Here is a 57671-nt window from a genome sequence, read left to right as displayed (position 1 = left end):
ATAAATAACTTCTTCACTAAAACCAAGACCTGCTGCAACCTGACGTATCTTGCTCTGATATTCATAACCTATTCCCTGATTGAATTTTTCTTGAAGTTGTGAATATTCCTTCATTAATTTATTTAATTTTGCTGACTGAGGATTTGAACTATCAGCTTTTTTGCCATAACGAGCAATTTTTTCTTCATATTTTTTTAATTTTTCTATTTCTTTAATAACAGATTTAAAGACCTTTTCTAATTCAGAATAAATCGTTAAATCAGGCTCTAAATCAGGTAATTGATCTAAATAACCAATCTCAATATCATTACGAATCGATATATTACCTTCAGAATAAGTTTCTCTACCTGAAATTAATTTAAAAACAGTAGTTTTACCTGAGCCATTAGCTCCGATTAAAGCTGTCCTTTCACCCTCATTAATGTGCATAGAAAAACCATTTAATACTTCATTAATACCATATTCTTTTTTAAGATTATTGATATTTAAAATAGACATGATTTCCCCCACATTTAATATAATTAAACTTTAGTATATCTCTACTTCAGCAATTTTTTTATTATTTTGAAATACAACCCCAAGAGTTCCTGGGCCAGCATGAGAACCCACAGCTGCTCCAATTTCCGCAGTAATAACAGCTTTAGGTTCAAACTGATCAATTATCGTATTTTTTAACTTTTCTGCTGCTTTAAGATCTTTGGAATAACTAACTCCAATAATTTGTTCAGCAGGATTTTTACATTTCTTATCAATTTCATTTAATAAGTAATTATACATCCTTTTTTTACCCCTAACCCTATCATAGGGCAATATTTCTCCATCCTGAATATGGAGTATAGGTTTAATATTTAATACATCAGCAAAAAATGCTTTAGTTTTAGATATCCTACCACCCTTTTTTAGCATTTCTAAGTCTCCCACAGCAAAGATATGCTCTAAATAAGAGGCGTTTTCAGCAGTTTTTTCTACAACTTGTTCAAACTCTTCTCCATTTTCAAGCATTACAGCAGCCTGATAAACTAATAAGCCAAAACCAACCGCAGCTGCTTTTGAATCAATAATAACAATATCTTCGGTATTAAGCTCATTCTTGGCAATAACAGCTGATTCAGCTATCCCACTAAGTTTAGAAGAAAAAGCAATTACAAGTATCTTTTCATAATCAGCTAAATATTTTTGAAAACACTTTTTGAATCTTTCTGGTGTAATTCTAGATGTTTTAGGTTCAATATCTTTTTCCCTTAATAGTTTATAAAAATCTGCCGGCTGCAGATCATCTCTGTCATAGTAAATTTTATCTTCAATATGAACCGGAATATTCAGTATTTCAATCTCATATTTGTCTACAATCTCCTGTGGTAGATCTGAGCAGCTGTCTGCAATAATTTTAACTTTAGAAATAAAGATCACTCCCCTTAATTTCTCCCCCGAGTTAGACAACAAATCTACAGTTTTCTATTTTTTTAATTTATAATTAGAGTCTTCATCACGCTGACGAAAAAGCACTGCAATTCCGCCAATTACCTGAACAACTTCTGCTGCAGTAGCAGTAGCAAGTTCTTCTGCACAAGAGCGGGTTGAACGACCAACACTTTCTAAAATTCTTACTTTAAGTAATTCATGATCTTCTAGAGCCTGATCAAGCTGCTCAATTACAGCATCAGTTACACCTTCTTTACCCACATGAATTACAGGGTTAAGTTTATTGGCTTGAGATCTTAAATAACTTCTATTTTTTCCATTAAGCATTCAATCACCTTCCTTTTTATAATTTTATTCATATTTATTCTACATAGTCAAATTCTAATGGACCTATAATAACAGTATCTCCTTCTTTAATACCTTTTTCCTCCATGATTTGATTTAATCCATGGTGTTTTAAAACTCTCATTAAACGCTGAACTGCTGCATCATTATTAAAGTCTGTTTTCTCCAAATAAGAATCAAGCAGAGTTCCTTTAAGTTCATACTTATTTTCATTTAATTTTTCAAAATAGAGTTCATCAACAAAATCCGGGCTAATTAATACTTCCTCTTCTTTGGCGATTTCTCGTTCAGGAAGTTCTTCTAATCTCTGACCAAGGTGATAAACTAATTTTTGACAACCTTCAGAAGTAACAGCAGATATAGGAAATACACTATAACCACGGTCATTAAGCTCTGATTTAACCCTTTCAATATTCTGCTTTCCAAGTTCTAAATCTATTTTATTTAATGCAATCACCTGTTCAAGTGAAGCTAAATAATCATTATATTTTTGCAGTTCATTATTAATTTTTTCGAAATCTTCAAGTGGATCTCTACCTTCGATTCCTGATACATCTATTACATGAACCAATAATCTAGTTCTCTCCAAATGTTTTAAAAATTCATCACCAAGACCCGTCCCCTTGTGTGCTCCTTCTATTATACCAGGAATATCAGCCATTACAAATGACTTATATTCTCCATATTTAACTACCCCTAGATTAGGTTTCAGGGTTGTAAAGTGATAAGAAGCAATCTTAGGTTTTGCATGTGAAACTTGAGCTATTAAGGTTGATTTACCAACATTAGGATAACCAACCAAACCAACATCGGCCAATACTTTTAATTCAAGGCGGAGTTTGCGAAATTCTCCCTTAGCTCCATTTTCAGAAAAACGAGGAGCTTTACGAGTTGATTTTTTAAAACGAGCATTACCTCTTCCACCTTTTCCACCTTCAGCTGCTATTAATTTATCACCAGCTTCTTTTAAATCAGCTAAAAATTTATCAGTATCAGCATCATAAACCATTGTTCCTGGTGGAACCCTTAAAACTAAATCTTCACCATTTTTTCCATGCTGGTTTTTACCTTTACCATTTTTACCTCTTTTTGCCTTATATATATTATTATATCTTAGGTCAGCTAAGGTGTTCATACCTTCATCAACTTCAAGTATTATATCACCACCATCACCACCATCACCACCATCTGGACCACCCATATCTTCAAATTTTTCTCTACGAAAGCTGACAACACCATTACCTCCATCACCAGCTTTAACTTTAAATTCTACTTCATCTATAAACAAAAATTTCACCTCCCTAATTAAAAATATTATAAGCGAAAAAAGCCCCCAGTACCAAAGCACTGAGGGTAATTTACAAAAAACTTACTTTAGGCTAAAGCAGCCACCTGATCTTCTGTATAAACACTTATTTGGCGATTTTTTCTTCCTTTTCTTTCAAATTTAACATAACCGTTAACCTTGGAGAATAATGTATCATCTTTTCCACGGCCAACATTTAAACCAGGCTTGAATTTAGTACCTCTTTGTCTTACTAAAATACTACCTGCAGAAACGAATTCACCGTCAAATTCCTTGACACCTAACCGCTTCGATTCACTATCACGACCATTCCGCGAACTACCGACACCCTTCTTCTGGGACATTTAACTCCACCCCCTATAAATTTAAATTTATATATTTTTCAAACTAGATATTTTTTAATTACTTGCTTTAAAAGAAACATTAAGCATTAATTTCTTCAATAATAACTTTTGTATAAGGTTGTCTATGACCCGTCTTCTTGCGATACCTGATTTTAGGTTTATATTTAAAAACAATTACCTTTTTATGTTTACCCTGTTCAATTACTCTTCCTTTAACAGTTGCTCCTTCAACAAATGGAGAACCTGCTTTAAAACCATTATCATCAGATAAAGCTAAAATTTCTTCGAACTCTACATTATCGCCTTCCTCAGCAGAAAGCTTTTCTATTGTAATAATTTGATCTTCTTCAACGCGGTATTGTTTACCACCAGTTTTTATAATAGCATACATATTCTTGCACCTCCCTTACCTCAGACTCGCCGGATGAGGCACTCTATTAAAAGAGATTTGACAGCCTGTACCGTGCGGTTTTGGCATCTCCGCAAAACGGAGACTGGATATATAACTCCAGATATAAATTTTAGCATAGTTTAAGCAATGAGTCAAGCAATCAGGCCAGTTTTTTTAACTTTATGCCAAATGAGCTCTAGCATAAGTCCGGTGAAGGTCATCAATAATAATTTCTACCTCATTGTCAACCATATTACCTGCATGATTAACTATAATAATATAACCATCGATTCTAGCAATACCTGCATTCTGATTACTTGCATGCTGATCTTCAATCTCCACTGTAATTCTATCTCCAACATCTAAATCTAAAAAATCAGGTTGAAGTTCTTCTTTACTTCCTTTTTCAATAACCATATCTTCATAATTTAATTCAGTATTTCCACTAATAAAAATATCTATTCCAAACTTGTTTTCCAACTCCTCAAGTTTTTCTCCCCCGGCTCCTATCAATACTGCAGCAACTTCTGGATGAAGCTCTAAAGATACAGCAGGATATTTATCTCTGGTAGTAATCTCATCAATTTTGCGGATTACCTTCATTGCAACTGTAGATTCTGATAAGACTTTACCTGTACCTCCACAGCAGTGACAGTCCTTTTGCATTAAAGATCCAAATCCTTCTCTAACTTTTTTACGGGTCATCTCTAAAAGTCCCAGCTGAGTAAAACCTAAAATTGAAGTTTTAGTTCGGTCCTTTTTTAACTCATTAGCTAAAAGATCAGTAACAGACTGCTGATCAGAATTATTATTCATATCTATAAAATCAATTATAATAATTCCCCCAATATCTCGCAGTTTTATCTGTCTTGCAATTTCAGCAACAGCCTCTTTATTGATTTTGACTATGGTATCCTGTAGGTTCTTTTTGCCGGTAAATTTGCCGGTATTTACATCTATGGCTACCAGAGCCTCTGTTTGATCTATAACCAGATAACCACCCGATTTAAGCCAAACTTTACGCTGTAAAAGGCTTTCTATTTCTTTTTCTATATTATAAGCTGCTAAAATTGGTATGTTGCGCTGATAAAGTGCAACCCTGTTTTTTAAATCCGGAGCAAAAATGGAAGTTAAATCCCTTAAACGCTGATAATCTTTTTTATCATCTACTACAACTCGATCTATATTTTCATCTAGGTAATCTCTAATCAAATTTTTTAGCAGATCTTCTTCCTGATAAAGTAAATCAATATTATTTTTCTGGAAAAAATCATTTCTAATTCTCTTCCAGGTTCCAGATAAAAAGTTATAGTCATTCTGTAATTTAGAATAGCTTTCAGAATGAGCGTTAGTTCTAATAATTAAACCTTCTTTACCATTTTTTAAATCACCAGCAATAGATTTCAAGCGATTTCGCTCTTCATCATCGGTGATTCTTCTTGATACACCTATTTTGTTATCTGAAGGAATATAAACAAAAAAGCGGCCTGGAATCGATATTTTACAGGTTACTTTAGCTCCTTTAGAACCCATAGGTTCTTTAACTACCTGAACAATCAACCATTGTCCAGGCTGTAAAACATGTTTGACATTTAATTCTTTTTTACTTAATTTGCTTTTTTGTGAGTTGCTTAAAATTGGATATAAATCATTTAAATGAAGAAATGCATTACGGGCAATACCAATATCAACAAATGCTGCCTGCATTCCGGGGAGTACATCCTGTACTCTACCTCGATAAATATTTCCTGCTATTTTTTGATAAGTATCACGTTCAAAAAATAAATCTTCTAAATTATTGTTTTTTAATAATGCTGCTCTTTTTTCTCTAAACTCTGAATTAATAATTATTTGTCTGCTCATCTGCTCAACTCCCAATAAACTTTTCTGCATAGGGAGGATAAAAATCGTCTTCGTCTTTTACAAAAACTCCCTCTCTTAGAACATTGAGAGGTGAAAATTCTTTGATTTCTGGATATCTTGCCTTTAAAGCCCTATTTAGTTCTTCTGGTCTTAAATTACCTCTACTGCCTGTAACAACAGCAAATCTCCATTTGTTTTCTTCTATTACCTCTGCAGAAAAGATTCTTTTCTTTAAGTCTATCTCTCGATCTGATTTTTTCCGACGGTGTCTAATAATCATAATACTTTCTTCTTGCATAAAATTTTGCAAAATCTCTTTTTCTTCTTCCCAACTTTTTTTTCTTTCAAAATCAAATTCAATTGTATAAATAGCTGTATCAAGTAGTGAAGATAAGGATCTTATATTTTCAGGAATTTTAACTGCTTTAATAAAATTTAGGTCTTTAGGTGAAAATTGATTTAAAGCTTTTATTAACTCACTTTCAACTAATTCTTCCTTTAATTCTAAATCAAAATATTCACCATAACTAATTAAGCCAACAGCAAGTGGTGGTCCCATCGAGATTTTAATATGAGGATTAAAGCCCTGACTAAAAGCTGCAGGAAGCTCTGCTCTTCTAATTATTCTTCTAATAGTTTTCATAACTTGCAAATGAGAAATATACATCAAATCTTCTAATTTTTCAAATTTAATTCTATAATTCATTTTATTTTTGACCACCCACCAGTTCTAGATCGACTCCAAAATTAGCACAGATTGCACAACTAGTACATTCTTCAAAACGACAATCAGCGGTTAAATCCCCAGCTTGAGATTTTTTATACTCTTTTAATAAAAATTCTTTTGAAACACCTATATCAATTTTATCCCAAGAAAAAATTTCTGAAGTTTTTCTTTCTCTTAAATATTCTGCTGGATCAATTTGATTTTCTCTAAAAGCTTCGCCCCATATTCTCGCCTCAAAACATTCATTCCAGCCTTCAAAACGACTTCCCTTTTCCCAGGCACTAGCAATAACTTTTGAAAGTCTTCTATCACCTCTTGCAATTACACCTTCTAGCCTTGATAGTTCTGGATCATTCCAGCTAAAACTAAGACCATGTCCTCTTAAATTATCTCTTAAATAATCATGTTTTTTAATTATTGTCTCAATATCATCCATCTTAACCCACTGAAAAGGAGTAAAAGTTTTAGGAACAAAAGTAGAAACACTAACTGATATTTGGATATTCCTCATCCTTTTTTTGCTCTTTTTTCGGACTTCTTTGCCAATATCTCTAACTTTTTTCGCTAATTCCACAATTCCAGCTAAATCATCCATTGTTTCAGTTGGTAAACCTATCATAAAATATAGTTTGATTCTTGACCAACCATTTTCAAAGGCAGAACGAGCAGCCTTGTAAAGATCTTCTTCATTAATATTTTTATTAATTACATCTCGTAAACGCTGGGTTCCTGCTTCTGGAGCAAAGGTTAAGCCAGTTTTTCTAACTTTTTGGACTTCATTTGCCAGTTCAACAGAAAACTCATCTACTCTAAGCGAGGATAAAGAGATACTGATTTTATGCTGGCTAAACTTAGCAGTCATTCTTTTTAATAATTCCTCAATTTTCGTATAATCCATTGCACTTAAAGAAGTCAATGAAATCTCATCATAACCGGTAGATTTTAATGCCTTTTCAGCTATTTCCATTAATCTGTCAATACTTCTTTCTCTGCTTGGACGATATGTCATTCCAGCTGCACAAAAACGACAGCTTCTAGTACAACCTCGTGAAATCTCTAAAACAACTCTCTCATGAACAGTATCACGATAAGGAACAATAAAATCAGTAGGATAAAAGGCTTGATCTAAATTTTGCACAAGTTGTTTTTTGCTTTTTGCTTTAACTCCAGCTTGGACATGCAAAGCTGCAATTTCTCCCTTATCAGCATAACTTTCACTATATAATGAGGGGACATATACCCCATCAACTTTACTCAGCTCAAACAAAATCTCCTTTTTAGGCAGGTCTTGATTTTTTAATTGCTGATATTTGTTAAATAAAGTTATAATAAAACTCTCTGCTTCTCCAATAAAAAAGAGGTCAATAAAATCTGCAATAGGTTCAGGATTAAATACAGTTGCCCCACCTGCAATTACAAGGGGATCTTTTTCACTTCTTTTTTCAGAATAAATATTCATCCCACTTAAATCAAGCATATTTAAGATATTGCTATAGCTCATTTCATACTGAAGTGTAAAAGCTAAAATATCAAAATCTTTTATTTCATGATATGATTCCAGAGTGTAAAGTGGAATCTCTTTTTTTCTCATTAAATCTTCCATATCCTGCCAGGGAGCATAAACCCTCTCTGCCAGCATATTTTCTTCTTTGTTAATTAAATGATATAAGATTTTAAGTCCAAGATGGGACATCCCAATTTCATAAACATCAGGAAAGGCAAGAGCAATTTTCATTTTATCAGCCTGCCACTTTTTATTAATAGTATTCCACTCATTACCTATATACCTTTCTGGACTTGAAACCTTATATAAATTTTCCATTATTTTCTTTTTGTACTGCAAAAAACCACCTCATCTATTAAAACATTAACTTGTTTTGTCTTAAATTTATATTTATTATTATACCAACCGCAGTTAAAGAAGTCATCATAAATGTACCTCCATAACTAATAAAAGGGAGTGGAATTCCAGTTATCGGCATTATCCCCATTGTCATACCGATATTTTCTAGAACATGGAATAAGAACATAGCCGTGATTCCAATAACCACCAGATAACCATATCTATCCCTTGCTTCTTCAGCAATTTTCAAAAATTGCCAGAGCAAAAACAAAAATAAAAGAATTACAAGAGCTGAACCCATAAAACCAAATTCTTCTCCAATAACAGAAAATATGAAATCTGTATGTTTTTCTGGCAAAAAATTAAGTTGATTTTGAGTTCCTGCAAAAAGTCCTTTACCAGTTAAACGACCTGAACCTAAGGCAATTTTTGACTGTATAATATTATAGCCACTACCGAAAGGATCAATATCTGGATTGATAAATACTATTAGTCTATTTAACTGATATTCTTGTAAAAATGGTAAAGGTGTGTCGAGCATTACATGAGCACTGATAATGAGGACAATAATTAAAAAACCACTGCCAAACACTAGGGCCATATACTTTATATTACCTCCACCTGCAAAGAGCATCACTAGATAAATAAAAAATAATACCAGTGCAGTCCCCAAATCATTCTGGAGCACAACTAATACAAATGGTATAAAGGCTATTATTGAAGGCCAAAACATTCCTTTAAGATAACCCATATCATCTGAATTATTATCAATTACAGTAGCCAAAACTAAAATTAACATTATTTTTGCCAATTCAGCGGGCTGAAAGTTAATTGGTCCAATGCTGATCCATCTTTTCCCACCAGCAACTGTTCTACCCATTAAGAGGGTAAAACTTAAGAGACCAATCATCAGCAGATAAATTACTGCTGCATACTCTTTAAAAATTCTGTAATCATAAGCCTGTAGTATAAAAACCACTAGCAGCCCCAATACAACTGAGACTGCCTGCCTTTGCAAAAACACAAGAGCATTGGAATCAACTTGATTAATTTCTACAGCAGAACTAATTGATAAAAAACCTATTATAATCAATAAAAAAACAGTCAAAGGTACATTAAAATTTAAATAATGTAGAAATTTTTTCTTCCAAGACATCATAAAGCTCCTTAAAATTATTAAATTAATCCCTTATTTTGAACCTTTAAGGGGAAAATTAGCTACTAAAGCTGTCATTTCATCTTCTCGTTTTACATCCATTTCTATTTTTTGAGAATCTACATCGATATATTTGCTTAATACTCCGATTAATTCTTCTCTCATTGCATCCATTTCATCTGGAGTTAACTTTATTCTATCCTGAACAAGTACAAATTGAAGTCTTTCCTTAGCAACATTTTTACTTGATTTGTCTTTATCACTTTTTAAGCCGAGCCATTTTAGAATATCGATTTTTACTCCCCCCTTAAATTAAGATAAGCCAACTAATTTCTTAAATTTAGAAAGAAAACCTTCTTTTTCTAATTTCATTATTGGTAAATCTTCTCCCATTATTCTTTTAGCAATGTTTCTATATGCCAATCCAGCTTTTGCTTTTTGATTTATTGCAATAGGTTCACCTTTATTTGTCGAAACTACAATACCTTCATCTTCTGGAACTATTCCCAGTAGATCAATAGCTAAAATTTCAATCATATCGTCTATACCCATCATATCACCTCTATCAACCATATCTGCTCTGATCCTATTAATTATTACTTCTGGATCTCGCAGACCTTCAGCTTCTAAAAGGCCAATAATTCTATCTGCATCTCTAACAGCAGAAATTTCTGGAGTTGTGACAATTATTGCTCTATCAGCACCAGATATTGCATTTTTAAATCCCTGCTCAATCCCAGCTGGTGAATCAACTATTACATAATCCATTTCTTCTTTTAAATTATCTAGTAATTCTTTCATCTGAAATGGGGTTACAGAAGTTTTATCCCTGGTTTGGGCTGCTGGTAATAAGTAAAGACCATCATATCTTTTATCACGAATCATAGCCTGTTCTAAACGACAATTATTTTCTACTACATCAACAATATCATAAACAATCCTATTTTCTAATCCCATCACAACATCTAAATTTCTCAACCCAATATCAGCATCTATTAAACAAACCTTTTTACCATTCATAGCAAGTGCTGTACCAATATTTGCAGAAGATGTTGTTTTACCTACTCCACCTTTTCCTGAAGTGACAACAATTGTTTTGCCTGCCAAATTATATCCCCCCTGATTTATAATTAAATCTTTTCTACCATTATACTATCATTCTTTATAAATGCTCTTTCCGGATCTAAGTCTGAACTATGATTATCGTCTGGTGATCTAGCAATAAAAGAAGCTATTCTCAGTTGAGTTGGATCTAATCTTAAAGCAGCTACTTGAGCAGCCTCATTGCCTCCAGCCCCTGCATGAACAACACCCCTTAAACGGCCAAAAACTATAATATCACCACCAGCAATTACTTCAGCACCAGGATTAACATCACCAACGATTACAACATTGGCCTGATTTTTTACCATCTGACCAGAACGCAATGTTCTATTAATAATTACTGCTTCAGATTTTGGAACAGTTTCTTTGTTTTCGCTTTTAATTTCTTTAGCTGTAAAGTAAATTTTATTTACCCTATTGTAATTTTGCACAATTTCCATTAATGACTGTAATTGTTCAAAAGCCAGCTCTAAACCACTTAGATTTAGGTATAAATTAACTCCATTAAAAAAATCTGAAGCTTGAGAAGCATGTAAGCTAACAGCTTCTTTTATACTACCAAAGGTACTACCACTGCGAAAATTCATAACTATTCCATCTGATACTGCCTGAAAAGAAAAAACTGAACTCATAAAATCTCTCCTCAATTATATGCACTTAGTTATTTATATTCTTTAATATAACTAAAATACCTTCATCAATTTTAACTTTAATCTTTTTTAGCTTTAGTTTTATCTATTTTCACTCATCTTCTTCATCAACCCCAAAATAATTTGCTATAATATCTCTGGCAATCGGAACTGAAAAAGAACTCGAGCCTCCATTTTCTAATAAAACAACTACAGAAATTTGAGGATCTTCATAAGGAGCAAAAGCTCCAAACCAGGCATGATTTGTTAAGGCTCTTGAAGTTTGAGCTGTTCCGGTTTTTCCTGCTACTTCAATTGGAAAGTTCAAAAAATGATGAGAAGCAGTTCCATAACTTTTATTTACAACATCATAAAGGCCTTGATTAAGGGCTGCAAAAGTTGAATCATTTATTTCAGAACGCAGATCTGCCTTTATATATGGCTCAATATCTAGAACCACTTCACCTTCTGGAGAAGTTATTTTATCAGCTAATTGTGGTTTATACAAAATTCCTTCATTTGCAAAAACAGAAAACAACTGTGCAATTTGCATAGGTGTAGTTAGCAAATTACTCTGTCCAATAGAAAGATTAACAGCATCCCCTGGATACCAAGGTTCATTGAATGTTTCTCTTTTCCACTGATCATCGGGTACTAAGCCCGATCTTTCTGATGGCAGATCAATACCTGTTTTTTGATCCAAACCAAATTTTCGGGCATATTCTGCTAATTTATCACCCCTATATTCTTTGTAAAGTTCATGACCTAACTCATAAAAAACTATATTATTTGAACGAGCCATAGCCTTAACAAAGTCAAGTTGGCCTTCTCCCCTATCAAGCCAGTTTCTAAAAGGTCGAGACCAATTAGGTATATAAAATCTGCCTGAGGAATCATAAAAACTGCTATCAGCTCTTACTCCGAGCTCTTCCATTGCAGCAGCTCCGGTAATTAATTTAAAAATTGATCCAGTAGGATAATCTGACATAACTGTCCTATCAAGCATTGGTCTTAAAGGATCATTTGAAAGTTTTTGATAGTCACTACTAGAAATACCTTTTGCAAATAAATTTAAATCATAATTGGGAATACTGCTGCTGGCCAGTATAGCTCCACTATTTACGTCCATTACAATAGCAGCAGCTGCAGTTGGTTTGATTCTTTCTTCATCATCTTCAGCTTCCAACCGCAAGCGGTCAAAATTTTCTTTTAATATTTCTTCAAGAGAAAGCTGCAGCTCAAAATCTATATTTAAAGTTAAATCATTGCCGGCAATAGGCTTTCTAATGCCAAGAGTCTGCTTTTTTTGGCCCCGATTATCTACCTCTATTTGTTCTGCTCCTTCTTGACCAGCTAGATAAAATTCATATTGTCTTTCTAAACCACTTTTACCAACAAAATCTCCAGCTCTATAATTATATCCTAATTCATTAAAAGATATTAATTCATTGCGGTTTATTTCTCCAATATAGCCTGTAGTATGGACCATATTTTCTGGATAAATATAATCTCTTAATGATGCTTCCTGAACAATAATACCTGGAAGCAAATCATTATTCTCTACTATTACAACCATCTCTTCTTTGGAAAGATGTCTGGCCAAAAGAATTGGCTCAATAACACTTTTTACATCAGTATTTTGATAATTATTGATTAATCTTTGATAATCTATACCACTAATCTCTGAAAGTTCTGCTAAAATTTCTTCTGAAGATTCTCCCGGTGGAATTTCGTTCCTCATTAAATATAGATTATAAGTTAAACGATTAGAGACGATCACTTTACCCTGACTATCTATAATTTTTCCTCTGGGAGCATTAATTGGACGTACTGAAATTCTGTTTCCTTCAGACAATCTGAAAAAATAATCTCCATTAATTATCTGTAGATAAGCTGCTCTAGAAATTAAAATAATAAATATAACTAAAATTATAATTCTTAGTATTTTTAGTCTATCCAATTAATATTCCGCCTTCCTAAAAAAATATATAGTAAATAAAAAGCAAAAGTCAATAGAGCATTTAAAGCAGCCATCGGTAAGATCAATTCTCTAAATACTACTAAAATATTAATATTAAATAAATAATTTTCTTTCAACAAGATATATAAAAATTGATGAACTATTGTTGCCAGGAAAACACCTAAAGGAGGGATTAAAAGATTCTCTGGAAAAAACCTGCCTGAAAGTAGTCCTGAAAGAAAAGCAACTGCAGTTTTTACCGGAGTAAAGATACCGATAAATGTGCCTAAAAAAGCATCCTGTAATATGCCTCCGGAAAAACCATAAATCATAGCTTGTTTTGAGCCATTAAAAATTGCTTTTAATACTATAAAAATCAAAATAAAATCAGGCACCAAATATAAATTAGGGAAAATTACTCCTAATGATAACTGGCAGATTAAAAGTAAAACCATAATGATAAGATTTTTAAAATAAATTTTCAATTTAATCTCTCCAGTTAATTTTATTGATTAGCTTAAAAGTTTTTAATGACCATAACTTCTTCAATAGTTACAGAATAAATATCAAGCTCTAATTCTGCTTTTTGAGATAAACCATAATTATCAGTTTCTAAATTAATTATTTGACCAATTTTAAGTCCTTCAGGAAAATTATTTGATAAACCTGAAGTCAAAATAACATCTCCGATTTCTATATCTGCATCCCAGGCAATATTATCCATTGTATTATTTTTATCTCTTCTACCTGAGCCTCTAACTAAACCTATTTCTCGAGAATCACTTCTTGCCACTACACCACCAACTACAAATTGATTATCAGTAATTAATCTGACCTGAGCAGAGCTGCTGCCTACATGATCTATCCTGCCAACTAAAAATCCATTATAAGTGATTACTGGCATTCTCTCTTCCAGGCCATCTCTTCTGCCTCTATTGATGGTTATTAGCTGTTCAAAAACAGAAGGAGAGTTAGCAATTACTTCTGCTCCTATCATATCATACTCAACTTTTTCTTTAAAATTAAGGAGTTCTCGCAGCCTCTTATTTTCACGATCATAATTGCTCAAAAACATTATCTGTCTTTCTAAAATTTGGTTTTGCTGTCTTAAGAAAGTTATTTCTTCCTGAATCTCATTAATAGAAAATAATATATTAAAAAAGTTCTGGATTCTACTGATAATATTATTAAATAAATTTAAAATAGGTGTTAATAAATTATATATTATATCACCAAACCAATTTACAAAAGGAATTTCAATATCATTTATAAAGACAAATAACAAAGTTAAAATTAATATTAATAAGAGAGCGACAATTATTAAAGAGTTCCTGTCAAATTTATACAACAGGCTCCCCCCTTATGTTAATTTTTTGTTTGTAATTAGTATTTTTTTCAATTCATCTATTTCTTCTAAAGCAATTCCTGTTCCTTTTGCAACACAGTCTAGAGGATTATCAGCTATATGAATGGGCATTTGAGTTTCATTTCTTAAAAGTGTATCAAGCCCTTTAAGTAGAGCTCCCCCTCCTGTTAAAATAATTCCTCTATCCATCACATCTGAAGCAAGTTCAGGTGGAGTCTTTTCTAAGGTCATTTTTACTGAGTCAATAATATTTAAAACTGGTTCTTTAAGAGCATTTTGAATCTCACCAGCTGTAATTTCTATAGTTTTTGGTAAACCACTAACTAAATCTCTACCTCTAATTTCTTTAACTCCTTCTGGATTATCACAAAAAGCTGAACCAATATCGATCTTAATTTCTTCGGCTGTTCTTTCCCCAATCATTAAATTATATGTTCTTTTCACATATTGGACAATTGCAGTATCCATATCATCACCACCAATACGGATAGAACGGCTTGTAACAATCCCTCCTAAAGAAATCACTGCTACCTCAGTAGTTCCACCTCCAATGTCTACAATCATGTTACCAGTAGGCTCATGAACAGGTAATCCGGCTCCAATTGCAGCAGCCATAGGCTCTTCAATTAAATATGCCTCTCTAGCTCCAGCATGAATTGCAGCATCTATAACCGCTCTTTTTTCTACCTCAGTGACTCCTGAGGGAACACAAATTATAATTCTTGGCCTGACCATCCTACTTCTTTTATGAGCTTTGGTTATAAAATAACGCAGCATACTTTCGGTAACATCAAAATCTGCTATAACACCATCTTTCATAGGTCTAACAGCAATGATATTTCCTGGTGTTCTACCAATCATTCTTTTTGCTTCATTACCAACTGCCAGCACCTCGTTTTTGTCCTTTTTTAAAGCTACAACAGAAGGTTCTCGAATTAAAATTCCTTTATCCTTAATATAAACGAGTGTATTAGCTGTTCCTAAATCAACACCCATATCTCTTGAAAACGGTGCACTAAGAAATTTAAAAACCATTTAATAAATACCCCTTTCGAATAATAACATCTATCTTATTTAATCAAATTTTCTTCTTTAAAACTTAAAAACTTGTCACCAGCTATAATAATATGATCAATTACTTTAATTCCAATGATCTCCCCAGCTTTTTGCAGTTTTTTAGTAATATTTATATCATCAGCACTTGGTTTGGGATCACCACTGGGGTGATTATGAACTAGAATAACTGCAGCACTACTTCTTCTAATTGCTTCTTTAAAAACTTCCCTAGGGTGAACTATTGAACTGCTAAGCCCACCTTTAGAAATTTCGGGTACAGCAATCACCCTATTTTTAACATCTAATAAAATAGTTCTTAAAACTTCCTGTTTTAAAAACCTCATCTCTGATGTTAAAAGTTCTGCAGCTTGAGCAGGGTTGCTAACCAAATCCTTTTTATAATTTTTAATTGAAGCAATTCTTTTTGCCAGCTCAATAACTGCAATAATTTGAGCAGATTTAGCAATACCTATTCCTTTAACTTCCTGCAGTTCTTCAGAGCTTAAGTCTAAGATTCCTCTAAGTCCTCCAAAATAGTTCAATAAATCCTGAGATAACTCTACTGCAGTTCTATTTCTATTTCCAGTTCTAATTATCAAAGCCAACAATTCAGCATTAGATAAATAACTGCTGCCTTTTTTTAATACTTTTTCCCTTGGCCTCTCTTCAACAGGTAATTCTTTGATGGTAAATCCCTTATCTGGGCCCTCCATCAAAAAAGCTCCTTTCTCTTATAGGATTCCATAATTAAATTTCTTTAATAACTTTGCTAATTGATGAATAGGTAAGCCGACAACTGAATAATAAGATCCACTTATAGATTCTATAAACAAAGCACCAAAACCCTGAATTGCATAAGCACCAGCCTTATCCATTGCTTCACCAGTACTCAAATATCTATCTATATCATCATTACTTAATTCAAGCATTTTAACATCTGTTATATTGCATTCCACCATAATCTCACCACTATCTGAATCTAAAACTACTAATGAAGTGATAACCTGGTGTTTTCTATCACTCAATCGCTGCAGCATCTTTTTAGCTTCCTCAGCATCAGCAGGTTTGTTGAGAATATTACCATCTAAAACCACAATGGTATCTGCAGCTATTATCAGAGCATTTTCAGCAATATCCATAACTGATCTTGCTTTTTTTTCTGCTAATATTTTGACCAGCTCTTCAGGTCTATCTCCATTAAAATTGTTCTCATCAATTTTAGGGCGAATAATAGTAAACTTTAATTTTAGCTGTTTTAATATTTCTTCTCTTCTTGGTGAACCTGAAGCTAAAACCAATTTTTTTTCTTCTATTTCTTCGCTCATTTGCTCACCCCCTGTTTTAAAGAACTTGGTAAATAATCAATGGTAAAATGACTTACTAAACCAATACTAAATCCTGTTGGGATTGCAAAAAGTGTTAAAAAGGGTAGATAATAAAATATACCCGGATTTTCGATTATAAAGTAAGCAGCGATAACCTGAGCAGTATTATGTGCTACTGCACCAATTATACTAACCCCTATTAAGCTTAGTTTATCTTTAGAAAAATTATAAGCTAAATACATTAGTAAAAAACTTAATAAACCACCACTAAAACTTAGATAAAAACTAATTGTCATAAAGCTTCCTGCCAATAATGAAGCCAGAATAACTCTAAATATTAAAACCTGAAAAGCAGAAACAAAACCAAAAAGCACAAGGGCAATTAAAGTTACAATATTTGCTAAGCCCAGTTTTGCCCCAGGTATTAAAGCCGCTAGGGGAAAAATGCTTTCAACAAGATGCAGTACTAAACCTAGAGCTATTAAAAGAGCAACAACAACCATTTTTTTTGTTTTTTTCATTTTACCAACTCATCCCATCTATATCGGAATTAGTGCTCTCAATCCAAAGACTTAAACGGTTTGGGACACAAATAATAACAGGCCCTTTTCTATCTATCCAGCCTGTTTTCTCACATATCTTTAGGGGATCATTAGGTGGTGCTTCTACCCTAACTCTACCCTGATTGATCTCTATATGATGAATTCCAATTGGACCTTCTACAGTAAAATGAATTGGACTATCATAACTATCAGCTAAAGGCACTTCCCTAACAATCTGATTATCCTGCTGAACTATTAAATATAATTCATCATCTTCAGATGCTCGAAAATAATAAAATGGTATAAGCAGCATAATCAAACTGGCAATTACAACAATGATAATTAATATTTTATCATAAATCGTTGTTATATCAAGTATTCTCAAAATAATTCACCACTAATTTCTTTTTCCTGTCATTACTATATATTTTAACATCTTTCAATGCTTATGTCCACACTATAAGCTGAAGAAAACCCGACCATTAATGGCCGGGTTCAATAATCTTTAAGATATATTATATTTTGCTTAAAATATTTTTTTATCTCCAAATAATTTAATGATTTTAACTTAGATCTGATTCATAAAAAAGATCAACTGCATCTACATTACAGGCCTCATAACACAGCCCACACTGAATACAAATTTCCTGATCAACTTCATGTAGTTTTTTAATTTCACCCTCTATTGCCTCAACAGGACATGCTTTAGCACATAGAGTACAGCCAACACAATTATCATTAATTTCTACTTTTTGAATTCTTTCTCCCTGAAATTCAATTGTTCCAGTTGGACATTTATCGGCACAGATTCCACAGTTAACACATTTTTCATAATCAATAACGGCCAGATTATCTTTCATTTCTATTGCATCAACCGGACACGCTCTAAGACAAAGACTACAGGCTATACAACCTACTTCACATGTCTTGCGAACAATTTTACCTATATTATGTGATGAACATCGAATGTGATTTTTTGCTTGATAAGGAGCTAAGAGCAAAACATTTCTTGGACACTCATCAATACATTTACCACAACCTGTACAGGCATCTGGATCAATTTCAGGTAAACCATTATCATTTATAAAAATAGCGTCAAAAGGACAAATTGCCTCACAATCCCCAAAACCAAGACAGCTGTACTGACAAATTTTTTCACCACCATTTACCTGATGGGCTGCTTTACAGCTTTTTATCCCATCATATTTACCTGACTTTTTGGTTTCTTTTAGTCCACCAGCACAGATAAGTTCTGCCACTACTTTTTCCGAACTCTCATTTTCAGAGCCCATAATGTCAGCTATTTCAGTGGAAACACTATCTCCACCTACCGGACAACCACCAACAGGTGCTTCTCCCTTAACAACCGCTTCAGCAAAACTCTCACAACCAGCATATCCACAAGCTCCACAATTTGCACTTGGTAAGGCATCTTCTACCTTAGCTACTCTAGGATCTTTTTCTACATGGAAGTGATTTGCAGCAAAACCCAGTCCTCCTGCAAGCAAGGCTGCAATACCACCCATACTAATCATTGAGTAAAAATATATTGAATTCATTTATTTCTCTGCCACCTCCACTACATTGCGATCATACCAGCAAAACCCATAAAAGATAATGCCAAAATACCTGCAATCATCAAAGTGATTGGCACTCCCTGTAAGGCTTCTGGTACATCGCCAAATTCTAAGTTTTCTCTTAATCCTGCCATCAAAACAATTGCCAAGGTAAAACCAACACCAGCACCAAAACCAAATACAATACTTGCAATAAAACTATAATTGTTGAGTGGAATTAATAATGCCAGTCCCATAATAGCACAGTTAGTAGTGATTAGAGGCAGAAAAATTCCAAGTGCTTTATATAAAACAGGGCTGGTTTTTTTAATAAACATCTCTACAAACTGAACTAATGAAGCAATAACTATAATAAATGATACATAGCGCAAAAATGGTAGATTAAAAGCTTCAAGTATATATGTATTTATCATCCAAGTTGCTCCAGCAGTTAAAGTCATAACAAAGGTTGTAGCTAAGCCCATACTAAAAGCAGTTTCAATCTGCTTAGAGACACCTAAAAAGGGACAGATCCCTAAAAATCTAACTAAAATAAAATTGTTAACTAAAATAGTACTAATAAACAAAAGTAATATTTGAGAAAATTCTTCCATCATTTAACCCTCCCTACTAAGATGTTTATAGATACCAACCATTAAACCTAATGTTAGAAATGCTCCACCGGGAAGCAGCATAATAACCATCGGTCTGTACCATTCACCTAATAACTGCAGACCAAAAATTGATCCCATTCCAAAAAATTCTCTAATAATTCCCAGCAGGGTTAATACCCAGGTAAAACCTACACTCATTCCTACTGCATCTGCAATTGCTTTATGGGTAGGGTTTTTAGAAGCAAAAGCTTCCTGTCTTCCTAAAATCAAACAGTTAACAACAATTAAAGGAATAAAAATACTTAATGATTCTGCAATAGTTGGAAAAAATGCTCTCACAAAATAATCAGTAAATGTCACAAAGGTAGCAATGATTAAAATAAAGCTAGGAATTCTAACATTGCTAGGAATTAAATTTTTAATAATAGATATAACAATTTCTGAAGATATAAGCACAAAAGCTGTAGCAATTCCCATTGCAAAACCATTTGCACCTGTGTTGGTTACAGCTAAAGTTGGACACATCCCAATAACTAATACCATAACGGGGTTTTCTTTCCAAAGACCATTTTTAAATATTTGAAATAAACTTTTTGCTTTTTCGGTCATTATTATCTCCCTCCATAAACAGTATTTATTTTTTCAACCGCATTTTCTACAATTTTAATTACTGCTTCTGAAGAAATTGTAGCACCTGCAATGATCTCTACTTCCATTGGATCAGTCGGCTCAGTACTAACAGCTTGATAATCACCAAATGGCTTTTCCTGAAAATGACTTCTGAATCCTTCTTCAGTTATTCTTGCCCCTAAACCAGGGGTTTCCTCATGGTTTACAATACTAATGTTTAATACTTTTGAATCATCAAGATTAACCCCAACCATGATATCAATCATTCCATTATAACCTGCCCCAGAATGCTGGGTTGCAACTCCTATTTGACGATTATCTTGGTCATAAGCTTCATAAAAAATTTCTCCATCAATATCTATCTCTTCAATCTCTTCAGCTCCAGGTAAAACTTCATTGATAGCTCTTCTTCTTACTTCAGCCTGATTTGCTTCAATATATGGAGTTGTCCATAAATAAACAAAACTTAAAATAAAAGCTGAAACAAGACCGATTGTCACTAAAGTTAAAATTAAACTTAAATTGCTATTCTTTTCCATTTATTTCACCTCTCCCAAACTACGAGGTCTTGTATATCGATTAATTAAAGGTACTGCCGCGTTCATCAACAAAATTGCAAATAAGACACCTTCAGAATAACCACCCCAAAGTCTAATTACAACTACGATTACACCTGCTCCAATTCCAAATATATAACGACCTAATTTTGTGGTAGGACTTGATACCATATCAGTTGCCATATATAAAGCACCGATCATTAAACCACCTGCAAAAATATGAAAAACAGGATTTTGACCAAAAATAAAGGTCATTAAAAATACTGTAGATATCATCGAAAGAGGTATTCTCCAATTTACATAACCTTTGTATAATAAAAATGAAAAACCTAAAAGTAAAGCCAAAGCAGATGTTTCACCAAGTGAACCACCAATTTGACCGACAAAAAGTCTCCAGGTATCAGTAGCAATTCCATCTGATTTCATTAAAGCAAGTGGAGTTGCGGTTGAAACACCATCTACAGCCCAATCGGTCATTAAAACCGGATAAGCTGCTACCATAAAAGCTCTACCGATTAAAGCTGGATTAAATGGGTTATGGCCAATTCCCCCAAAAACTTGTTTTCCTATAACTATAGCAACTACTCCTCCTAAAAAAGTCGCCCAGAGGGGTATGGTTGGAGGAAGTGTTAAAGCTAAAAGCAAACCTGTTACAACTGCACTTCCATCTGTTATTGTTATTTTTTTGCCGCGTACTTTTTGGAATATGTATTCACTTATTACTGCACCAGCAATTCCAGCTAAAACAATTGAAATTGCTCTAGCACTGAAAAAATATACAGAGGCAAAAAATGCCGGCAGCAGAGCAATAACTACTGACCACATTATCTTAGGTACTGAATCCTCACTCCTGACATGGGGAGAGGATGTTACTACTAATTCTGCACTATTCATCTTAACACTCCTTATTTCTCTTCTCGCCTTTTAGCCATTGCCTGAGATTTACCCAACCTCAAGTAATGGACAAGCGGTATTTTTGATGGACAAACATAGGAACAAGAACCACACTCAATACAATTTAAGATTTGATATTCTTCTAATTTTTCAACCATATTATTCTTAGCATATTTAATTAAAGTAGTTGGCATTAAATACATTGGACAGTGGTCAACACATTTAGCACAATTAATACAAGGATCTGGATCAAAATCTTCAACTTCATCAGCTAGCATAACTAAAAGTCCTGATGTCCCTTTAACTGCAGGAACATCTAGGTTCTTCTGAGCAGCTCCCATCATCGGACCACCAGCAATAACTTTAGCTGCGTTCTCTTTTAATCCACCGGCTTGCTCAACTAAATCAGCCAATTTAGTTCCAATTCTAAAAATTAAATTACAGGGAGATTCAATCCCTCTACCTGTTATAGATATTGATCTTTCAATTAATGGCTTACCTTCTCTAATTGCATCTGCGACTGCTGCAGCTGTTGAAGTATTATTAACAACAACTTCAATATCAAGTGGTAAACCACCTACAGGTACTTCTCTCTCCAGTAAGGCTTCAATTAACATTTTTTCTCCACCCTGAGGATATTTTGTTTCAACAAGCTTAACCTCAATATTAGTTTCATCTGCAACTGCATCCTGCATACTTTCTACTGCTTCCATTTTATTATCTTCAATCCCGATTAAGCCTTTTTCAGCATTTACAGCTTTCATAAGCGCTTTTAAACCAAAAACAATTGCATTAGGTCTTTCAACCATCACTCTATGGTCAACTGTTAAATAAGGCTCACATTCAGCACCATTTAAAATAACATATTCAACATTTTTATCTTCAGGTACTGCAAGTTTGACATGGCTTGGAAACATAGCTCCACCTAAACCCACTATACCAGCTTCACGAACTATCTTTCTAATATCATCTGGACTTAAATTATCAAGATTTTGATGTTTTTCTAAGTTTGAAACTAATTTTTCATCTTCTTCAGCAGAAGCTTCAATTACAACTGCATCAACAGTATTACCACCAGGATCAGTAACTTTTCGAATTTCTTTTACCTTTCCCGATACTGATGCATGAATTGGTGCACAGACAAAGCTTTCACTATCTGCAATTTTCTGGCCTAAATCAACCTGATCACCTTTTTTTACTAATAAATCTAATGGTGCTCCTATATGCTGTTTAATTGGTATGAGCACCTCTTCAGGTCGCTTTGCATTCTTCAGAGGCTTATCCTTAGTTAATTCTTTATTATAGCTAGGATGGATCCCCTGTTTAAAAGTCAATGCTTTCACTAGTAAATTTCACCCCTTTAATTTTTTATAAATATATCCATTTTTATTCAAAATATATTGCAAACTATTATTATTATATACTAATTATCAAGTAAAAACAACACTTATAATGAATTTAAGAAATTATTCACGAAGTATTATGAAGCCTTCATATCCCTCGGATTCTAATTCATTTTGCGCCTCTTCTGCTTCTTCTCTGCTTTCATAACCATGTACCTGAATTTGATGAGGGCTGGTGTCAGTAATTACAACTTCATAACCTAAGTCCTCTAATTCATTTTTTAAAACAAGAGCACTATTATAATTAGTAAATGCTCCAACTTGAACACCATAATTACCACTAAAATCTTCAGAGGTTGTGCTTTCTTCAATCATTTCTTCAGGATCTGCTTGAGGGTCTTCTGCTGGAGGTTGTTCGACAAACTGATCCTCAATCATATCTTCAGATAAACTATTAGAAATATCTTCCTGTACTTCTTCAAGCTCATTTTGAGCAAATTCTTCCTCAGTTTCATCTACTAAAAAAGTAATCAGCCAGCTTCCCAGAAAATATCCTACAAATAAAGCAGCGATTGACATAAAAATAACAACTACAACTAAAGAAAATCCTTTTTCATTTTTATTCATTTCTGCCACCTCAAAAAGTTTTTGTCATTAATGTAATTCCAGACTCAAAAACGGTATTAAAAGAACCAGCAGCCAAAATTAAATCATCATTATCACTTTTTTTAACAGCAGCTTGAGCTGCAGCTGACAAACTTGGAAATAGCTGATAATTGTAATCAAGACTTTTTGCTGTTCTTTCTAAACTTGCTAAACTAAAAGATCTAAATGAATTGTTTTCTGCTAAAAATAATTTGATATCAGGCTTAAATCTTTGAAAATAACTTAACATTTTAAAAATATCTTTATCCTTAAGTGCAGAAAATATAAGATTAATATTTTTAAACTCTACTGAAGATATTTTGAGACTGTGACTAAGATTTTTAATTGCTGCCGGATTATGAGCACCATCTAAGATAATTAATGGTTTTTCTGAAATCTTTTGCATTCTTCCCGGCCAGATAACTGTAGAGAGCCCCTTAATTATATCTTTCTTTTTTACAGGGAAGCTAGACTTTAAGATATCTACTGCTAAATGAGCAAGGGCAGCATTTTGAGCCTGATGAATTCCAAGAAGAGATAATTCATATTTAATTTTTTTATTAGAGCTGTTAAAAGATAAATAATTTTCTTTTAAACCACCACTACTTTCTATATTATCATATTTTTGCTGTAATTTAATTAATTTAGCCGACTTTTCTCCTGCAATTTTTTCAATAACATCTAAAGCTGATTGAGATTTTACTCCAGTTAATATTTGCGAGTTTTCTTTAATGATACCAGCTTTTTCAAAGGCAATTTCAGAAAGAGAGTTACCTAATAAAGAGCTATGTTCTATATCAATAGTAGTAATAATAGATAAAAGCGGGTTTTTAATTACATTTGTTGCATCAAGCCTGCCTCCCAGTCCTGTCTCTAGGATAACAATATCTGGCTGATGAAATTTAAAATATAGAAAAGCTAATGCTGTAACAACTTCAAAAAAACTTGCTTCTCCCAATCCCTCTTTTTTAAGTTTTTTTACTGCCTGTTTAAGCTCTTTAATCAAATCATTTAAAAGATAGCTTGAAGCTGCTTTTCCATTGACCTTTATTCTTTCATTAAAATGATAAAAATGAGGTGATGTATATAAAGCGGTTTTATATCCAGCCTGACGGTAAATATTTTCAATAAATGCTGCAGTTGAGCCTTTTCCATTTGTGCCGGCTAGGTGGATTACATTCAAATTTTGTTCTGGATTACCAAGATAATCTAGCAATTTTTTTATTCTTTGCAATCCGGGATTATAGCCACCTTTTGAACCGAAAAGTGAAAAAGAATTTATATAATTATAAAGGTTCACCTTTACCCTCCCTCTTTTTTTATTTGCATTAAATCTTGTTTATAAGTTAAAATATATTTATAAGATTAATATTATTATACACAAAATATTATAAAAGAACAAAATATATGAGGAGGATTCAGAATGTCTTTACTTGAAATTTCTATTTTCTCGTTATTTGTTGCGCAATTTTTGAAAATATTTTTTATTAAACCATTTAATTTTTATGCGTTTTTCACCTCAGGTGGAATGCCCAGTTCTCATTCATCCTTTGTTTCTACTTTAGCTATTTCTGTAGGCTTAAAATATGGATTCAACTCTGATCTATTTGCTATAGTTGCTGTCTTCGCCATGATCGTGACCTATGATGCTAGTGGAGTAAGAAGAGCTGTAGGTCAACAGGCAAATGTATTAAATAATTTGATTCGCCATTTAGAAGATAAGGCTTTTAGTGATGATAAAGAAATAATCAAAGAAGATCTCAAGGAATTAATTGGCCATACTCCATTTGAAGTCCTAGCCGGTATATTATTGGGTGCTTTGATTGCTATAATAAATTGGTATATTTTTCTATTGTAAAAAACCGCCTAAAGCAGCATTAGCTCCAGGCGGATTTACTCTTATTCTCAATCCGAATATAGTATTTAATTTTAACAAATGATAACTTTATTTAAGTTTATTCAGTATTTTTTCAGATACTTTTTCAGCTTTAAAACCTAATTCTTCTCCTACTTCTTGACCCTTACCACTTAAACCAAAACGGTCCAGTGAAATCACTAAGCCTTCACTACCAACTACTCTATACCAGCCGTTGCCTACTCCTGCTTCAAGAGCAACCTTTAAATCAACATCTGCTAGTTTGTGCTGGCTAAGATAAGCCTCTAATTTACTTCTTTCTGGCACTGACATAACTGCAGCTTTAATTCCTTTTTCGGCAAGCTCTTTGCTGCTTTCAACTGCAAGTGAAACCTCACTACCACTGGCAAATATAATTATATCAGCACCCTCAGCATCATTAACAAAATATCCACCTTTATGAAATTCTTTGAGGCCATTAATTTTATCTATCTGAGGCAGATTTTGTCTTGTTAAAATCAAAGCAGTCGGCTGATCTTTAGTTTCTAATGCTTCTACCCAGGCTTCTTTTGCCTCTTCAGCATCAGCAGGTCTTAAAACCTTTAAGCCAGGTATTATTCTTAATGCTTCAACATGCTCTACCGGCTGATGAGTTGGACCATCTTCACCTACAAATACTGAATCATGGGTAAATACATAGATTACCGGTTGTTTCATTAAAGCTGCTAATCTAATAGCAGGCCTCATATAATCAGAAAAAACTAAGAATGTAGCAGCAAATGGACGCAGTCCCCCATGTAAAGATATACCATTTACTATGGCTCCCATAGCATGTTCTCTAACTCCAAATCTGAAGTTTCTACCCTTATAATTATCTTTTTGAATCTCTCCATAATCATCAAGATAAGTTTTGGTTGAAGGTGCTAAATCAGCAGAACCACCTACTAAATACGGTATCATTTCTGCTGCTTTTTTAAGAGCAGCTCCTGCTGCTTTTCTGGTAGCTATTGGAGTTTTGATATCAAGTGCTGTTAATTCTTTTTTCAATTCTAAAGGCAGTTTTAATTTTTGGGCCTGATCCCATTCTCTTTTTAACTCAGGATTTTCTGCTGCCCATTGCTCAAATTGCTTTTCCCATTCTAATCGTAAATCCTGCATCTTAGAAGCCCTTTTACGGGTGAATTTCTTAACATTATCGGGGATATAAAATTTCTTATCAAGAGGAAGCTTAAACTTTTCTTTTAAACCTTTAATTTCATCTTCACCTAATGGAGCTCCATGAGAAGCACTTGTATCCTGTTTTGTCGGAGCACCAAAAGCTATGTGAGTTTTCGCCATTATTAAGCTTGGCTTATCCTTTTCTGCTTTGGCCTCTTTTATTGCCTCACGTACTTGATCAATATCATGTCCATCAACATCTTCAATAACATGCCAACCAAATGCTTTAAATCTAGCTGCCGGTGATTCAGTAAAAGTTAAATCAGTTTGCCCAGCAATAGAAATATTATTATCATCATAAATTGCAATTAATTTTTCTAAAGCTAGATGACCTGCTAAAGAGGCAGCTTCTGAAGTAATCCCCTCCATCATACAGCCATCACCAAGAATTGTATATGTGTAATGGTCAACTAAATTATGTTTTTTAGTATTAAAGTTCTCAGCCAAGATTTTTTCGGAAACAGCCATACCAACTGCATTGGCAAAGCCCTGGCCTAAGGGCCCGGTTGTTGTTTCTACACCGGCTGTTTCTCCATATTCTGGATGACCAGGTGTTTTTGAGTGTAACTGTCTAAACTCTTTTAAATCATCCTTGCTGATATCAAAACCGCTTAAATGCAGAAATGAATAAAGAAAGGCAGAACCATGTCCAGCAGACAAGACAAAACGATCTCTATTTGGCCAGTCTGCTTTTGAGCCATCTATATTCATAACCTCTCCAAATAATAAAGCTCCTATATCTGCACAGCCAATCGGCATTCCGGGATGGCCGGAATTGGCCTTTTCAACCATATCAGCTGATAAGCCTCTTACAGTATTTGCAAGTTTTTTTAACAAATTAATCACTCCTAAAAGCTTTTTAAAGCTAACTCATTTTTTATTTTATATGTAATTGTAATAAATGTCCAGTCTGAAAAGCAATAATTTTAAATTTTAACTATTTTTTTCAGCAAACAAAGCTTCTTTTTGCAGTTTAGTTTTTCGATAATTATAGACAGAGGCTAAATAAATTCCACTTAATATAAAGGCTCCTCCAATTAAAGTTGTTAAAAGGACCTGTTCATTTAATAACAACCAGGCCATAAAAGTAGTCAAAACTGGCTCACCTAAAATAGATAAAGAAACAATGGAAGTTGGTAAATAACGAACGGAATAATTTAATATTGAATGACCGATTAAAGTTGGTCCAACAGCCAGAGCTAATAAGATTAAATAATTATTTATTCCATGACCGAAAAATGGAATCTCAAAAATGTAAGCTCCTATGCCGAGGAAAATAGCAGCATAGGTATAAAGAATATATAAATAAGGGAAATAATCTAACTTTTTTCTTACTCCGCGCCCAATAAATAAATATGAGGCGGCAAAAAAAGCTGCTGATAAAGCAAGGAAGTTGCCAAATAATTTATCTCCCAGTTGATAAAAATCACCTATACTAATAATACTACTTCCTATAAAAGCCATAACAATACCTATTAAGGCCCCAGGTCTTAAATCTTCTTTGGCAAATAAATATTCCAAGGCTATTGTAAAAAGTGGTTGTAAAGCAACAAATATTACCGAATTTGAAATGTCGGTATATTCGATAGAAGTTATCCAGAGTATAAAATGAACTGCGAGCAGAAAACCGACCAACAGAGGTCGGTAATCCAAAAAATAAGCAGCCTTTTGACGGTGATTTTTAAGGAAATAAGGTGTTAAAAGCAGCACTGTAAAAAACATACGATAAAAAGCTGTAATCATTGGTGGTGAACTTGCAATTTTCACTAAAATACCTGAAAGAGATAAAAAGAAAACTCCTCCAGCAAGTAAGATATATATTTTTTGCTTAAAATCCATTTTTACACCTGCTTAAAAAATAAATTTAAATATTTAACTAACTAAGTTCTATTTTTTGTTTTTTGCTTTTATTGATAAATTATTTTTATCCAAAATAATTAACTCATCATAGTGTTTAAATTCAATTTTATCACCGGAAATCAATAGATAATTTGTCTCCTTTTCACTAACAGTTATTTCTATCTGACTACCTTGAAAACGAATACGGAATTGATATTCATCCATATTTTCTGGTAAATGGGGATGGAAATATAATTTACCATTGAACATTCTCATTCCAGTAAATCCTTGTACTAAAGCCAACCATGTTCCTCCCATACAGGCAGTATGAACTCCTTGATAGGCATTTTCATTATAATCATCAAGGTCAAGTCTAGCAGTTTGAATAAAATAATTATATGATTGTTTTTTATAGCCAATTTCTGCAGCTATAATACTATATATAGCTGGTGATAAAGAAGAATCATGGGTTGTTTTAGGCTCATAATAATCATAGTTTTTTGTTTTTAGCTCTTTGCTAAATTGATCACCTAGCTGCAGCATTAATAAAATAACATCTGCCTGTTTAATAACCTGATATCTCCAGATGATTAATGGATGCCAATTTTTAACAAGTGGTAGTTCTTCTTCAGGAATATTATCAACTTCAATTGGGTTTTTGCTTAAAAAGGAATCATCTTGAGGAGTTATTTCTAAGTCTTTATTATAAGGTAAATAAATATTTTCAGCAATTTTTTTGAAATCTTCTAGCTCTTCTTGACTAAAATCAATTTTATCAAGTAATTTATTATATTTTTCTGGAGCTCTCTCTTTAATTATTTCTGCCATTTCTGCAGCAGTTTCTAGATTAAATTTGGCCATATAATTTGTAAAAGCGTTATTATTAACTCCAGGTTTATATTCATCTGGACCACAAACTACATTAAAGCAAAACTTATTATCATGATCAGCAATATAACTACCTAAACTAACCCACATTCTAGCAGTCTCTATCAATATCTCTAAACCATAGTTCTGCATGAATTCCTGATCTTTACTGACTTGATAATATAAATTAACTGCATAAGCAATATCTGCATTTATATGATATTGTACAGTTGAGCCCATAAAAAATCCAGAAGCTTCTTTACCATTGATTGTTCTCCAGGGAAATAATACCCCATTAAGTTTCATTCTTTTTGCATTTTCCCTTGCTTCATTTAAACAGTTATAACGATAAATCAATAAGTTTCTGGCAACTTCAGGACGCTGATAGGCATAAAAAGGTAAGATATAACTTTCAGTATCCCAGAAATAATGTCCTTCATAATGTTCTCCACTAAGTCCTTTGGCAGCAACACTTGTCATCCCATCTTTACCAGTTGCCTGGAGAATATGAAAAGCATTAAAACGAAAACCTTGCTGAAGAGCCATATTACCAGATATTTTAACATCTGTATCATGCCAATAACCTCGCATAAATTCTGACTGTTCTTGCAGTAATTTATCAAAACCTGAGATTACAGCTCTAGCAACCGAAGCTCTTGCATCACTAAGTGGAGTTTCTTTTTCTTTTTTGCTGTGATGGACCCCAACAATTTTATCAACCCTGCATGTTTTGCCTTTAACTGCATTTGCTTCAAATATCCAGTCAATCCTATCATTAAAAGCATTGCTTTTTATCTCACAGCTTTTCTCTGCATCTTTATTTAAAATATGTTCAACAACATAAGCAACCTTAAAATTAGTTTCTCTAACATTATGTAATAAAATACCTGTGTCTCCATCTAACTCTGATTTTAAACCCTCAAGAGTTTTCTTGTCACGCAGATGGTGATGATTACTGACATCACCATTGATAGCAGAATTAATACTTATTTTACCAGAAAAATTAAGTGGTGTTACCTCATATCTAATCGCAGCAATATGATCTCTACTTAAAGAAATTAATCTTATAATTTTAACTTCTACCTGTCTTCCTTTGCGATCTTCCCAAATTAATTCTCTTCTTAAAACACCATGTTGAAGATCAAGTTCTCTTTTATAATCAATTAAATTACCTTTAAGCAGATTGAGTTTTTCTTCATTGATATAGAGATTTATTTCACTCCAATCAGCTAAATTAATTATGGTCTGACCATCTTCAGGCAAATTAGGAGCTTTTTCTCCATAAATAATTTCCTCACTGGTATAAACTCCGTTGATATAAAAGCCAGGAGTTGTTGTTTCTTCACTACCAGGATAGTCTTCCTCTAATGTACCTCTAATTCCCATATAACCATTGCCCAAAGCAAATATTGCTTCATTGTGATGATTATGTTCAACTAAAAATTCTTCTTCTGTTATCTTCCAGGGCTGATATGGATAAATAGCTTCAGCCTCTAATTTTTTCTGATGATATTTGCGCATCAAAATCCCCCTCAATTAACTATCATTTTCTAGAAAAAGTGAATAGACTTCTATATTAATCTCTTTGACATTAATACCGGTAGTTGTAGATAAAGATTCTCTTAAATTATGACGAAGAGTTTTTAAATATTGAGGAATATTAATCCCATATAGTAATTCTATTGAAATATCGACAAATAAGAGATTGTTTATTTCTTCAATTTTTGTTTTTTTGCACTTCCCGACCTCTTTTTTTCTTTTTAAAAAATATTTAATTAAATCTACCAAAACCCGATTATGAATACTCAAATTACCATAAAAACTAAATCTAGGTCTTACTATACTTTTTTCATGTCTTACAGTCCGATTATCTTTTTTGAAAAATAATTCTAATGAATGAAGTAGATAACCTGTGAATTCTTCTTTAACTTCAATTGTCGGTACAGGAATTACATGTTTACCTTTTGTATTTCTAACTTCAAGTGCTTTCTCAATCTCTTCCGGGGAAGAAATATCTTCAATATCAATATAATTATCTATTTTTTCTAATTCTAATCTTTGAGCAATCCTTTCTACCATACCAAGTGAAGTGCCAATTAGTAAAATTTTATCTTCATCAATTTTCTTTAAAGATGCCTTAACTTCTTCAGCATGTCTATCATCAAAAAAGAGAGCACGCCTGATTGCTCCCATCTTGCTTTCTTCCCTCTTAGCAGAGCTCCCAGCCATAATTTTTCCTGAATATATTAAAAGGCCATCATCTACTATCAGGGGTATCTGATATTTATTGGCCAACAATACAGCCCGGTGACTTTTCCCAGTCCCACTAGCACCAACAAGTGCAAATACTTTCATATTTTAAAATACCTTCTTCCTAATAAAACAAATATATTTTCAAACTACATTTTGATTATATATTTTTTGCTAATAAATTTCAATCTTTTGCAGAGAAATAATCAATAAATTAGCGAATAATAAAACCTGCCAACTTATTAAGCTGACAGGCTGTTATATTTTTCTATTATTATTTGCTTAGTCTTGATATTTTTTAATAATAATACAGGCATTCTGACCACCAAAACCAAAGGAGTTACTTAAAGCAGCTTTAATAGTTTTTTGGCCAGCTTTATTAGGCTGATAATCAAGGTCACAGCCTTCTCCAGCTTCATTAAAATTAATTGTTGGTGGTACTACATCATTTTTTACTGCCATAGCTGTAATTAATGCCTCTACACCACCTGCAGCTCCAAGCAAATGACCTGTCATTGACTTTGAAGAAGAAATGCTTAAATCATAGGCGTGATCTCCAAAAACATTTTTTATTGCAGTACTTTCATATTCGTCATTTAAAGGTGTTGAAGTCCCATGGGCATTGATATAGTCTATATCATTTAGCTCTAAACCTGAACGCTCTATTGCGGCCAGCATAGCCCTGGATGCTCCTTCTCCTTCTGGAGCTGGAGAAGTAATATGATAAGCATCACCAGATGCTCCATAGCCAACAACTTCTGCTATAATATTTGCTCCCCTTGCTTTGGCAGTTTCTAATTCTTCTAAAATTAGCACACCTGCACCTTCACCCATAACAAAACCATCTCTATCTTTATCAAAAGGACGACTTGCTTTTTGAGGCTCATCATTACGAGTAGATAGGGCCTTCATATTACCAAAACCTGCTAAAGCAGAAGGAGAAATTGCAGCCTCAGTTCCTCCAGCAATCATTATATCAGCAGCACCTCTTTTGATCGTTTCAAATGCTTCTCCAATAGCTGATGTACCAGAAGCACAAGCAGTTACTGTATTCATATTTGGTCCTTTGGCATTAGCATAAATAGCAACATTACCTGCTGCCATATTTGCAATCATCATTGGTATAAAGAAAGGGCTTATTCTCCGCGGACCTCTTTTATGTAACTTTTCTACCTGCTCTTCAAAAACTTCTATACCTCCAATACCAGAACCCATTATAACTCCAGCTCTTTCTGCAATATCATCTGTTAATTCTAATTCTGCATCTTCTAATGCTTTTAAAGATGATACAATTGCATACTGACTGTAAAGGGCCATTCTTTTTGCTTCTTTGCGATCTATATATTTCCCAGGATCAAAATCTTTAATTTCAGCAGCGATCTGACTTGGAAATTCAGATGCATCAAAATTCTCTATTTTGCTTACCCCTGATTCACCTGCCGCAATTTTCTCCCAAAATTCTTCTACCTCAGTAGCAAGGGCATGAACAACACCTGCACCAGTAATTACAACTCTTTTTTCCATTCTTAAATTCCTCCTAAAAAATTTTGCATTTATTTTAATTTCTTTAATGTTTTATTTAAACTTTTACTATCCTCAACATTATAGGCATTTAATGAACGATCGATTCTTCTCATTAAACCTTTTAAAACTCTTCCAGGACCTAATTCTACAAAATCCTGATAACCATCTCCTTTAAACTTCTCAATTGTCTCTGACCAACGTACACTATTATCAAGCTGGCTAATAAGTACTTCTTTTATCTCCTGACTAGCTTTAACATAATTAGCTGTTACATTTGCTATTAAAGGCAGTTCTGCATCATTAAATTCAATGCTTTCTATTAATTTTTTTAATTCTTCTTTTGCCGGTTCCATTAATGGAGAGTGAAATGCACCACTGACCTGTAATGGTATTACCCTTTTAGCTCCTTTTTCATTTAAGATGTCCTCAGCTTTTTTAACAGCCTTAACCTCTCCAGAAATAACAACCTGACCCGGAGAATTATAATTAGCAACCTGACAAATCCCCTCAACCTGCTCACAAATTTCTTCTACTAAATTGTCTTCTAAACCAATTACTGCAGCCATAGTGCCTTTTCCTTCAGGGTCAGCTTTATCCATTAGTTCTCCTCTTTTGCGGACTAGTTTTAAACCATCTGCAAAAGATAGAACACCAGCTGCATAAAGAGCAGAATACTCTCCTAGACTATGTCCAGCCACAGCTGAAGCTTTAATACCTTCTTCCTCTAAAACAGCTTTTACCATAGCACTAACAGTGTAAATAGCTGGCTGAGTATTTTTTGTGTTATTTAAAGTTTCTTCAGGCCCATTAAAAATCATATTTTTTAGTTCAAAATCCAGCAAATCATCAGCCTGATTTAAAACTTCTTCAGCTGCTGAATAATTTTCGTAAAGTTCTTTTCCCATTCCAACATATTGGGATCCCTGACCTGAAAACATAAATACCAAGTTATTAGTCATTTTCAAACCTCCAGATAATTAATATTTTCACTATTACTGATCTAAATATTTATTTAAGCTATTTTATTTTAAAAATTATTTTAGGTCATTCCATTCTAATACTGCAGATGCCCAGGTTAAACCAGCACCAAAAGCAACTAAAACTACAGTATCTCCATTTTTAACTAAACCTTTTTCTTCCGCCTCAGCAAGAGCAATCGGTACTGAAGCAGCAGATGTATTACCATATTTATTTAAATTGACAAAAACCTGTTCAGGCTCCAGCTTCAATCTTTTGGCAGATGAAGCAATAATCCTTGTATTTGCTTGATGAGGTACCAATAAATCTACATCATCTTTGTTTAAACCTGCCTTTTTAAGAACTTTTAATGAAGCTTTGCCCATTGTTTTAACTGCAAATTTAAAAACCTGATTCCCTTCCATATACAGATAATGTTCTCTATTATCAACTGTTTGATGAGAAGCAGGTTTTAATGAACCTCCTCCAGGCATATATAAAGTATCTGCTCCGGATCCATCTGAACCAAGATCTGAGGCAAGTATCCCACCTTTATCAGTGGCCTGTAAAACTGCTGCACCTGCACCATCACCAAATAAAATACAGGTTCCTCTATCTTCCCAATTTAAAATTTTTGATAAAACTTCTGTACCAACAACCATTACATTATCATACATACCTGATTCAATAAAGTTACTGGCAACACTAACAGCATATACAAAACCTGAACATCCAGCTTCTAAATCAAAAGCAGCGGCTTTACTTGCTCCAATTCTATCTTGAATCAAGCAAGCAGTAGCAGGAAACATCATATCAGGTGTTATTGTAGCAGCAATGATTAGATCAAGCTGATCTGCTTTTAGCCCGGCTTTTTCAAGAGCTTCTTCAGCTGCTTTAACTCCTAAATCAGAAGCTGTTACATCATCAGCAGCTATTCGACGTTCTTCAATACCGGTTCTGGCTTTAATCCAATCATCACTAGTATCAACAATTTCCTCTAGATCCTTATTGGTCATCACCTTTTCCGGCAGATATTTACCCAATCCTGTTATTGTAGCTCTTCGCAAAATATTCACCTTCCTTTATTGGTCTAAGTAAATTTATATCACTTTTTCGACTACTAGTCAAGTTTATCAAAAAAAAAGAAAAGAGATTATTAGCCAAAAAACTAACTTTTTTAAAATCTCTTTTCCCATATCAGCTTCTGATTAGAGTTTAAATAACTATCTTTTTAAAAAAGCCCCAGCATACATTTAATAATTTTAACATCCTGTTCTTTCACTATTTTCCCAACTTCTCCTAGTTTTAGATTAAAGAGATCTGCTAAGAGATGGGCCTGATAACAGCTTAACTTATCTGCCTGGATATCAAAAGTTAGATTGCTTAAATCATTTGTCTGTAAAATAAGATTGGTATTTATTTTAATAGAGGCTCTATTTTTTACCATTTTTGCTGATTCTTTTTCTGGTTGATCTTTATTTTCTAAATAAAATAATAAATCAGGGTTTAAAAAATTAATTATTGTATTACCTTCAATAAATAATCTTTCTATACCATCAGCAAGCAAGCTTCTTGCTATTTGATATGCACTTGGCAGCTCAGCAGCTGGGCTCTGCATTAAAATCACCTTATCTGCACCATGTTCAACAAATCTGCTGGTATCTGTACCTGATTGATTAATTATTTTTGGATCATTGATCACTTTATATTGATCTAATTCATTATCAACCGAAGTTTTGATTACGGCATCTTTGTAGCGGCTATTTTTTAGCATTAAGGAAATTAAAGTTGTCTTGCCAGCTTTACTTGCAGATGCACTGACTCCTATCATTTCCATTTTTAATACCTCCTAAGCTTAAATTAATTCTTCTAATCATTCTCTAAAATTTCAATTTTGTCTCCAGCCTTAATTTCACCACCACTAATTACTTTAGCAAATATTCCTTCTCTAGGCATTACACAATCACCTATTACCTCTAAAATTTCACAGTCATGGTGGCATTTCTTCCCTATCTGGGTAATTTCAATTATTATATCATTATTTATTCTTAATCTGCTTCCTAGAGGAAGTTCAGACAATTTTTTTAAACCTTCAGTTGTTATATTCTCTGCAAAATCTCCAAACTGAAGTTCATAACCTTTTCCTCTCATTTTATCAATACTGCTATTATCCAAAAGGCTCAACTGTCGATGCCATTTGCCGGCATGAGAATCACCTTTAAGGCCATAATTTTCTTTTAAATAACCTTTTTCTACTGGCCTTTTAACAGTACCCTTGTTTTTACTCTTACAAACCGCTAAGACTTTAGCTTCCAAAATCTCTCACCTCACAAATATAAATAGTTAATGCCTATGTTCAGTAAATTCTCCTGTTAATATTTCTACTCCATGAGGAATAATATCTATTATAGATTGCAAACATTCTCGAACAGCTTTTGGACTGCCCGGAAAATTGATTATTAAAGTGTTTTTTCTAATTCCTGCCCTTGCTCTAGATAATGCCGCCTTAGGAGTAATTGAAATCGTATCTGCTCTCATTTTTTCTGTTAAGCCAGGACTTTCTTTTTCTATTACAGCAAGTGTTGCCTCAGGTGTAATATCTCTTTTAGCAAAACCTGTTCCACCAGTAGTTAAAATCAAATCAACATTTTTATGATCACATAGGTAGATTAAAGCAGATTTAATCTCTTCTATTTCATCAGCAATAATTTCTCGGTGAACTATTTCTGCACCAACTTCAAGCATCATTTCTGCTAAAACTGGGCCACTGAGATCATCTCGTTCACCCCGAGAACCTTTATCACTAATAGTTAAAACTGCAGTTTTAATTTTATTAACCTTCTTTTCGCTCATAAATCCCACTCTTTCCTCCAGATTTATATAATAATCTTATCTCCTTAATCACCATTGATTTATCTACAGCTTTACACATATCATAAATGGTTAGAGCACTGATATTAACGGCAGTTAAGGCTTCCATTTCAACACCTGTCTGCCCACTATTTTTTACCTCAGCCTTAATTTTTATTCTATCAGAAAAATCACTATCAAAATCAACTTTAATGCTGCTCAATAATAAGGGATGACACATAGGTATTAAATCCGAAGTTTTTTTAGCTCCCATTATTCCAGCAATTCTGGCTGTTTCTAACACAGCTCCTTTTTTTATTTTACCACTTTTAATCATTTTCAGAGTTTCTGCTTGCATTTGAATTTCTCCTGCTGCAATAGCTTTACGCATAGTTATATCTTTTTCTGAAACATCAACCATTTTTACTTTTCCATTTTCATCAAGATGAGTAAAAGCTTTATCCATAACTTAACCTCCAATTTGTGACATAGTTCTTTTATATTTGAGATTATCTTTAAAGTTTAAATTGTGAGCTCTAGGTTTTATCTCTAAGGCTTTTTTAAAGCTTTCTAATATTAAATCATCGGTCATTTTTTTGTCTATTTTAAGCTCTAAATCACTTGCTAAACAGGGTTTTAATCTCCCATCTGCTGTTAATCTAAGCCGATTACAGTCTGCACAAAAATGATTAGTTAAAGCAGAAATAAAGCCTAGTTTAGCTTTACCACCCTGAATTGAATAATATTTAGCAGGTCCATTACCTACAGCATCTGCTTTTTCTAAAGTAAATTTTTTCTTGATTTGAACTTTTATATCTTTACTGCTGATAAAGTTTTCTGAAGCTGTTTCTCCACCTAAGGGCATATACTCTATAAAACGAATTATAAGATTATTATTACTAGCAAATTCAACAAAATCAAGTATTTCGTCATCATTGATATTTTTCATAACTACTACATTCAATTTTACAGGTTCTAAGCCGTATTTTTGAGCAGCCTCAATCCCTTTTATTACCTCACAAAAATTATCACGCCTGCTAATCTTGCTGAATTTGTCCCGCTTTAAAGTATCTAGACTAATATTTACCCTATCAAGCCCAGCTTTTTTCAGTTTTTCCGCTTTCTCTGCCAGCAAAACACCATTTGTTGTCATAGATATATCTTTTAGACCTAATTTAGACAACTGCTCAATCAAAGTTTCAACACCAATTCTTACTAGAGGTTCTCCACCCGTAATTCTAAGCTTATTTATGCCAATCTTTTGAGCATTTTTTACAATTTTAATTATTTCTTCATAGCTTAATATCTCATCATGACTTTTTTCTTTTATTCCTAATTCAGGCATACAATAATGGCAACGCAAATTACAACGATCTGTAATTGATACCCGTAAATAATCTATTTTTCTACCTGATTGGTCATTTATATTTTCCATGCTTAACCCCTTCCCTAATATATCACAGCATAATTAAAATTGAATTAAAGTTCTAAAATTTTTAGGGAACCACTAGCATTAACTTCATATCCACCAAGTGCTTTAATTTGCTCTTTAATTTCTTTTTCCCGCAATAATTTAATTAAATACTCAATTCTTGGATCATCAAGCATTGCTGCTTCTAAAATAAGGTCATAGCTTTCTTTAGTAAGAGACAAGAAATCAACTCCAATTACTTCTGCAGCGGCTCTAATGCCTAAAGCTGCATCTGCTGAACCTCTACCGACAGCTGCTGCTGCTGCAATATGGGTAAATTCCTCTTTATTATAACCATTAATCTGAGTGCTATCTATTCCCTCTTCTTTGAGTAAATAATCAAATAATACCCTTGTTCCCGCTCCTCTTTGCCGATTGACAAAATTAATATCTTTATTTTTTAAATCAGAGATTGAGCTTATATTTTTAGGATTACCTTTTTTTAAATAAAAACCCTGTTCTCTATTAACCAAATTAATTAGGGCCATCTTTTTATTTTTAAAAAACCTTTTGAGATAAGAAATATTATATTCTCCACTTTCACTATCAAGCAAATGTGCCCCTGCTAAGTGAGATTCTCCCCTTCTTAGAGCTGTTAAACCAGCCATACTGCCAACAGTTTGTAATTTAAGCCTAAAATCTGCTCCTCTTTTTGCAATCTCATTCCTGATCAAATCAAGGCTTAGATCGTGACTGCCTATTAAAAGTAGATCTTTTTTAATTTTAGCTTTAGATTTTAATAAAACTGCAGGTGCTTTATCTCCAGGGGCTAATCCTTCTTTATTTTCTGAAATTCTTAAAATTGCATCAGCTTTTATAATTGATTCCATAGCTGAAGATCCTCTTTTTAAAGGAACAGCAGTTAAAGGCTTTTGACCATTACTATCTGCAATCAAATTAACCCGTATAAACTCTTCTAAACCAATATCTGAACTTATCTTACGCTTGACCTCTACCACTTCCTGATCAAATTGATCAGCTTTTTGACCCTGCAATAAATATATTAATTCTCTAACAAAAAGATAATTATCTAGTAAAGCCGAGATAGGATAACCAGGCAGAGCAACAACTGCTTTATCATCTAATTTAGCTGTTAAAATAGGTTTCCCCGGCATTATATTTACACCGTGAAATAATATTTTAGCTTCTGCTTTTAAAATATCACGGGTAAAATCTTTTCTGCCTGCAGAAGAGCCTGATAAAATAATGAGCAATTGACATTCTTTGCTTGCCTTTTTAACTTCTTTTTTTATTAATTCTTTATTATCTTTTATAATATCTCTAACTTTAACTTCAGCTCCCCATTTAATAAGAGCTGATTTAACCATAGCTGAATTAAATTCTACTAATTCGCCTTTTTTTAGTTCTTTGCTTGGCCTAACAAGTTCATCCCCGGTAGGTATAATTATTACCTTTGGCTTTTTATAAACTTCAAGCTCAGTTACACCGGCTTCCAGCAGAGCACCAAGATCAAAGTCTCTGATCTTATGGCCAGCAGTTAAAATTAAATTCCCTTTAACAACACTTTCTCCGATTGAACGAATATGATTCCAAACCGGCACACTTTTTTCAATTTGATAGTTATCTACATCGACCTCATTAACTTCTTCTATTTTAATAACTGCATTGAAACCTTCTGGAATAGGATTACCAGTATCAACAGGTACAGCTTGAACACCTTTTTTTAAAATAATTGGATTCCTGCTGCTGGCATCTGCTGTATCTTTAGCTTTAACTGCAATTCCATCCATAGCAGAGGCATAAAAATCTGGTGCAGATCTATTAGCTTTAATACCTTGAGCAGTTACTCTGCCAACTGCTTGATCAACAGCTATAATTTCTGTCTCAGCTCTCAAATCCTTAAATTCCTCTTCTAAAATCTCAATTGCTTTTTTCAATGGCAGTTTGTCTAAATATCTTTTAACCATTTAGTCCATCCTTCCTAGATGAAATATTTACTTTTCTATTATTCTTAACTCAACAATTTCTCCTAATTCTTTTCCCTCTTGATAGCTGTCAATCTTTAAAACAGCATCTCCTTTAACCAGATTAGTTATTAAACTGGATTTACCAAGCTGAGGAAGAGCTAAAAGTTCACCATTTTTATCTTTAGTTATTTTGACCGGTATATATTCTTCTCTTCCTTTAGCAGACACTACAGCTCTACTCAATTTAGCTTGAATAATGTATTTTTCATCATCTATACCTAGTTCATTAATCTCTTTCTCTCCTGTTAGCATTTTAACTACTTCGGATACCAAAGTTGTAGTTACTGTCCAGGCTGAACCAGGATGACCCGGTAAACCAATCACAATGCTTTGATCTATAATGGCAAGTATAGTTGGCTTGCCAGGTTTAATAGAAAGACCATGTAATAAAACACCTGGTTCACCTAATGAGTCAAGAATTTCAATTGTCATATCTTTAATTCCAACTGAACTACCTCCAGAAATTAAAACAAGATCTTTATCAAGTTCATTTTTTACACTATTTTTTAAACTTTCAAATTTATCTTCAATTATTCCTACTTTTTTAGGAGAAGCACCAATTTTTTGTAAATAAGAAGCAATTGTATAGGTATTTATATCCCTTATTTGACCTGCTTTTGCTTCTACCTCAGGTGGAATAAGTTCATCACCTGTGGAAATTACAGCTACTTCAGCTTTCTTAAAACAATTTATTTTAGTAATCCCTAATCCAGCTAATGCTCCTATATCACGGGCCATAAATTTATGCCTTTTTTTAAATAATATTTCTCCCTGGGCTATATCTTCGGCTTTTTTAACTACATTTTCGCCAATTCCCAGTGATTTAGAACTCTCTATTGTCTGATTATCAATCTTTTCAGTGTTCTCTATCATTAAAACAGCATCTGCTCCTTTAGGCAGCATCCCACCAGTAGGTACAGCAGCTGCTTCTCCTTCAGAAAGCTCTAAATCAGTTTTCTCACCCATTTCTACACTACCTATCAGCTCTAAAAAAGAAGGCATAGCAGCAGATGCTCCAGCGGTATCTGCTGCTCTAACAGCATAACCATCTACAGTTGATCTGCTAAATGGAGGCAGATCAGCAGGTGATAGTATATCCTCTGCAGCGATTCTGCCAAGTGAATCATCTAAAGTTAGATTTTCAATTTTTAATTTTTTATTTACTAAATATTCTTTAATTTTATCCCAAAATTTATTAGGTGGGTTTAATTCTAAAAATTCTCGCATAGTTCCTCCTCAAAAATCTGTTTTTATTTATAATAATCCGGTTATTTGCCACCAGATTGCTTCAAATACAACTACAATTATGATAATTATAGTTAGTGGTATTCCCAGCTTGATAACTTTTTTATCATCATATAAGCCATTATGTTTGCCTAGACCTACCAGGATATTCAAATGATGAAAAGGGAAAACATAATGAAGGGCTATAGATGAATATGCCATTAAAGCAGGTACCAAGGGATTTATGCCATAACCTTCGGCAAATATTATAAAAGATGGAATGGCAATTCCCATTACTGCTATTACACTACCTAAAAACATATGTAAAGTAATTGATATTAAAGCAACCATTAAAGCAAAGAGCAGCATATTAGCTGGAATTTCAGCTGGTAAAATAACAGAAGCTATCCAGGCATTCATACCTGTACTACTACCAATTCTACCAATAGAAACTGCAGCAGTTAAGAAAAACAAAATCCCAATAGGAACATTCTGCCAGTCTTTAGCTTCTAAGACATTACCAACTACAGGCATTCCCATTAAAACAGCAATTAATAAAGTAACCCAGCCTAAATCTATGCCGTGTAAAGAATCAGTTGTCCAGAGTATAATAGCAGTTGTGATCCAGAATATCATTCTTTTTTCTTTATTTGAAAGTGAACCTAAATCTGATAATTTTTCTTCAATTTTTGCTTTATTAATACTTACTTCTTTTTCAGCTTTAAATAAATTCAAAAATAGAATAAGGGTTAAAATTGATGCTAAAGCTGCTGGAACCCCCATATGATAGAGCCAGCCAAGCCAGCTCAAAGTCTGACCCGACATTTCTACTGCAAGAATGTTAATTGTACTGTCTCCAGTTAAAAATATCATAGAAATAGGTACAGAAAAAGCAAAAACTGCCAGACCTACTTTTGCCGCATCATCATCTGATAAGCCTGCACTTTCTATTACAACTGCCATAACTGACATAATTAAAAAAGAACGCGGCCAGGGATGAGGAATTAAGAGGCTTAAAAAAAGCGTTAAAATAAAAATTGAATAAATAATGCTTTTATAAGAGTTAACAAAATTTAAAATGAAATTGTAGGCAATCCTCTCTCCTAAGCCAGAAGATTTAACTGCTGCAGCTATAAGATAGGCTCCAATTATAATATAAATCAAAGATGAAGTCCAAAGTGAAAAAACTTCAGTTGGGGGAGCAATTTCAAAGATTAATAATAGTGATAAAAATAAGGCAGATACATAACCTGGATGAGCTACTTTTGTCGCCCAAAACAAAACTGTCATTAATGATAAAGCTAATGTCTTTTGGCCAGCAGCAGGTAATGTTGCTATCTCTAAATTCCAGACTATAATTGCTAAGAAGATTGCAACAAAAAAGCTGATTTCTTTTTTAAATTTTTTCAATTTACTCCTTCTCCCTGCTCATTTTATAATGAATTAAATTATAAATTAAATTATAGTATATTACTAAGAAATATATTCTAGCTTAACTGTTTAAATCCTTCTTTTACTTGTGCTAATTTTTGGATATTAAATAGCTTATAAATAGTTTAAGGCCAGGTAAAAGTTAAATATACTTTCAGCCTGGCCTTTGAGCTCAATAAGTTTAGATTTTTAATTTTTAAGAGTTATTGAGCTAATTCTTCTTTGCGTTCAATTAATTTCTCTTTTTTCTCTTTATACTCTTTAAGTTTAGCTTTTTCTCCTTCAACTAAATCACTGGGAGCATTGTTAACAAAACCATCATTGTTTAATTTACCTTGAGCTCTTTGAATCTCAAATTCTACTTCTTCTATTTCTTTTTCTAACCTTTTAATTTCTTTATCAAGATCAATCATACCTTCTAAAGGTAAGATGACTTCAACTTCATTTACAATAGAAGTTGAGACCTTCTCTGGTCTCTCTAATTGATCATCGGCAATTGTTAATTCTTTTATTCTAGCCAGATTTTCTAAATATTCTCTACCTTCTTCTAAAACAGCAGCTTTTTCTTCTGGAGCAGCAAGTAATGCTTTAATTCGCCGGCCTGGATTAACCTTCATTTCATTTCTAATATTTCGCACTGCTTTAATAACACTCATAATTAATTCCATTTTAGATTCTGCTTCTTTTTCTAACTTAGTTATATCCTTTTCAGGCCAGGAAGCTCTCATAATACTACCGTCAGTTCCCGGAAGTTTTTGCCAAATTTCTTCAGTTATAAAGGGCATAACTGGATGAAGCAGTCTTAACAAGCTTTCTAAGGTGTTTAAAGCATAATATTGAGCAGTTAATTTTGCCTTTGGATCTTCTTCTTGATATAACCTGGCTTTTAAAAGTTCAATATACCAATCACAAAATTCATTCCAGATGAAATCATATAAACTGCTTGCCATTTCGCCAAAATTGTAATCTTCTAAAGCACTGTCAATCTCATCAATTACAGTATTCAGCCGACTCTGCATCCATTTATCTGCAAGGGTCTCTTTAAGTTCACTTTTATCTACAGATTCTAAATCAAAATCTTCTAAGTTCATTAAGACAAAACGGGAAGCATTCCAAATTTTATTAGCAAAATTTCTACTTGCTTCAAGCCGTTCTTCCCTAAAGCGCATATCATTACCTGGTGTATTACCGGTTATTAAAGTAAAACGTAAGGCATCTGCTCCATACTTATCTATAACCTCTAAGGGATCTATTCCATTCCCTAAAGATTTACTCATTTTTCTTCCCTGAGCATCGCGAATTAAACCATGGATATAGATATCAGAAAATGGTTTTTCTGACTGAAATTTAAGTCCCATAAAAATCATTCGAGCAACCCAGAAAAAGATAATATCTCTACCTGTAACCAAAACATCAGTCGGATAAAAGCTAATTAAATCTTCTGTTTCCTCAGGCCAACCAAGGGTAGAAAAAGGCCAAAGCGCTGAGGAAAACCAGGTATCCAAAACATCCTCATCTTGATGGAGATTGGTACTTCCACAATTACTACAAGCTTCAGGCTTTTCACTGCTAACAATAACTTCTTGACAATCATCACAATAATAAACTGGAATTCTGTGCCCCCACCATAGCTGTCTAGAGATACACCAATCTCTAATATTATTCATCCAATTCATATAAACTTTACTAAATCTGTCTGGAACAAAGTTGATGTCCCCTTCTTCTACAGCTTCAATAGCAGGTTCTGCGAGCGGCTGCATTTTAACAAACCACTGTTTAGAAACTAAAGGTTCAATAACCGTATCACAGCGATAACATTCACCAACATTATGCTGATGTTCTTCTACTTTGATCAATAAATTTTGCTTATCTAAATCTGCTACAACTTTTTTTCTGGCTTCATAACGATCAAGACCACTGTAATCCGCACCAGCAGCTTCAGTCATATTAGCATCTTCATCAATTACCGAAATAATCTCTAGATCATTTCGACGACCAATGTCAAAATCATTTGGGTCATGGGCTGGAGTTACTTTTACCATTCCTGTTCCAAATTCACTGTCAACATATTCATCTGCTACTATTTCTACTTCTCTGTTAACTAATGGTACAATTACTTTCTCACCTACTAGTTCCTGATAACGCTCATCAGAGGGATGAACAGCAATTGCAGTATCACCAAGCATAGTTTCCGGTCTAGTTGTTGCAACAGTAATAAAACCTTTTCTGTCTTTATATGGGTATTTAATTTGATAAAAATTACCTTCAGTTTCCTGATGTTCTACTTCAATATCACTTAAAGTTGTGTGACAGCTGGGACACCAATTCACGATATAATCTCCCTGATAAATGAGCCCTTCATTATAAAGCTGGATAAAAACCTCTTCTACTGCTTTAGAACAGCCTTCATCTAAGGTGAATCTTTCTCTGGACCAGTCACAAGAAGATCCCATTTTTTTAAGTTGATTGGTAATTCTATTACCGTATTCTTCTTTCCATTCCCAGGCCTTTTTCAAAAATCCTTCTCTACCAATTTCATCTTTTTCTATACCTTCATCTTTAAGTTTGTCTACTACTTTTACTTCTGTAGCAATACTTGCATGATCTGTACCTGGCAGCCATAAAGAACGATAACCCTGCATTCTCTTCCAGCGTGTTAAAATATCCTGTAAAGTATTATCCAATGCATGCCCCATATGCAGTTGACCTGTAATATTTGGTGGTGGCATTACAATACTAAAAGTACCTTTTTCAGTTTCGCTTTTCTCTTTCGGTTTAAAATAGTCGTTTTCCAGCCAAAAATCATACCATTTATCTTCTGTTTTAGCTGGATCATAAGTTTTTGCTAAATTCTCCAAATTAATTCCCTCCCATAATTTTAAATATAAAATAAAAAAACTCTTACATCCATAAGGACGAAGAGTTTATTCGCGGTACCACCTTAGTTCTTCCTTTTATTAAGAAAGCTCTCATTAGTTAACGACTTCTGTGCCGTTACTGACTAATCAAGAAAATTAAAATAAAATTTCTTTTTCATCAGTAAAACTCTAAGACGACTTCATTTTCTGCCACTGCTGAAACCTTACAGCCATTGGGTTCCATTCTCTTTCAGCTTTAAGAAAATTACTACTTCTTATCAAAGTTTAATTATTTAACTATCGTTAATATGATATCTTATTAAACCTTTATCTGTCAAGAGCTAATAATTAATTTCAATGATTAAAATTAAAAAATTATATAGTTATTTAAGTTTAAAGATCATAGTTGTTTCACCAGCCTGATTTTCTTCAAAAAATATTTCATGAGCCAGCTGACCAGTTGCAAATAATCTAAAATTACTAGCATTCTTTTCTATATGTTTAGGTATTGATAAAGAGTAGTCTAAAGAAGCGGCCTTATCTTCATTAACTAAAGTATCACAGGTATTTCTGCTTGAAGCAAGATAAATTAGTTCAGTCCCTTTATATACTCCTATACCAGAATTATAAAGTTTTCCAATCTTATTCCCACCTAGATGCTCTATACTATAATCATAATTAACAACATCTCTATTTTCACCACTTCTATAGATGTTTTTTAATCTTAAATTCTCATTATTAAGGTCAATTTTTAAATTTGGAGGATACTCATCTTCTTCATAACTATCAACATAAATCTCAATTCTTGGGTCTAAAAATAAATCTTTTTTACTATCCCAATCTTCTGAAGTATCATCTAAAGCAAAAAGGCCTTTAATCTCTTCACTCTCACCAGAAAGAGGTACTATATCAGAGAGTTGAGGAAATATAAAAGGAGTAGTTTGACCTGGAACTAAAGGATAACTAAGAGGAGAAACTGTTTTTTCTGCAATTAAATCTTCTCCATCGTAAATTTCTAATTTAATTTGTACTTTTGTCATATACTCAGTGCTGTTATTTCTGACTTCACCTATGATAACACTATTATAATCAAATAAATTAGGAGTAGGGTTACCATAAAAGCGAAGCTCTGAAACATCAATTCTTCTAGCAGTATAATAATTAAGACTTGAGACCTCAACTAACTGGGCCATAACAATAGGACTAGTTAAAAAGATAATAAAAATAACAGTTATAAAAATTAAGAATCTTTTCATTCTCAAGCTCCTTTCTTATCTAAATTATTAATTCAACTTTTTTTAAATGATTTAAAACTCAATATTTTTTTTGCTTTAATTTTGTCTTCTGGATAATTAATATTAAAAAATATTTCATTCAAATCAAAATGCTCAGCTAAAATATTCTCCTTTATAATTTTAATATTACTCTGCTTATAAAATGATTTAATCCGCAAATTATTATTTTCTATGTTTTTTTTAATTAAAGCTAGAAGATCTTTGTGATAATAAGCAGCAAATGGTTCAAGAAACTCTCTGTATTCTGAAACAATTATTTGATAATTATTATGACAATATGATTCTAAAAAAGAAAAATATTCCTGCCTTAAAAAAGGCATGTCACAGGCTGCTAAAAAATTATATTCACTATCTGAATAATAGAGGCCTGTATAAAGACCAGCCAATGGACCTTTATCTTTTATAAGGTCTTCCCTCAGTTCTGCCCCCTTTAGAAAATTATACTCATAATCATTTGCAATAACAATTACCCTATCAAAATGACTATTTAATTTATTATAAATAATTTCGATTAAAGTCTTTCCTTTAATTTCAATTAAAGCTTTATTTCCACCATAACGGCTGCTTTCTCCACCTGCTAATAATATTGCATTTTTTTTTGTCATTACTTCACTTCCTGTTTTCAACTAATTTAATAAAGATTATTTTGAAGCTGTTAAGATCAAGGGTGTAGATTCTAATTTTTTAAAAGGCTCACCAGCTGCATTACCATAGATTGCCTCAATATTAAAAGCTGCTGACTCAAGTATATCTATTAGTTCATCTTTTGTTAATGGATAAAGTTCTATTTTATTTTTTGCTAGAATTTTATTATTTTTTTGCTCTACTAAAGTTGTTTTAAAATAGATTTTATTATTATGCTCATCATATTCATAATCCCTTTCAAAACGGATTTTTCCATCTTTACTATAAAGTGTTGCCAAACCTTTTAAGCCTAAATCTAAAATACGTTGATAATTAATAATCTGAATCAAAATCTTTCCTTCTTTTTTTAATAACCCTTTTAAAATTTGAATAAATTCTTTAATCTCAGCTTTATTTAAATGAACCAAAACATTACCAATGATATAGATACCTGAAAAACTGCTTTCATTAAACTCTTCATTAAGTTCTAACATGCCTAGTTTAAAAAAGTCAAGTCTTTGCTGGGCTTCAGTATCATTTAAGGCAGCTTTCTTTTGTTTAGCTAATTCTATCATTTCTGGATCTAAATCAATCCCAGTCACCCTGTAGCCTTTTTTAGCTAATTCCAGAGCATAGCTACCTGTACCACAACCAACATCTAATATGCTCTGCTCATTATCTAGATCACTAAAAGTATTATTAAGTAATTCTATTTTATTTTTTGCTAGAATTTTATTATTTCATTATAGTTCCATATTATATATTTAGCTGTCAAAAAAATAATCCCTGCTTTAAAGCAGGGATTAAATAATCATTTTGCAAACTATTGCTTATTCTAAAACATGTTCAAGTCCCTGTCTAAAAAGACTCAAAACATGGCTGTCATCAAGTGAATAATAAACTGACCTTCCTTCTTTGCGGAACTTAACAAGTTTGTTATTACGCAGCACTCTCAACTGATGAGAAATTGCAGAAGAACTCATATCTAAAAGCTCAGAAAGGTCACAAACACAAAGTTCTCTCTCTTTTAGAGCATATAAAATTTTAATCCTGGTTGGATCAGCAATAGTTTTAAATAACTCTGCCAAATCAAATACTACTCTATCTTCTAATTCCTGTTGTTTCATCAATTCTACAACTTCATGATTAGGATTAAAAATCTCACAAACATCACATATTTCTTCTTTTAAAGCTTCTCTTTTGCTTTGTTCAAGCATATTTAACACTCCATCCTTTTGAAGTTTGTACCTAGTCGATTAGATCATGACTTTAAAATTCTCATCACATTAAAGAGGGCCATTAAAGCAACTCCTACATCTGCAAATACTGCAGCCCACATAGAGGCTAGACCAAAAACACTCAAAATCATAACAACAGCTTTAATAGAAAGTGCCATAACAATATTCTGCCAGACAAGTCTTTTAGTTTTTTTAGCTATTTCTAAAGCTGCTGCTATTTTAGATGGTTCATCTGTCATCAATACTATATCTGCAGCTTCTATTGCAGCATCAGAACCTAAACCTCCCATAGCTATACCTAGATCAGATCTCGCTAAAACAGGTGCATCATTAATTCCATCACCAACAAAGGCTAATTTTTTATCTTTTTCTAATAAAGACTCGATTTTTTCGATTTTTTGATCTGGTAATAATTCAGCATAGTAATGATCAATCCCTAGATTTGAAGCAACTTCTTTAGCTGAAGCATTATTATCACCAGTCAACATTGTAATATTTTTTATATTCATCGCTTTTAATTTCTTAATAGCCTCAAAAGAGTCTGCTTTTATCTGGTCACTTATTAAAATATAGCCTAAATAATTACCAGCTTCCGCTAAATAAACAACTGTAGCATTTGCTTCATCAAATTCTAGCTTAATACCATTATTCTCCATTAATCTCTTATTTCCTGCTAAATAAGTTTTGCCATTTAATTGTGCCTTTATTCCAGCACCACTAATCTCCTTATATACAGAATCTGAAGAATGGTTCTGATATCCATCTGCTGCTTCAATAATAGATTGGGCAATAGGATGGTTTGAGAACTGTTCAATTTCAGCTGCAAGCTTTAATAATTCATTTTCACTGTAGTTGCTGAAAGATTTTACTTCTGTAACCTCAAAGCTACCCTTAGTTAGGGTTCCAGTTTTATCAAATACTATTTTATCAACCGAATTTAAAGCTTCTAAATAATTTCCACCTTTCACCAAAATTCCATTTTTTGAGGCAAGTCCTATTCCACCAAAAAAACCAAGTGGAATTGAAACAACCAGAGCACAAGGACAAGAAACAACTAAAAAAATCAATGCTCTGTAAAACCAGGTATTAAAAGCAGCACCAGTTAATAGTGGTGGTAGTACAGCTACAAGAAAAGCAATTCCAACCACAAAAGGTGTATAATAACGAGCAAATTTTGTAATAAATTTTTCTGTTTTTGCTTTTTTAGAGCTGGCATTTTCAACCAAATCTAATATTTTTTTAACAGTGGATTGATTATATTCTTTGCTTACCTTAATGGTTAAAAGCTGATTTAAGTTTACCATTCCACTTAAAACATCATCTCCACTTTCAACCTCTCTTGGTAATGACTCACCGGTTAAGGCAGAAGTTTCTACAGCTGAATTACCACTAATTACTTTTCCATCAAGTGGTATTTTTTCTCCTGCTTTAACAACTATCTCTTCTCCAACTTTTATTTCTTCAGGCTTAACTTGAACAATTGCATCATCTTTAATTAAATTAGCATATTCAGCCTTGATATCCATTAAATCTTTTATAGAGCGTCTTGAATCATTAACCGCTCTTTCCTGAAAAAGTTCACCAATCATATAAAACAGCATTACAGCAACAGCTTCTGGATATTCATTAATTGCAAATGCCCCAAAAGTAGCAATGGTCATTAAAAAATTCTCATCAAAAATTTGACCTCTACCAATATTTCTGAATGCTGCTTTTAAAACCGGCCAACCTATCAGCAAATAGGCACTTAGATAAAAAACTAAAATAAGATTATCCCAGAAGTTAGCACTAAAATAATTAGTATAAGAAATACCTAGGGCAAAAAAGAAAATTATTGCTCCAATAATAAGATCTTTTTTAATCCATAAATATTCTTTTAATGAAATAACTTTTAAAGCTTTTGAATTTCCATCATTACTCTTTTTTGTTATTTTAACTCCAGTTTCTATTCTATTAGAAATTTTTTGTAGTTCTTTTTCTAAATTTGAAACTTTATGGCTATCACCTAAAACATTAATGGTTGAAGTGGCAAAGTTGAGTTCTACATTCTTTAAACCTTCTATTTTTTGAGCTTCTTTTTCAATTTTCAATCCACAACTTGAACAACTTAGCCCCTCTATTTGATATTCTTCTTTTTCTTCTGCCATTATGCTGCCCCCTCTTCACAATATAACTATATATGAACAATTATTCAAATATTCATTAATTAAATTATAAGATAAGTTAATTGTTATGTCAAATAAAAAACTCCCTTCTGCTTATGCTTAATAATTAGAAGAGAGTTAATTAATATTTTATTTTATCTATGTAGATAATCCATTGGATTTTCTGCTCTACCATTTATCTGAACTTCAAAATGTAAATGAGGACCAGTAGAATTACCTGTGTTTCCAGAACGTGCTATAACCTGTCCTCTATCTACAGTCTGTCTTTCACTGACTAGTAGCTGTGAATTATGAGCATATAATGTTCTTAAACCTTTTCTATGTTCAATAATAATGACTTTACCATAACCACCAGACCAACCACTAAAAACAACCCTACCAGAAGATGCAGCTCTAATTGGACTACCCATTGGGGCTGCAAAATCAACACCATAATGCATACGCCCCCACCTTGGACCATAAGGTGAAGTAATTCTTGTATTAATAGGAAACATTAATTTTTCATCCAGTCGATCTTGATATGTTAATTCTGGTTTAGCTCCTCTTAAAACTAACTTTTGATCCACTCTTAGATCTTCACCATCTGCAATATTATTATCTTTTCTTATTGTTTCAGTATTTATGTCAAATTGCTCTGATATACTATTTATACTCTCACCAGGTGATACCTGATATAATATACCTCTTACAGGCAGAATTTTAAATTCCTGACCTGGTTGAATATTATTCATATTGCTAATCTTGTTTGCTCCAATTAAAGAATCGATATTTAAAGAGTAATTACGCGCGATATCCCAAAGTGTTTCACCGCTTTTAACAGTATGTACTTTAATTTCTTCTGTTAAACTTTTAACTTCTTTAACTTGATTTGCTTTATCTCTACTTTGTGAATTATCAATTTCCAGCTGAGCATTTAGCTGCTCTCTGTCTTCTGATTTATTCTCACTTAAGGAAGAGCTCTGTCCATTATTATTTTCTCTGCTATTTTCTTCAGTATTTATGCTCTCAACGATATTTTGATTTGAAAAAGCATTTAGATTTCCCCCAACATTCATCGAATTACTATAAGCAGAAAATGTAAGCAATACAAAAATAATGAAAAAACCGATTAAACGTTCTCTTCTTCTCAATCTACTCTCCACCTTCTCAAGTTATTTTCAAAAGTTTTACCTTATGCAAAAAAATATTAGTAATTTTAACTGAAAACTAACTATTTCTATTATTATATCAAAAAACACATAAATTTAAAAGAGTTATGCATAAATTTTATCAAAAATTTATTTAATTTATAAAATTTAGAATTATTTTACTTCCTAAGTTATTTTAGCCTTTTCTCTTTTTCTTTAAATACATATTTTGATCTGTTTTTTCAGAATTGATTTATTTCCTCCTTCTAAAATCTAATAATTGCTTTATCTAAAAGGATTTGTTGTTTTTTAAGAGAATAATTAATAATGAAATAATAAATTTGAAAGGATGAACAGCGATGCAAGAACTAAAATTATATTATTATCCAGCCTGCCCTTATTGTAGGAAAGTAACAAGATTTATCAACAAAAATAATCTGGAACTTAATTTAAAGAATATAAATAAAGATAAGGAAGCAGCTAAAACTTTAGTAGCTGTTGGGGGAAAAAGACAGGTACCCTGTTTATTCATTGATGGTGAAGCTCTCTACGAATCTGATGATATTATTAAATGGCTGCAAAATAATAAGCTTGATAAATAGTTAAAGAAGCACTCTTTTTAAAGGTTTTGATTAAAAATTCTTAGCTTCAAAAAGAGTGCATTTTTAAGTTTTATGCTGTAATTATTTATACATAACTTCTATCTTACCATCATTATAGCCGACTACAACAATTTCAGCCATATTGGCAAATATACCATTTTCAACAACACCGGGTATTGTATTTAAATCAATGGTTAGTTTTTCTGGATTTTCAATTTTGCCAAAATCACAATCTAATATGTAATTATCATTATCAGTTACAAATATTTCTCCACCTTTTTTTCTAATCTCAGAAGTGGCCCCCATTTTATTGATCATCTTTTGTGTATACTCCCAATTAAATGGAGTTACTTCAATCGGTAATAAAAAGTCACCCAATTTATTTACCAATTTAGATTCATCTACTATAATAATTAATCTCTCAGTAGCTGCTGCAACAATTTTTTCTCTTAATAAAGCTCCCCCTCCTCCTTTAATAAGGTTAAAATCTGGATCAACTTCATCAGCTCCATCAATAGTAATATCTAACTTTTCAACTTCAGAAAGTTCAATTAGCTCAATTCCCTCTTCAGCGGCTAAATCTGCCGTTTCTTTTGAGGTTGGTACTGCTTTAACATTAAGGCCATTCCTAACCATTTCTCCTACCTTTTTAATCGCGTAATAAGCTGTTGAACCTGTACCAAGCCCAATCATCATACCATCAGTAATGAAATCTGCTGCCTTTTCTCCTGTTAATTTTTTAGGATTCATTATTATCACTCCACTTATATTATTATATTCCAATTAAAATATTATCAAAATAATTAGAACTAAGCAAACAAGATTTAATATTGAAAATTATAATATTAGATAAGAATTCTTTGCTTATTAACATTAATTACCATTTGTCAAAAGCTTTTATCTATGATAGAATAAAATCAGTTAATTAAATTCGGCTCTAAGAAATCAGAAAAATCTTCGGGAGGTAGTCAAACTGGATACTAGAACACACAAATTGTTGGCCGGTAAAATTCATGATTATTTTGCAAAAGACGATATATGGCTTTCCAAAACAGCATTGACCTGGGGAAGTATAAAACCAGACATCATAGAAACTGGGATCAGTCATTTTAAAGATGAGACTATAGAAAACTTTTATAAAGAATATGAAGAGTTAAAAGAAATCAACCCTGATCAAAACCCATATAAATTTGCTGTTAAACTTGGAGAGTTATTCCACTATATTACTGATTATTTTAGTAGAGCTCATACAGATCCAGAGTTAGAGGCTGGAACTTTTTTTGAAAAAGCAAAACACATTTTTTATGAGTGGAAATTAAATAGAATTGCTCAAAACTTACATCCAGACTTTTTCAAAGAAGATATTGAAACCAGACCAGTTCATAAAAAATCTATAGCAGATTTTATTGAAGATGAACACAAAAAATTTATTGAATACGAATATACTTTTAAAAATGATATTGCTGCTGCATTCAAAATTTGTGTTTTAATGACAAATAAAATTGTTTTTGAAATGCAGGCTCAACACAGTTATGCATTCTCATATGAGTTTAACCTCAGACATCGTCTGCTTTACCAAAATGCATAAATATAACCTATAACTAATAAGAGGAAATCACAGCTTTAATTAAAGCTTGATTCCCTCTTTTTTTTATTCTTTTATTCTTTAACATCTTCGATATCATCTGGATCTATATCTATATAATCATCCTGACTATTATTACTAGAATGATTACTACCTCTTTCTCTTTTATAGTGAAAATCAACTTTCTTCTCTTTCACATATTTTAAGAAGTATTTTTTAACCAGAGCAGCAATTAAATCTCTAGACCCTGGCAAGATTAATAAAAAACCTGTAATATCAGTTAAAAATCCAGGAGTTAAAAGTGTAACTCCTCCCATCAGAATTAATAAAGCACTTATTAAATCATCAGTAGGCATCTGGCCGCTATTAAGTTTTCTTCTGATATTATTTATCACCATATAGCCCTGCATTTTAGCTATTATGGTGCCAATAACTCCTGTTAAAACTATTATCATAATTGTTGTGAAAACACCTATATAAGAACTAATTTCCAGGAGTAAAAATAATTCAATTAAAGGCACTAAAACAAACAACAGCAATAATTTAAAAAACATAATTACCTTCCTTATATGAAAAATTATTATTCTTGATAGTCAACATGACCTAATAACTCAAGATCATTAATTAAAAGTCTAAACCTACTGCCTAGATAAGATGCAGCCTCTTTACACATTTCCATTCTATAAAGATATATTTCAAAATAATCCATAACCTGACTAATTGAAGAATCATAATCAATTTTTAAGGTAATGGTTTCAGCTTCTGGTTGAACAGTAATTTGGGAATCCTGAATTGCTAAGTTGACTCGATCATGAATAAAGGTCGAATCCTTTTTGTTAACTCGGGTTCGATGAGCATCACTTTTATCAGCTAAAATTAAAGCAGCTGTAATAGGGCTTACCGCTTTACCTATATCTACATCATGATTTGCAATAGCTGTTGTAATCTTGGTAATATCATCTAAAGGCACTTCCAATCTTCTCAGCTCTGTATAGACTATATTTGCCCCAGAAATACCATGATGTTTACGGTTAAACATATTACCTATATCATGCAAATAACCTGCTATTGCGCCTAATTCTACTGTTCTATCATCATAATTAAGCCTTCTTAATATCCGTTCGGTTGTTTGAGAAACATAATTAACATGCCTAAAACCATGCTCAGTATAACCTTTTTCAGATAAATAATTATTCGCTTCTTCAATCATATGTTGAAAATCAGGATTATTTTTTATATCTTTTAATAACAGCATTATAATTCCTCCTTTACAATTCTTATAAATATTATTTGAAAAAAGATATTATTAAACATTATCTAATATAAGAGGAGGAATTGCAAGCAATTAAGAGACAATTTTTTCTAATTCAGATGGTTTTATTAATCTATCATCATAAGAAATGATTAATTCTTCTTCTGTAAATTCAACTTCATCAACAATCCCTTGATAAGACTTAATTCTTTCAATAAATTCTTTTTCTCCACATTCAACTTTATTTAAATCAATTCTATATTTTACAGAATATTTTCTTTTCCTGTTATTATCTGAGTCTTTTTTAGCTGCCATTTCAACAAATTTATTTTTTGCTTGGCAGTTACAGCCACCACATTGTTTAGACATCCATATCCCTCCTTAGAACTATCTTTATCAATTATACATCATATAAATTAAAATCATATTAAAATTTCTAAACTACTTAAGAAGAATCTAGTTCCGTATTTTCTTTTTCAGGAACTTCAACTTCAAATTTTTTGAATAACCTTGCTAAAATAAGTCCAATTAATAGCGGCCACCATGTTGAAAGATTATGGGCAATAACAGCCGAGCTTAAATAAGTTAAACCACCCAACAAAACAAATTTATCTTTGTTTTTAAAATATAAATACAATAACATCCAGCCCAGCAAGACAAAAATAATATTACTAATTATAAGTACGATTGGAATAATTTTTTCAAGCATTACTTTACCCCTTTATATTTTATTTTAAAGTTAAAAACTTATTCAAAAACATCGATTACTATTGATTCTGGTATCCACATATATTCAACTTTATTTTTGTTTTCAGGAAATTCAAAATAATACCAATTACCCTCTAAATCTATTTTATATTGTTCTAAACCCTCAAAACCCTCTAACCAAAGTTCTTCTGCTATAGCTAGCTCATCTTCTGTATAAATTACTTTTTCTGGAAAACCTTCCATAATAATTTTTAATTTATACTCTCCATCTGGAAAGTCATAAACACTATCATGATCCTCTTTTATTGTATAATACTCCCCAACTTGATAGTCAATCATCATTATTAACAACCCCTTTTTTGAAATAAGCTTATAAATTAATAACCTTAGTCTCTAGTCTGTTTTAAATATTCTTTATTAGTGGAGATAATCCTTTAAATAATAGCATATTTTTCACTCAAACCAAGCTTACTGCAAATAAATTGGAGATCTTTGGTAAGCTTTAAAAGTTAATATTCTTTATTAATATGCAAAAATTTGCTATAATTATTTTTAGACTACTAATTTAAAGAAAGAGGGTTGATTATGAAAAAAATAGAATCGCTTAATTTAAAAGAGATAACGCAAAATAAAGATTTTTTCAAATCACCAGAGGCCTGGGATGAAGAAATTTTCTATTTTTTACTTGTCGACAGGTTTAATTCAGATCAAGAAGATTATCCCCTTTATGATCCAGAAAAAGACTATGAAAATGCTATTCAAAATGAGGAAGGGAAAAAGCAGTGGATGGAAGCTGGCGATAAATGGATAGGTGGAAGCTTAAAAGGTATCAGTGAAAAATTAGATTATTTAAAAGGTTTAGGAATTAGTGTGATCTGGATAAGTCCTGTACTAAAACAACCATCATTTTCTAATAATTATCATGGTTATGGAATCCAAAATTTTTTAGAAGTTGATCCTCACTTTGGCAGTAAAGAAGATTTAAAAGAACTGGTAGACAAAGCTCATTCAATGGGAATTTATATTATATTAGATGTAATAATTAATCATTCAGGTGATGTATTCGCCTATAAAAGTGATGACCCTGCCTATAATGGTCAAGAATATGAAGTTGAGGCTTTCAGG

General features: G+C 32.6%; 61 protein-coding genes and 2 other annotated features (2 of these 63 running past the window's edge). Of the genes, 4 read left to right on the top strand and 57 right to left on the bottom strand.

The window, feature by feature from the left end; translation table 11 throughout:
* From abc-f to LJ207_RS02610, 29 genes are all read right to left on the bottom strand, one after another.
* A protein-coding gene (abc-f, locus tag LJ207_RS02750) for a ribosomal protection-like ABC-F family protein (RefSeq protein ID WP_229343866.1) crosses the window boundary here: on the bottom strand, positions 1-498 show its 5' end (the start). It extends 1443 nt beyond the left edge of the window; the window shows 498 of its 1941 coding nt (coding positions 1-498); its start codon is at positions 496-498; its stop codon lies off the left edge, out of view.
* 30 nt (positions 499-528) lie between these two features.
* On the bottom strand, positions 529-1410 hold the full coding sequence (locus LJ207_RS02745; RefSeq protein ID WP_229343865.1) for a DegV family protein: 882 nt from the start codon (positions 1408-1410) through the stop codon (positions 529-531).
* Positions 1411-1455: 45 nt separating this feature from the next.
* Positions 1456-1749 carry a ribosome assembly RNA-binding protein YhbY gene (gene yhbY, locus LJ207_RS02740; RefSeq protein WP_229343863.1) on the bottom strand — a complete coding sequence of 98 codons (294 nt, stop codon included), beginning with the start codon at positions 1747-1749 and terminating at the stop codon, positions 1456-1458.
* Positions 1750-1783: 34 nt separating this feature from the next.
* Positions 1784-3055: a GTPase ObgE gene (gene obgE, locus LJ207_RS02735; RefSeq protein ID WP_255666648.1), complete on the bottom strand. Its 1272-nt coding sequence runs from the start codon at positions 3053-3055 to the stop codon at positions 1784-1786.
* Between the two features lie 86 nt (positions 3056-3141).
* Positions 3142-3417: a 50S ribosomal protein L27 gene (rpmA, locus tag LJ207_RS02730; protein ID WP_229343859.1), complete on the bottom strand. Its 276-nt coding sequence runs from the start codon at positions 3415-3417 to the stop codon at positions 3142-3144.
* A 79-nt stretch (positions 3418-3496) separates the two neighbouring features.
* Positions 3497-3808 (bottom strand): 50S ribosomal protein L21, encoded by a 312-nt coding sequence (gene rplU / locus LJ207_RS02725; RefSeq protein ID WP_229343858.1) that lies wholly within the window; start codon positions 3806-3808, stop codon positions 3497-3499.
* A 12-nt stretch (positions 3809-3820) separates the two neighbouring features.
* Positions 3821-3898: a sequence feature (ribosomal protein L21 leader region), on the bottom strand.
* A 90-nt stretch (positions 3899-3988) separates the two neighbouring features.
* A complete protein-coding gene (locus tag LJ207_RS02720; protein ID WP_229343856.1) occupies positions 3989-5671 on the bottom strand; it encodes an Rne/Rng family ribonuclease in 1683 nt (560 codons plus the stop codon).
* Positions 5672-5675: 4 nt separating this feature from the next.
* Entirely contained in the window at positions 5676-6377 is a 702-nt protein-coding gene (locus LJ207_RS02715; protein WP_229343855.1) for a TIGR03936 family radical SAM-associated protein, read from the bottom strand.
* A 1-nt stretch (position 6378) separates the two neighbouring features.
* Positions 6379-8241, bottom strand: a complete 1863-nt coding sequence (locus LJ207_RS02710; RefSeq protein WP_229343853.1) for a TIGR03960 family B12-binding radical SAM protein — start codon at positions 8239-8241, stop codon at positions 6379-6381.
* 16 nt (positions 8242-8257) lie between these two features.
* Positions 8258-9397, bottom strand: coding sequence for a rod shape-determining protein RodA (rodA, locus tag LJ207_RS02705; RefSeq protein WP_229343851.1), 1140 nt, complete (start codon positions 9395-9397; stop codon positions 8258-8260).
* 33 nt (positions 9398-9430) lie between these two features.
* Positions 9431-9685, bottom strand: a complete 255-nt coding sequence (gene minE / locus LJ207_RS02700) for a cell division topological specificity factor MinE (RefSeq protein WP_041595797.1) — start codon at positions 9683-9685, stop codon at positions 9431-9433.
* A 24-nt stretch (positions 9686-9709) separates the two neighbouring features.
* Positions 9710-10504 carry a septum site-determining protein MinD gene (minD, locus tag LJ207_RS02695; RefSeq protein WP_229343849.1) on the bottom strand — a complete coding sequence of 265 codons (795 nt, stop codon included), beginning with the start codon at positions 10502-10504 and terminating at the stop codon, positions 9710-9712.
* Between the two features lie 23 nt (positions 10505-10527).
* Positions 10528-11133, bottom strand: a complete 606-nt coding sequence (gene minC / locus LJ207_RS02690; protein WP_229343848.1) for a septum site-determining protein MinC — start codon at positions 11131-11133, stop codon at positions 10528-10530.
* 109 nt (positions 11134-11242) lie between these two features.
* A complete protein-coding gene (gene mrdA, locus LJ207_RS02685) occupies positions 11243-13090 on the bottom strand; it encodes a penicillin-binding protein 2 (RefSeq protein WP_229343846.1) in 1848 nt (615 codons plus the stop codon).
* On the bottom strand, positions 13078-13575 hold the full coding sequence (mreD, locus tag LJ207_RS02680) for a rod shape-determining protein MreD (RefSeq protein ID WP_229343844.1): 498 nt from the start codon (positions 13573-13575) through the stop codon (positions 13078-13080). The genes mrdA and mreD overlap by 13 nt, the downstream gene beginning before the upstream one ends.
* 32 nt (positions 13576-13607) lie before the next feature.
* Complete coding sequence (mreC, locus tag LJ207_RS02675; RefSeq protein WP_229343843.1) at positions 13608-14438, bottom strand: rod shape-determining protein MreC; 831 nt, start codon at positions 14436-14438, stop codon at positions 13608-13610.
* 12 nt (positions 14439-14450) lie between these two features.
* Positions 14451-15491 carry a rod shape-determining protein gene (locus LJ207_RS02670; protein ID WP_229343841.1) on the bottom strand — a complete coding sequence of 347 codons (1041 nt, stop codon included), beginning with the start codon at positions 15489-15491 and terminating at the stop codon, positions 14451-14453.
* A 35-nt stretch (positions 15492-15526) separates the two neighbouring features.
* Positions 15527-16225 carry a RadC family protein gene (gene radC / locus LJ207_RS02665; protein WP_229343840.1) on the bottom strand — a complete coding sequence of 233 codons (699 nt, stop codon included), beginning with the start codon at positions 16223-16225 and terminating at the stop codon, positions 15527-15529.
* A gap of 18 nt (positions 16226-16243) precedes the next feature.
* Positions 16244-16837 (bottom strand): Maf family protein, encoded by a 594-nt coding sequence (locus LJ207_RS02660; protein ID WP_229343838.1) that lies wholly within the window; start codon positions 16835-16837, stop codon positions 16244-16246.
* Positions 16834-17358 carry a Gx transporter family protein gene (locus LJ207_RS02655; RefSeq protein WP_229343837.1) on the bottom strand — a complete coding sequence of 175 codons (525 nt, stop codon included), beginning with the start codon at positions 17356-17358 and terminating at the stop codon, positions 16834-16836. The genes LJ207_RS02660 and LJ207_RS02655 overlap by 4 nt, the downstream gene beginning before the upstream one ends.
* Before the next feature lies 1 nt (position 17359).
* Entirely contained in the window at positions 17360-17764 is a 405-nt protein-coding gene (locus tag LJ207_RS02650) for a NusG domain II-containing protein (protein WP_229343835.1), read from the bottom strand.
* 178 nt (positions 17765-17942) lie between these two features.
* Positions 17943-18938: an RnfABCDGE type electron transport complex subunit B gene (locus LJ207_RS02645; RefSeq protein ID WP_229343833.1), complete on the bottom strand. Its 996-nt coding sequence runs from the start codon at positions 18936-18938 to the stop codon at positions 17943-17945.
* A gap of 20 nt (positions 18939-18958) precedes the next feature.
* Positions 18959-19549, bottom strand: a complete 591-nt coding sequence (rsxA, locus tag LJ207_RS02640; RefSeq protein ID WP_229343883.1) for an electron transport complex subunit RsxA — start codon at positions 19547-19549, stop codon at positions 18959-18961.
* Positions 19550-19552: 3 nt separating this feature from the next.
* Complete coding sequence (rsxE, locus tag LJ207_RS02635) at positions 19553-20158, bottom strand: electron transport complex subunit RsxE (RefSeq protein WP_229343831.1); 606 nt, start codon at positions 20156-20158, stop codon at positions 19553-19555.
* 2 nt (positions 20159-20160) lie between these two features.
* Positions 20161-20718, bottom strand: a complete 558-nt coding sequence (locus tag LJ207_RS02630; protein WP_229343830.1) for an RnfABCDGE type electron transport complex subunit G — start codon at positions 20716-20718, stop codon at positions 20161-20163.
* Positions 20719-21630 (bottom strand): RnfABCDGE type electron transport complex subunit D, encoded by a 912-nt coding sequence (locus LJ207_RS02625; protein WP_229343828.1) that lies wholly within the window; start codon positions 21628-21630, stop codon positions 20719-20721.
* An 11-nt stretch (positions 21631-21641) separates the two neighbouring features.
* Positions 21642-22973 carry an electron transport complex subunit RsxC gene (gene rsxC / locus LJ207_RS02620; RefSeq protein WP_229343827.1) on the bottom strand — a complete coding sequence of 444 codons (1332 nt, stop codon included), beginning with the start codon at positions 22971-22973 and terminating at the stop codon, positions 21642-21644.
* A gap of 123 nt (positions 22974-23096) precedes the next feature.
* On the bottom strand, positions 23097-23600 hold the full coding sequence (locus LJ207_RS02615) for an SPOR domain-containing protein (protein ID WP_229343825.1): 504 nt from the start codon (positions 23598-23600) through the stop codon (positions 23097-23099).
* Positions 23601-23610: 10 nt separating this feature from the next.
* Positions 23611-24918, bottom strand: a complete 1308-nt coding sequence (locus tag LJ207_RS02610; protein ID WP_229343823.1) for a bifunctional folylpolyglutamate synthase/dihydrofolate synthase — start codon at positions 24916-24918, stop codon at positions 23611-23613.
* A gap of 123 nt (positions 24919-25041) precedes the next feature.
* On the opposite strand from LJ207_RS02610, the gene LJ207_RS02605 reads away from it, so the two are divergent.
* Positions 25042-25476 carry a divergent PAP2 family protein gene (locus LJ207_RS02605; protein WP_229343822.1) on the top strand — a complete coding sequence of 145 codons (435 nt, stop codon included), beginning with the start codon at positions 25042-25044 and terminating at the stop codon, positions 25474-25476.
* 87 nt (positions 25477-25563) lie between these two features.
* On the opposite strand, the gene tkt is transcribed toward LJ207_RS02605, so the two are convergent.
* From tkt to LJ207_RS02495, 22 genes are all read right to left on the bottom strand, one after another.
* Positions 25564-27528, bottom strand: a complete 1965-nt coding sequence (tkt, locus tag LJ207_RS02600) for a transketolase (RefSeq protein WP_229343820.1) — start codon at positions 27526-27528, stop codon at positions 25564-25566.
* Between the two features lie 96 nt (positions 27529-27624).
* Complete coding sequence (locus LJ207_RS02595; RefSeq protein ID WP_229343818.1) at positions 27625-28530, bottom strand: DMT family transporter; 906 nt, start codon at positions 28528-28530, stop codon at positions 27625-27627.
* A gap of 48 nt (positions 28531-28578) precedes the next feature.
* Positions 28579-30918, bottom strand: coding sequence for a glycoside hydrolase family 65 protein (locus LJ207_RS02590; protein ID WP_229343816.1), 2340 nt, complete (start codon positions 30916-30918; stop codon positions 28579-28581).
* Between the two features lie 15 nt (positions 30919-30933).
* Positions 30934-31752, bottom strand: coding sequence for an Asp23/Gls24 family envelope stress response protein (locus LJ207_RS02585; RefSeq protein ID WP_229343814.1), 819 nt, complete (start codon positions 31750-31752; stop codon positions 30934-30936).
* A 177-nt stretch (positions 31753-31929) separates the two neighbouring features.
* Complete coding sequence (fabF, locus tag LJ207_RS02580) at positions 31930-33171, bottom strand: beta-ketoacyl-ACP synthase II (protein WP_229343812.1); 1242 nt, start codon at positions 33169-33171, stop codon at positions 31930-31932.
* 29 nt (positions 33172-33200) lie between these two features.
* Positions 33201-34130, bottom strand: coding sequence for an ACP S-malonyltransferase (fabD, locus tag LJ207_RS02575; RefSeq protein WP_229343810.1), 930 nt, complete (start codon positions 34128-34130; stop codon positions 33201-33203).
* Positions 34131-34205: 75 nt separating this feature from the next.
* Positions 34206-35195, bottom strand: coding sequence for a beta-ketoacyl-ACP synthase III (locus LJ207_RS02570; protein ID WP_255666643.1), 990 nt, complete (start codon positions 35193-35195; stop codon positions 34206-34208).
* A 164-nt stretch (positions 35196-35359) separates the two neighbouring features.
* Positions 35360-35965 carry a P-loop NTPase family protein gene (locus LJ207_RS02565; protein ID WP_229343808.1) on the bottom strand — a complete coding sequence of 202 codons (606 nt, stop codon included), beginning with the start codon at positions 35963-35965 and terminating at the stop codon, positions 35360-35362.
* A 32-nt stretch (positions 35966-35997) separates the two neighbouring features.
* On the bottom strand, positions 35998-36444 hold the full coding sequence (locus LJ207_RS02560) for an MOSC domain-containing protein (RefSeq protein ID WP_229343806.1): 447 nt from the start codon (positions 36442-36444) through the stop codon (positions 35998-36000).
* 27 nt (positions 36445-36471) lie between these two features.
* Positions 36472-36981, bottom strand: coding sequence for a molybdopterin adenylyltransferase (gene mog / locus LJ207_RS02555; RefSeq protein ID WP_229343804.1), 510 nt, complete (start codon positions 36979-36981; stop codon positions 36472-36474).
* Positions 36962-37444: a cyclic pyranopterin monophosphate synthase MoaC gene (moaC, locus tag LJ207_RS02550; RefSeq protein ID WP_229343802.1), complete on the bottom strand. Its 483-nt coding sequence runs from the start codon at positions 37442-37444 to the stop codon at positions 36962-36964. Before moaC ends, mog begins: the two co-directional genes overlap by 20 nt.
* Before the next feature lie 3 nt (positions 37445-37447).
* Positions 37448-38413: a GTP 3',8-cyclase MoaA gene (gene moaA / locus LJ207_RS02545; protein WP_229343800.1), complete on the bottom strand. Its 966-nt coding sequence runs from the start codon at positions 38411-38413 to the stop codon at positions 37448-37450.
* 44 nt (positions 38414-38457) lie between these two features.
* Positions 38458-40377 carry a molybdopterin biosynthesis protein gene (locus tag LJ207_RS02540; RefSeq protein ID WP_229343798.1) on the bottom strand — a complete coding sequence of 640 codons (1920 nt, stop codon included), beginning with the start codon at positions 40375-40377 and terminating at the stop codon, positions 38458-38460.
* Positions 40378-40404: 27 nt separating this feature from the next.
* On the bottom strand, positions 40405-41664 hold the full coding sequence (locus LJ207_RS02535; protein ID WP_229343795.1) for a molybdopterin molybdotransferase MoeA: 1260 nt from the start codon (positions 41662-41664) through the stop codon (positions 40405-40407).
* Positions 41665-41691: 27 nt separating this feature from the next.
* Positions 41692-43071, bottom strand: a complete 1380-nt coding sequence (locus LJ207_RS02530; protein WP_229343793.1) for an SLC13 family permease — start codon at positions 43069-43071, stop codon at positions 41692-41694.
* A gap of 224 nt (positions 43072-43295) precedes the next feature.
* A complete protein-coding gene (locus tag LJ207_RS02525) occupies positions 43296-45950 on the bottom strand; it encodes a valine--tRNA ligase (RefSeq protein ID WP_229343792.1) in 2655 nt (884 codons plus the stop codon).
* Positions 45951-46000: 50 nt separating this feature from the next.
* Positions 46001-46241: a binding site (T-box leader), on the bottom strand.
* A 92-nt stretch (positions 46242-46333) separates the two neighbouring features.
* The gene (locus LJ207_RS02520) at positions 46334-47206 is read right to left on the bottom strand and encodes a hypothetical protein (RefSeq protein ID WP_229343789.1); all 873 of its coding nucleotides are present in this window, start codon (positions 47204-47206) and stop codon (positions 46334-46336) included.
* Between the two features lie 32 nt (positions 47207-47238).
* Positions 47239-47850 carry a molybdenum cofactor guanylyltransferase gene (locus LJ207_RS02515; protein WP_229343787.1) on the bottom strand — a complete coding sequence of 204 codons (612 nt, stop codon included), beginning with the start codon at positions 47848-47850 and terminating at the stop codon, positions 47239-47241.
* Between the two features lie 36 nt (positions 47851-47886).
* Positions 47887-48582: a class I SAM-dependent methyltransferase gene (locus LJ207_RS02510; protein WP_369414143.1), complete on the bottom strand. Its 696-nt coding sequence runs from the start codon at positions 48580-48582 to the stop codon at positions 47887-47889.
* A gap of 117 nt (positions 48583-48699) precedes the next feature.
* Entirely contained in the window at positions 48700-49086 is a 387-nt protein-coding gene (locus LJ207_RS02505) for an ArsR/SmtB family transcription factor (protein ID WP_229343785.1), read from the bottom strand.
* A 44-nt stretch (positions 49087-49130) separates the two neighbouring features.
* Positions 49131-51254 carry a heavy metal translocating P-type ATPase gene (locus LJ207_RS02500; protein WP_229343784.1) on the bottom strand — a complete coding sequence of 708 codons (2124 nt, stop codon included), beginning with the start codon at positions 51252-51254 and terminating at the stop codon, positions 49131-49133.
* 152 nt (positions 51255-51406) lie between these two features.
* Positions 51407-52402, bottom strand: coding sequence for a M23 family metallopeptidase (locus tag LJ207_RS02495; RefSeq protein ID WP_229343782.1), 996 nt, complete (start codon positions 52400-52402; stop codon positions 51407-51409).
* Between the two features lie 356 nt (positions 52403-52758).
* On the opposite strand from LJ207_RS02495, the gene LJ207_RS02490 reads away from it, so the two are divergent.
* Complete coding sequence (locus tag LJ207_RS02490; protein ID WP_229343780.1) at positions 52759-53001, top strand: glutaredoxin family protein; 243 nt, start codon at positions 52759-52761, stop codon at positions 52999-53001.
* Positions 53002-53082: 81 nt separating this feature from the next.
* On the opposite strand, the gene rpiA is transcribed toward LJ207_RS02490, so the two are convergent.
* Positions 53083-53751 (bottom strand): ribose-5-phosphate isomerase RpiA, encoded by a 669-nt coding sequence (rpiA, locus tag LJ207_RS02485; RefSeq protein ID WP_229343778.1) that lies wholly within the window; start codon positions 53749-53751, stop codon positions 53083-53085.
* 247 nt (positions 53752-53998) lie between these two features.
* Here rpiA and LJ207_RS02480 point away from each other — a divergent pair, with 247 nt between their 5' ends.
* Complete coding sequence (locus tag LJ207_RS02480) at positions 53999-54589, top strand: zinc dependent phospholipase C family protein (RefSeq protein WP_229343776.1); 591 nt, start codon at positions 53999-54001, stop codon at positions 54587-54589.
* Positions 54590-54660: 71 nt separating this feature from the next.
* Here LJ207_RS02480 and LJ207_RS02475 read toward each other — a convergent pair whose 3' ends face one another.
* The 5 genes from LJ207_RS02475 to LJ207_RS02455 form a co-directional block, all read right to left on the bottom strand.
* Complete coding sequence (locus tag LJ207_RS02475; RefSeq protein WP_229343774.1) at positions 54661-55140, bottom strand: FxsA family protein; 480 nt, start codon at positions 55138-55140, stop codon at positions 54661-54663.
* Positions 55141-55166: 26 nt separating this feature from the next.
* Positions 55167-55841: an HD domain-containing protein gene (locus LJ207_RS02470; protein WP_229343772.1), complete on the bottom strand. Its 675-nt coding sequence runs from the start codon at positions 55839-55841 to the stop codon at positions 55167-55169.
* A 90-nt stretch (positions 55842-55931) separates the two neighbouring features.
* The gene (locus LJ207_RS02465) at positions 55932-56207 is read right to left on the bottom strand and encodes a hypothetical protein (RefSeq protein WP_229343770.1); all 276 of its coding nucleotides are present in this window, start codon (positions 56205-56207) and stop codon (positions 55932-55934) included.
* A 76-nt stretch (positions 56208-56283) separates the two neighbouring features.
* Positions 56284-56547 carry a hypothetical protein gene (locus tag LJ207_RS02460; protein ID WP_229343768.1) on the bottom strand — a complete coding sequence of 88 codons (264 nt, stop codon included), beginning with the start codon at positions 56545-56547 and terminating at the stop codon, positions 56284-56286.
* Between the two features lie 38 nt (positions 56548-56585).
* Complete coding sequence (locus tag LJ207_RS02455; protein ID WP_229343767.1) at positions 56586-56888, bottom strand: hypothetical protein; 303 nt, start codon at positions 56886-56888, stop codon at positions 56586-56588.
* 243 nt (positions 56889-57131) lie between these two features.
* On the opposite strand from LJ207_RS02455, the gene LJ207_RS02450 reads away from it, so the two are divergent.
* Positions 57132-57671: the 5' portion of an alpha-amylase family glycosyl hydrolase gene (locus LJ207_RS02450; protein ID WP_229343765.1), read on the top strand. 1257 nt of this gene lie beyond the right edge of the window; only the first 540 of its 1797 coding nucleotides appear in the window; its start codon is at positions 57132-57134; its stop codon lies off the right edge, out of view.

Source organism: Halanaerobium polyolivorans (assembly GCF_020711195.1).
Classification (GTDB): Bacteria; Bacillota; Halanaerobiia; order Halanaerobiales; family Halanaerobiaceae; genus Halanaerobium; species Halanaerobium polyolivorans.
This window is presented reverse-complemented; position numbering and strand designations above follow the sequence as displayed.

Bases quoted from the DNA above. Each gene is read 5' to 3' on its own strand.
- rsxA (WP_229343883.1), bottom strand. From the start codon at position 19,549: ATGGAAGAATTTTCTCAAATATTACTTTTGTTTATTAGTACTATTTTA.
- LJ207_RS02535 (WP_229343795.1), bottom strand. From the start codon at position 41,664: ATGCGAGAATTTTTAGAATTAAACCCACCTAATAAATTTTGGGATAAA.
- LJ207_RS02670 (WP_229343841.1), bottom strand. From the start codon at position 15,491: ATGGTTTTTAAATTTCTTAGTGCACCGTTTTCAAGAGATATGGGTGTT.
- mog (WP_229343804.1), bottom strand. From the start codon at position 36,981: ATGAGCGAAAAGAAGGTTAATAAAATTAAAACTGCAGTTTTAACTATT.
- yhbY (WP_229343863.1), bottom strand. From the start codon at position 1,749: ATGCTTAATGGAAAAAATAGAAGTTATTTAAGATCTCAAGCCAATAAA.
- radC (WP_229343840.1), bottom strand. From the start codon at position 16,225: ATGGAGGGCCCAGATAAGGGATTTACCATCAAAGAATTACCTGTTGAA.
- fabF (WP_229343812.1), bottom strand. From the start codon at position 33,171: ATGGAAAAAAGAGTTGTAATTACTGGTGCAGGTGTTGTTCATGCCCTT.
- rodA (WP_229343851.1), bottom strand. From the start codon at position 9,397: ATGTCTTGGAAGAAAAAATTTCTACATTATTTAAATTTTAATGTACCT.
- LJ207_RS02645 (WP_229343833.1), bottom strand. From the start codon at position 18,938: ATGAATTCAATATATTTTTACTCAATGATTAGTATGGGTGGTATTGCA.
- rpiA (WP_229343778.1), bottom strand. From the start codon at position 53,751: ATGAATCCTAAAAAATTAACAGGAGAAAAGGCAGCAGATTTCATTACT.
- LJ207_RS02565 (WP_229343808.1), bottom strand. From the start codon at position 35,965: ATGGAAATGATAGGAGTCAGTGCATCTGCAAGTAAAGCTGGCAAGACA.
- LJ207_RS02500 (WP_229343784.1), bottom strand. From the start codon at position 51,254: ATGGCAGAAGAAAAAGAAGAATATCAAATAGAGGGGCTAAGTTGTTCA.
- LJ207_RS02540 (WP_229343798.1), bottom strand. From the start codon at position 40,377: ATGGTTAAAAGATATTTAGACAAACTGCCATTGAAAAAAGCAATTGAG.
- LJ207_RS02585 (WP_229343814.1), bottom strand. From the start codon at position 31,752: ATGAAAGTATTTGCACTTGTTGGTGCTAGTGGGACTGGGAAAAGTCAC.
- LJ207_RS02460 (WP_229343768.1), bottom strand. From the start codon at position 56,547: ATGCTTGAAAAAATTATTCCAATCGTACTTATAATTAGTAATATTATT.
- LJ207_RS02720 (WP_229343856.1), bottom strand. From the start codon at position 5,671: ATGAGCAGACAAATAATTATTAATTCAGAGTTTAGAGAAAAAAGAGCA.
- LJ207_RS02595 (WP_229343818.1), bottom strand. From the start codon at position 28,530: ATGGATTTTAAGCAAAAAATATATATCTTACTTGCTGGAGGAGTTTTC.
- LJ207_RS02630 (WP_229343830.1), bottom strand. From the start codon at position 20,718: ATGGAAAAGAATAGCAATTTAAGTTTAATTTTAACTTTAGTGACAATC.
- rsxE (WP_229343831.1), bottom strand. From the start codon at position 20,158: ATGACCGAAAAAGCAAAAAGTTTATTTCAAATATTTAAAAATGGTCTT.
- LJ207_RS02490 (WP_229343780.1), top strand. From the start codon at position 52,759: ATGCAAGAACTAAAATTATATTATTATCCAGCCTGCCCTTATTGTAGG.
- rpmA (WP_229343859.1), bottom strand. From the start codon at position 3,417: ATGTCCCAGAAGAAGGGTGTCGGTAGTTCGCGGAATGGTCGTGATAGT.
- LJ207_RS02455 (WP_229343767.1), bottom strand. From the start codon at position 56,888: ATGATGATTGACTATCAAGTTGGGGAGTATTATACAATAAAAGAGGAT.
- LJ207_RS02465 (WP_229343770.1), bottom strand. From the start codon at position 56,207: ATGTCTAAACAATGTGGTGGCTGTAACTGCCAAGCAAAAAATAAATTT.
- LJ207_RS02470 (WP_229343772.1), bottom strand. From the start codon at position 55,841: ATGCTGTTATTAAAAGATATAAAAAATAATCCTGATTTTCAACATATG.
- minC (WP_229343848.1), bottom strand. From the start codon at position 11,133: ATGAGTTCAGTTTTTTCTTTTCAGGCAGTATCAGATGGAATAGTTATG.
- LJ207_RS02605 (WP_229343822.1), top strand. From the start codon at position 25,042: ATGTCTTTACTTGAAATTTCTATTTTCTCGTTATTTGTTGCGCAATTT.
- moaA (WP_229343800.1), bottom strand. From the start codon at position 38,413: ATGGAAAATATAAATGACCAATCAGGTAGAAAAATAGATTATTTACGG.
- LJ207_RS02625 (WP_229343828.1), bottom strand. From the start codon at position 21,630: ATGAATAGTGCAGAATTAGTAGTAACATCCTCTCCCCATGTCAGGAGT.
- LJ207_RS02475 (WP_229343774.1), bottom strand. From the start codon at position 55,140: ATGTTTTTTAAATTATTGCTGTTGTTTGTTTTAGTGCCTTTAATTGAA.
- fabD (WP_229343810.1), bottom strand. From the start codon at position 34,130: ATGACTAATAACTTGGTATTTATGTTTTCAGGTCAGGGATCCCAATAT.
- LJ207_RS02715 (WP_229343855.1), bottom strand. From the start codon at position 6,377: ATGAATTATAGAATTAAATTTGAAAAATTAGAAGATTTGATGTATATT.
- LJ207_RS02520 (WP_229343789.1), bottom strand. From the start codon at position 47,206: ATGAAAAGATTCTTAATTTTTATAACTGTTATTTTTATTATCTTTTTA.
- LJ207_RS02655 (WP_229343837.1), bottom strand. From the start codon at position 17,358: ATGAAAAAAACAAAAAAAATGGTTGTTGTTGCTCTTTTAATAGCTCTA.
- LJ207_RS02660 (WP_229343838.1), bottom strand. From the start codon at position 16,837: ATGAGCGAAGAAATAGAAGAAAAAAAATTGGTTTTAGCTTCAGGTTCA.
- LJ207_RS02515 (WP_229343787.1), bottom strand. From the start codon at position 47,850: ATGACAAAAAAAAATGCAATATTATTAGCAGGTGGAGAAAGCAGCCGT.
- LJ207_RS02615 (WP_229343825.1), bottom strand. From the start codon at position 23,600: ATGAATAAAAATGAAAAAGGATTTTCTTTAGTTGTAGTTGTTATTTTT.
- LJ207_RS02505 (WP_229343785.1), bottom strand. From the start codon at position 49,086: ATGCTTGAACAAAGCAAAAGAGAAGCTTTAAAAGAAGAAATATGTGAT.
- rplU (WP_229343858.1), bottom strand. From the start codon at position 3,808: ATGTATGCTATTATAAAAACTGGTGGTAAACAATACCGCGTTGAAGAA.
- LJ207_RS02590 (WP_229343816.1), bottom strand. From the start codon at position 30,918: ATGCGCAAATATCATCAGAAAAAATTAGAGGCTGAAGCTATTTATCCA.
- moaC (WP_229343802.1), bottom strand. From the start codon at position 37,444: ATGGATAAAGCTTTTACTCATCTTGATGAAAATGGAAAAGTAAAAATG.